Source organism: Pseudogemmobacter sp. TB195 (genome assembly GCF_058313095.1).
This window is the reverse complement of record NZ_JBZEGG010000008.1, coordinates 1-57671: the sequence shown is the minus strand read 5'-3', so window position 1 is coordinate 57671 and position 57671 is coordinate 1. Positions and strand designations below refer to the sequence as shown.

Annotated in this window: 47 protein-coding genes and 3 pseudogenes (1 of these 50 running past the window's edge); 40 read left to right on the top strand and 10 right to left on the bottom strand. The window is 61.9% G+C overall.

Annotated elements, in window-relative coordinates; all coding sequences use genetic code 11:
• Positions 1–1396, top strand: partial view of an aldehyde dehydrogenase (NADP(+)) gene (locus AC4FS3_RS09935; RefSeq protein WP_491020431.1) — the 3' portion only. The gene continues 116 nt to the left of window position 1, outside the view; the window shows 1396 of its 1512 coding nt (coding positions 117–1512); the start codon falls outside the window, past its left edge; it ends in the stop codon at positions 1394–1396.
• A 249-nt stretch (positions 1397–1645) separates the two neighbouring features.
• On the opposite strand, the gene AC4FS3_RS09930 is transcribed toward AC4FS3_RS09935, so the two are convergent.
• Genes AC4FS3_RS09930 through AC4FS3_RS09920 form a run of 3 tightly spaced genes read right to left on the bottom strand, consistent with a single transcriptional unit; the run spans position 1646 to position 3674 of the window.
• Positions 1646–2446, bottom strand: coding sequence for a PhnD/SsuA/transferrin family substrate-binding protein (locus tag AC4FS3_RS09930; RefSeq protein WP_491020430.1), 801 nt, complete (start codon positions 2444–2446; stop codon positions 1646–1648).
• Entirely contained in the window at positions 2443–3393 is a 951-nt protein-coding gene (locus tag AC4FS3_RS09925) for a fatty acid desaturase (protein WP_491020429.1), read from the bottom strand. The genes AC4FS3_RS09930 and AC4FS3_RS09925 overlap by 4 nt, the downstream gene beginning before the upstream one ends.
• 8 nt (positions 3394–3401) lie before the next feature.
• The gene (locus AC4FS3_RS09920) at positions 3402–3674 is read right to left on the bottom strand and encodes an ABC transporter permease subunit (protein WP_283180196.1); all 273 of its coding nucleotides are present in this window, start codon (positions 3672–3674) and stop codon (positions 3402–3404) included.
• Between the two features lie 649 nt (positions 3675–4323).
• Here AC4FS3_RS09920 and AC4FS3_RS09915 point away from each other — a divergent pair.
• From AC4FS3_RS09915 to AC4FS3_RS09890, 6 genes are all read left to right on the top strand, one after another.
• Positions 4324–4890: a hypothetical protein gene (locus AC4FS3_RS09915; RefSeq protein ID WP_491020428.1), complete on the top strand. Its 567-nt coding sequence runs from the start codon at positions 4324–4326 to the stop codon at positions 4888–4890.
• A 164-nt stretch (positions 4891–5054) separates the two neighbouring features.
• Positions 5055–6209, top strand: a complete 1155-nt coding sequence (locus tag AC4FS3_RS09910) for a hypothetical protein (RefSeq protein WP_491020427.1) — start codon at positions 5055–5057, stop codon at positions 6207–6209.
• Positions 6210–6567: 358 nt separating this feature from the next.
• Positions 6568–7083 (top strand): RNA polymerase sigma factor, encoded by a 516-nt coding sequence (locus AC4FS3_RS09905; protein WP_491020426.1) that lies wholly within the window; start codon positions 6568–6570, stop codon positions 7081–7083.
• A gap of 97 nt (positions 7084–7180) precedes the next feature.
• A complete protein-coding gene (locus AC4FS3_RS09900) occupies positions 7181–8206 on the top strand; it encodes a FecR family protein (RefSeq protein ID WP_491020425.1) in 1026 nt (341 codons plus the stop codon).
• A 113-nt stretch (positions 8207–8319) separates the two neighbouring features.
• Positions 8320–10860 (top strand): TonB-dependent receptor, encoded by a 2541-nt coding sequence (locus tag AC4FS3_RS09895; RefSeq protein WP_491020424.1) that lies wholly within the window; start codon positions 8320–8322, stop codon positions 10858–10860.
• Between the two features lie 71 nt (positions 10861–10931).
• Positions 10932–11549 (top strand): biliverdin-producing heme oxygenase, encoded by a 618-nt coding sequence (locus AC4FS3_RS09890; RefSeq protein ID WP_491020423.1) that lies wholly within the window; start codon positions 10932–10934, stop codon positions 11547–11549.
• Between the two features lie 20 nt (positions 11550–11569).
• Here the strand turns inward: AC4FS3_RS09890 and AC4FS3_RS09885 are convergent.
• Positions 11570–11863 (bottom strand): annotated as a pseudogene (locus tag AC4FS3_RS09885) (DUF1403 family protein); the annotation flags it as partial.
• Positions 11864–11981: 118 nt separating this feature from the next.
• Here AC4FS3_RS09885 and AC4FS3_RS09880 point away from each other — a divergent pair.
• Together AC4FS3_RS09880 and AC4FS3_RS09875 are read left to right on the top strand one after the other, a co-directional pair.
• Positions 11982–13076: pseudogene (locus AC4FS3_RS09880) on the top strand (IS5 family transposase).
• Positions 13077–13179: 103 nt separating this feature from the next.
• Positions 13180–13937 (top strand): IS5 family transposase gene (locus AC4FS3_RS09875; protein ID WP_491020422.1). Its coding sequence is split into 2 segments (ribosomal slippage): positions 13180–13504 and positions 13504–13937, totalling 759 coding nucleotides; the frame shifts between segments, so codons are not numbered across the junction.
• A gap of 113 nt (positions 13938–14050) precedes the next feature.
• Here the strand turns inward: AC4FS3_RS09875 and AC4FS3_RS09870 are convergent.
• Positions 14051–14845 (bottom strand): helix-turn-helix domain-containing protein, encoded by a 795-nt coding sequence (locus AC4FS3_RS09870; protein WP_283180020.1) that lies wholly within the window; start codon positions 14843–14845, stop codon positions 14051–14053.
• A gap of 139 nt (positions 14846–14984) precedes the next feature.
• Here AC4FS3_RS09870 and AC4FS3_RS09865 point away from each other — a divergent pair, with 139 nt between their 5' ends.
• The 7 genes from AC4FS3_RS09865 to AC4FS3_RS09835 are packed head-to-tail and all read left to right on the top strand — an operon-like array spanning position 14985 to position 24653.
• Entirely contained in the window at positions 14985–16964 is a 1980-nt protein-coding gene (locus AC4FS3_RS09865) for a CocE/NonD family hydrolase (RefSeq protein ID WP_491020421.1), read from the top strand.
• Positions 16965–17024: 60 nt separating this feature from the next.
• Complete coding sequence (locus AC4FS3_RS09860; RefSeq protein WP_491020420.1) at positions 17025–18602, top strand: ABC transporter substrate-binding protein; 1578 nt, start codon at positions 17025–17027, stop codon at positions 18600–18602.
• A gap of 9 nt (positions 18603–18611) precedes the next feature.
• The gene (locus AC4FS3_RS09855) at positions 18612–19556 is read left to right on the top strand and encodes an ABC transporter permease (RefSeq protein ID WP_491020419.1); all 945 of its coding nucleotides are present in this window, start codon (positions 18612–18614) and stop codon (positions 19554–19556) included.
• On the top strand, positions 19540–20424 hold the full coding sequence (locus AC4FS3_RS09850) for an ABC transporter permease (RefSeq protein ID WP_233092997.1): 885 nt from the start codon (positions 19540–19542) through the stop codon (positions 20422–20424). Before AC4FS3_RS09855 ends, AC4FS3_RS09850 begins: the two co-directional genes overlap by 17 nt.
• 2 nt (positions 20425–20426) lie before the next feature.
• Positions 20427–21428, top strand: a complete 1002-nt coding sequence (locus AC4FS3_RS09845) for an ABC transporter ATP-binding protein (RefSeq protein ID WP_491020418.1) — start codon at positions 20427–20429, stop codon at positions 21426–21428.
• On the top strand, positions 21425–22387 hold the full coding sequence (locus tag AC4FS3_RS09840; RefSeq protein WP_491020417.1) for an oligopeptide/dipeptide ABC transporter ATP-binding protein: 963 nt from the start codon (positions 21425–21427) through the stop codon (positions 22385–22387). The genes AC4FS3_RS09845 and AC4FS3_RS09840 overlap by 4 nt, the downstream gene beginning before the upstream one ends.
• Positions 22380–24653, top strand: coding sequence for a S9 family peptidase (locus AC4FS3_RS09835; RefSeq protein ID WP_491020416.1), 2274 nt, complete (start codon positions 22380–22382; stop codon positions 24651–24653). Before AC4FS3_RS09840 ends, AC4FS3_RS09835 begins: the two co-directional genes overlap by 8 nt.
• A 171-nt stretch (positions 24654–24824) precedes the next feature.
• On the opposite strand, the gene AC4FS3_RS09830 is transcribed toward AC4FS3_RS09835, so the two are convergent.
• Positions 24825–27806: a CapA family protein gene (locus AC4FS3_RS09830; RefSeq protein WP_491020415.1), complete on the bottom strand. Its 2982-nt coding sequence runs from the start codon at positions 27804–27806 to the stop codon at positions 24825–24827.
• 195 nt (positions 27807–28001) lie between these two features.
• Here AC4FS3_RS09830 and AC4FS3_RS09825 point away from each other — a divergent pair.
• Both AC4FS3_RS09825 and catB read left to right on the top strand, forming a co-directional pair.
• Positions 28002–28293 (top strand): annotated as a pseudogene (locus AC4FS3_RS09825) (IS5/IS1182 family transposase); the annotation flags it as partial.
• A 912-nt stretch (positions 28294–29205) separates the two neighbouring features.
• The gene (gene catB, locus AC4FS3_RS09820) at positions 29206–29832 is read left to right on the top strand and encodes a type B chloramphenicol O-acetyltransferase (protein ID WP_491020414.1); all 627 of its coding nucleotides are present in this window, start codon (positions 29206–29208) and stop codon (positions 29830–29832) included.
• A 72-nt stretch (positions 29833–29904) separates the two neighbouring features.
• Here the strand turns inward: catB and AC4FS3_RS09815 are convergent, their stop codons facing one another.
• A complete protein-coding gene (locus tag AC4FS3_RS09815; RefSeq protein WP_491020413.1) occupies positions 29905–30822 on the bottom strand; it encodes a LysR substrate-binding domain-containing protein in 918 nt (305 codons plus the stop codon).
• 87 nt (positions 30823–30909) lie between these two features.
• Between AC4FS3_RS09815 and AC4FS3_RS09810 the strand changes: the two genes are divergently transcribed.
• From AC4FS3_RS09810 to AC4FS3_RS09790, 5 genes are all read left to right on the top strand, one after another.
• Entirely contained in the window at positions 30910–31380 is a 471-nt protein-coding gene (locus AC4FS3_RS09810; RefSeq protein ID WP_491020412.1) for a DMT family transporter, read from the top strand.
• 329 nt (positions 31381–31709) lie between these two features.
• Positions 31710–32342: a DsbA family protein gene (locus tag AC4FS3_RS09805; protein WP_249498910.1), complete on the top strand. Its 633-nt coding sequence runs from the start codon at positions 31710–31712 to the stop codon at positions 32340–32342.
• Positions 32343–32421: 79 nt separating this feature from the next.
• The gene (dsbD, locus tag AC4FS3_RS09800) at positions 32422–34242 is read left to right on the top strand and encodes a protein-disulfide reductase DsbD (RefSeq protein ID WP_491020411.1); all 1821 of its coding nucleotides are present in this window, start codon (positions 32422–32424) and stop codon (positions 34240–34242) included.
• On the top strand, positions 34242–35045 hold the full coding sequence (locus AC4FS3_RS09795; RefSeq protein ID WP_491020410.1) for a prolipoprotein diacylglyceryl transferase family protein: 804 nt from the start codon (positions 34242–34244) through the stop codon (positions 35043–35045). The genes dsbD and AC4FS3_RS09795 overlap by 1 nt, the downstream gene beginning before the upstream one ends.
• Entirely contained in the window at positions 35045–35743 is a 699-nt protein-coding gene (locus AC4FS3_RS09790) for a L,D-transpeptidase (RefSeq protein WP_491020409.1), read from the top strand. The genes AC4FS3_RS09795 and AC4FS3_RS09790 overlap by 1 nt, the downstream gene beginning before the upstream one ends.
• Positions 35744–36011: 268 nt before the next feature.
• Here AC4FS3_RS09790 and AC4FS3_RS09785 read toward each other — a convergent pair whose 3' ends face one another.
• Positions 36012–36401, bottom strand: a complete 390-nt coding sequence (locus AC4FS3_RS09785; protein WP_283180038.1) for a hypothetical protein — start codon at positions 36399–36401, stop codon at positions 36012–36014.
• A 66-nt stretch (positions 36402–36467) separates the two neighbouring features.
• Here AC4FS3_RS09785 and AC4FS3_RS09780 point away from each other — a divergent pair, with 66 nt between their 5' ends.
• From AC4FS3_RS09780 to AC4FS3_RS09755, 6 genes are all read left to right on the top strand, one after another.
• The gene (locus AC4FS3_RS09780) at positions 36468–37556 is read left to right on the top strand and encodes a helix-turn-helix transcriptional regulator (protein WP_491020408.1); all 1089 of its coding nucleotides are present in this window, start codon (positions 36468–36470) and stop codon (positions 37554–37556) included.
• Positions 37557–37805: 249 nt separating this feature from the next.
• Positions 37806–38150, top strand: coding sequence for a hypothetical protein (locus tag AC4FS3_RS09775; RefSeq protein WP_491020407.1), 345 nt, complete (start codon positions 37806–37808; stop codon positions 38148–38150).
• A gap of 47 nt (positions 38151–38197) precedes the next feature.
• Entirely contained in the window at positions 38198–39193 is a 996-nt protein-coding gene (locus tag AC4FS3_RS09770; RefSeq protein ID WP_491020406.1) for a hypothetical protein, read from the top strand.
• Complete coding sequence (locus AC4FS3_RS09765; RefSeq protein ID WP_491020405.1) at positions 39190–40455, top strand: hypothetical protein; 1266 nt, start codon at positions 39190–39192, stop codon at positions 40453–40455. The genes AC4FS3_RS09770 and AC4FS3_RS09765 overlap by 4 nt, the downstream gene beginning before the upstream one ends.
• On the top strand, positions 40448–41134 hold the full coding sequence (locus AC4FS3_RS09760; RefSeq protein ID WP_491020404.1) for an ABC transporter ATP-binding protein: 687 nt from the start codon (positions 40448–40450) through the stop codon (positions 41132–41134). Before AC4FS3_RS09765 ends, AC4FS3_RS09760 begins: the two co-directional genes overlap by 8 nt.
• Positions 41134–42297, top strand: coding sequence for an ABC transporter permease (locus AC4FS3_RS09755; protein ID WP_491020403.1), 1164 nt, complete (start codon positions 41134–41136; stop codon positions 42295–42297). The genes AC4FS3_RS09760 and AC4FS3_RS09755 overlap by 1 nt, the downstream gene beginning before the upstream one ends.
• Positions 42298–43255: 958 nt before the next feature.
• Here AC4FS3_RS09755 and AC4FS3_RS09750 read toward each other — a convergent pair.
• Positions 43256–44443 carry a type II toxin-antitoxin system HipA family toxin gene (locus AC4FS3_RS09750; RefSeq protein ID WP_491020402.1) on the bottom strand — a complete coding sequence of 396 codons (1188 nt, stop codon included), beginning with the start codon at positions 44441–44443 and terminating at the stop codon, positions 43256–43258.
• Between the two features lie 53 nt (positions 44444–44496).
• Positions 44497–44811, bottom strand: a complete 315-nt coding sequence (locus tag AC4FS3_RS09745; RefSeq protein WP_491020401.1) for a helix-turn-helix domain-containing protein — start codon at positions 44809–44811, stop codon at positions 44497–44499.
• A 295-nt stretch (positions 44812–45106) separates the two neighbouring features.
• Here AC4FS3_RS09745 and repA point away from each other — a divergent pair, with 295 nt between their 5' ends.
• The 11 genes from repA to AC4FS3_RS09690 all read left to right on the top strand — a co-directional run.
• Positions 45107–46297, top strand: a complete 1191-nt coding sequence (gene repA / locus AC4FS3_RS09740; protein ID WP_491020400.1) for a plasmid partitioning protein RepA — start codon at positions 45107–45109, stop codon at positions 46295–46297.
• 1 nt (position 46298) lies between these two features.
• Positions 46299–47249, top strand: a complete 951-nt coding sequence (gene repB / locus AC4FS3_RS09735; protein ID WP_491020399.1) for a plasmid partitioning protein RepB — start codon at positions 46299–46301, stop codon at positions 47247–47249.
• Between the two features lie 148 nt (positions 47250–47397).
• Positions 47398–48483 carry a replication initiation protein RepC gene (gene repC, locus AC4FS3_RS09730; protein ID WP_491020398.1) on the top strand — a complete coding sequence of 362 codons (1086 nt, stop codon included), beginning with the start codon at positions 47398–47400 and terminating at the stop codon, positions 48481–48483.
• Positions 48484–49404: 921 nt separating this feature from the next.
• Positions 49405–50214 carry a class II aldolase/adducin family protein gene (locus AC4FS3_RS09725; RefSeq protein ID WP_491020397.1) on the top strand — a complete coding sequence of 270 codons (810 nt, stop codon included), beginning with the start codon at positions 49405–49407 and terminating at the stop codon, positions 50212–50214.
• A gap of 57 nt (positions 50215–50271) precedes the next feature.
• Positions 50272–51705, top strand: coding sequence for an aldehyde dehydrogenase (aldA, locus tag AC4FS3_RS09720; protein ID WP_491020396.1), 1434 nt, complete (start codon positions 50272–50274; stop codon positions 51703–51705).
• Positions 51706–51742: 37 nt separating this feature from the next.
• The gene (locus AC4FS3_RS09715) at positions 51743–52675 is read left to right on the top strand and encodes a substrate-binding domain-containing protein (protein ID WP_491020395.1); all 933 of its coding nucleotides are present in this window, start codon (positions 51743–51745) and stop codon (positions 52673–52675) included.
• An 89-nt stretch (positions 52676–52764) separates the two neighbouring features.
• Complete coding sequence (locus AC4FS3_RS09710; RefSeq protein ID WP_491020394.1) at positions 52765–54294, top strand: sugar ABC transporter ATP-binding protein; 1530 nt, start codon at positions 52765–52767, stop codon at positions 54292–54294.
• Complete coding sequence (locus AC4FS3_RS09705) at positions 54291–55277, top strand: ABC transporter permease (protein WP_491020393.1); 987 nt, start codon at positions 54291–54293, stop codon at positions 55275–55277. Before AC4FS3_RS09710 ends, AC4FS3_RS09705 begins: the two co-directional genes overlap by 4 nt.
• A gap of 33 nt (positions 55278–55310) precedes the next feature.
• The gene (locus tag AC4FS3_RS09700) at positions 55311–56951 is read left to right on the top strand and encodes a GMC family oxidoreductase (RefSeq protein WP_491020392.1); all 1641 of its coding nucleotides are present in this window, start codon (positions 55311–55313) and stop codon (positions 56949–56951) included.
• A 93-nt stretch (positions 56952–57044) separates the two neighbouring features.
• Positions 57045–57410 (top strand): hypothetical protein, encoded by a 366-nt coding sequence (locus AC4FS3_RS09695; protein ID WP_491020391.1) that lies wholly within the window; start codon positions 57045–57047, stop codon positions 57408–57410.
• Between the two features lie 55 nt (positions 57411–57465).
• Positions 57466–57671: electron transfer flavoprotein subunit beta/FixA family protein (locus tag AC4FS3_RS09690; RefSeq protein ID WP_491020390.1), on the top strand; the 206-nt coding region annotated here is incomplete at its 3' end.

Genomic DNA, 57671 nt, shown 5'->3' with positions numbered 1-57671 from the left:
CGCCTTGGTCGATCAGGCGGCCAGAGCCGCAGGCGCCGCCTTCCAGGCCTATGCCGGCACCTCGCGCGAGACCCGCGCCGCCTTCCTTGAAAAGATCGCCGAAGAGATCGAGGCAAGGGCGGAGGCGATCACCGAAATCGGCAGCCGCGAAACCGGCCTGCCTGCCGCCCGCCTTGAAGGCGAACGCGGCCGGACGGTCGGGCAATTGCGGCTTTTCGCGGCGCATATCCGCTCTGGCGAGCATCTGGACCTGCGCCATGACGCAGCCCAACCAGATCGCAAACCGGCACCGCGCCCCGAGATCCGCCTTGTTCAGCGCCCGGTCGGCCCGGTCGCGGTCTTCGGTGCCTCGAACTTCCCGCTCGCTTTTTCGACCGCAGGCGGCGACACCGCAGCGGCGCTGGCTGCCGGTTGCCCGGTCGTCGTGAAAGGCCATTCCGCCCATCCGGGCACCGCTGAAATCATCGCCGATGCCATCCTGGCGGCGATCACGGCCTGTGACCTCAATCCCGGGATTTTCAGCCTGATCCAGGGCGGGCGCCGCGATGTCGGCTCGGCCCTGGTGCAGCATCCGCAGGTCAAGGCGGTCGGCTTCACCGGATCGCTTGCCGGCGGACGCGCCCTTTTCGACCTTTGCGCGCAGCGCCCGGATCCGATCCCCTTCTTCGGTGAGCTTGGCTCGGTCAACCCGATGTTCATTCTGCCGGCCGCAGCCTCGGCCCGCGCTGCCGAGATCGGCACCGGCTGGGCCGGCTCGCTGACCATGGGGGCCGGCCAGTTCTGCACCAATCCCGGCATCGCGATCGTGATTGATGGCGCGGAGGCGGACAGCATGATCGCGGCGGCGGTTGCCGCTCTGGCCAAAGCCGCACCGCAGGCGATGCTTACCACTGGCATTGCCGATGCCTGCCGCTCCGGCATCCGCCATTTCCACGACCACCCCTCTGTCCGCGTCCTGCATGAGGACATCCGTGAGGGCCGCGAGGCAGGTGCCTGCCTCTATGACGTCAGTGGCGCTGACTTCCTCGCCGATCACAGCCTCTCGGAAGAGGTGTTCGGCCCGGTCGGTCTGGTGGTGCGCGTCGGCTCGACCGAAGAGATGCTTCAGCTTGCCGAATGCTTCGAGGGCCAGCTGACCGCCACGCTGCATATGGACGCCGCTGACAGCGAAACCGTCAAAGCCCTGCTGCCGGTGCTGGAACGCAAGGCAGGGCGGATCCTCGCCAATGGCTTCCCCACCGGCGTCGAGGTTGTGGGCGCCATGGTCCATGGCGGCCCCTGGCCCGCCTCGACGAATTTCGGCGCAACTTCGGTCGGAACCATGGCGATCCGCCGTTTCCTGCGACCGCTTTCGCTGCAAAATATCCCGGAGGCGCTCACCGCCTATATGGCTTAGCATTTCTGTGGTTGCCGTCCACTGTGCAAGGCCTTTGCTCTTGGGACAGGTGACCCCGTGGGGTCATCCTTGAGACCTGAACAAAACGCATCGAAGGCCCGCCGTGAACGTAGCGTTATAAGCTCGCGGCGGGTCACGCAGGCCAAAGGCCTCCCGCGATCCCGGAGAAAGACCAGGGTGAGCCATCATCGGATGAGGCCCTGCCGACCAGAGCGACAACGCCCATATTTTCATCCTGTATCGTCAGGCTTACTTTGGCGCCCCAAACGGACCTTGCTGCCGATGTGCGCGCAGTTTTCTCAATGTCTCTCGTATGATGGAAGCGCAGTTGCCGGGTGCAATCAACGCAATCCCCGGGCGCATGCGGGTGAACCCAAATACCGTCAGCCTGGCCGCTCCTGGTTCGAACTCACGGGCGAGGCTCCAGGATCTGGCATCGATTGAGGCGAAATCTGCGATGCCTGTGATCACAGCCCGCACCGACTGACGGTGACTTCCAGTGGCGAAAAGCCTCGCCTCAACTGCAAGCGCCCCGCCCTGCTGCGCGACATCATCGCGCAGCGCCATGACGCCCGAAAGCGAGTCTTCGGAATTAAACGCCATGGTCAGTCCGGCAAAACTGCAGGCAAGCGCATCGCCCAGACGCGCTGCATTTTCGGGACGGCAAATCAGGGCGCTGGAATACGACGCACCGCTGCAGCCGTCGATCCGGTCGTAATCCAGCTGACCCACACGTTCGCGTCCCGGGAAGGAATTGTGATCCAGCACCCCATGGCAGATCTCGGCCACGAGCAGCGCCGGATGGTGCCAGACCGCCGTGAAATCGAGATCATCGGGGACAAGCTGCGCCGGATCAGGGGCCAGCAACCGCCCCCCGGGCCCCCGGATCCCGCCAGGCACAGGTGGCAAATCGCGATTGCGACGGACAAGCCGGGCCGGGGCCGCAAGGCCAGCGACAAGCAAGCCGGGCCGGATGTCCGCCCATGCCGCGTCACTCGCCGCCCGGGCCTCGGGCCAGTCATACATGCCGAAAGAGACCACAAGGCTCATGGCGCGTCCCCTTCCCCGTCCCGGTTTCGACGCCAGCGCGGATGCGGAACCGGCTCTTTCACTTTCCAGGCGAAGCGCCGCAGGATGCTGAAATAGCTGGGAAACACATAGCCTCCATTCAGCCGCGCCCAGTCGCCGCGCGCTGCGCGATAGGTGGCGGGCAGCCGATACCAGGGCACACGCGGCAACTTGTGATGCACAAAATGCAGGTTGTTATAAAGAAACAGCGGCGCCAGAATGGAGCGCTCGACGATGATCGTGCGGCCATTCGGATCTTCGGCCCATTGATGTTCGCAATAGGTGCGGATTGCCAGAAGGCCCAGCCCGATCCAGCCCGGGACCAGCACATAAAGCCAGACCGGGATCCCCATGCCGAACTGGATGAAGGCCAGCACCGGCACGAGGCCTGCAAGATGATGCGCCCAGGCGTTACGGGTCCTGGAATCCCCTGCCGCGACACGGTGCATCTCGGCCAGGGTAAAGCCGGTCACCGCAAACCAGGGGCCGATCACCACCCGCCCGATCAGCGTATTATTCGCGATCCGCGCCGCCCGAAGGATGCGCGGCATCCCGAGCCAGTCGAACAGCGCGATGTAATAGCTTTCGGGATCATCATGCGGGTCGGTCAGGCGCTCGTCATTATGATGCTGCAGATGGGTCAGCTTATAACTGCGATAGGGGTAGAAGATGCCGATCGGCAGCCAGACCAGCGCCTCGTTGAGCCGCGCATTTCTGGTCGGATGGCCATGCAGCACCTCATGCTGCAAAGAGGAATGCAGCGCGACAGTGACCCCGATGACAATCAGCGCCAGCCAGGGGGAAAGCGGATAAAGCCAGAACCCGGCCCAGAGCCAAAGCCCATAGCACAAAGCCAGCAAGCCCCATGTTGGCCATTCGATCCGCGGCGGCACCAGGCCTTCTCGCGGCAGATCAGGCAATGTGGTCATGAGGCCTCTCAGTCATCGAATGCGCCAAGCCCTTCGGCGATGAGGTTGGTGGAGATCACCAGCGACACAATCGCGAGGGCGGGGAAGGTCGCCACCCACCAGATGCCTGCCGTCAGGAGCCCATAGGATTCGGCCACCGCAAGCCCCCAGTCGGTTGAGGGGGGTTGCAGGCCGAGGCCCAGAAAGCTCAGCGTCGAAATGGTGAAAAACGCATAACCAAGACGCGTCATCGCCTCGATCAGCACGACCTGACGGATATTGGGCAAGATCTCGCGAAACATCACGCCAAAGGCGGATCACCATATCATCCTCGACATAGCCCGCCGAGGTCAGCAAGAGCACCTCAATGTCCCGAAAATCCAGTGTTTCTGGGTGGTCGAAGTCCATCTGCCGGTCTGCTTTGTCCGCCCGGCCAGCGGTCATGGCCGGCAAGCCGAGGGCCTGCCCCCCTTCGGCGATTTTTGACGCGAGATCAGCAAAAAGGGCGCGAAATTGCGCAGCCAGCCTGTCCGATGCGACCTTATACACAAACCCCTGTCTCCGGACGCCGGGGAAGGTCAACGCGGCATGGCGCTGCGGCGCTGCGGCGCTGCGGCGCTGCGGCGCTGCCCCAGATGGCGGTTGCAGTCCTGGTGAGCAAGGCAATTGGGGATGCTGAGCGTTACATTGGCAAAGGCGGAACCGGCACGCAGGCGCGCCATGAGTGGCCGCAATTGCCGCAGGAAAATCGACCTTCATGCCCTCGGCCGGCCTTTCCAGACTTTCCGTTCTGGTCTTCAACCTCAGGCGCTTAGGTCAGGGGCGCGCACCATTTCCACGCCTGGAATAGCACGCGGGACTGTGCGACAGTGGTATCTGACAGCTGGTATCGCACCATTGCCCCATGCCAGTTTGCACGGCAGGCAGAGATGGTCATAAGGGGAGAGTGCCATGTGGCCCAGCGGGCAGAAAACCAGACAGACCCATTTCTGGCTGGCTGATGACGATGTCAGCGCCATCAGTGAGGCGTTGCAACGCGACGTGCCCGGAATGACCTGGCAATGCTCGCATATGATGCCAGATGTGCCGGCGCATGAATTTGCCGCGCTGAATGATGCGCTGAAATGCGGTGACGAAAACCCGGTGAGCCGTCAGGCCTTCGCACTGTTTGCCCCGTCAGCCCTGCAATTCCATGTCTGCCGCCCGCAGGTGCTGAAAGAGGCGCGCGACGGATATGCGCCGGACTATGTTTTCCCGCCAGAGATACGGATGGTCCGTTGCGGCAGAATGGCTGTGCGATGGGACAGCGGCGACGCTGACGAGGCTTTTGCCAGGCGCCTCGGCGCGATCTGGAAAGCGATGCAATGCTGCACCCTGCCTGCGAAAGTCGATAGTCTGAGCGGCAGAGCCTTGTCGGGATTCCGCATCGGTCCTGCGATGCTGGAGCAGGCGAGGAGCGAGGGGCTGTACCTGCAGGCCAATGGTCCGTTCTGCCGTCCGGCGGCGCGCAGGACGTAACGCCGTCGCCGACCGCAGCTATGACTCAGGGATCGACTTGCGTCCCGCGCCGCCCTTCTTATCTCGCGCCCTTTTTTGAACGCTGGCAATGGTTTCCCGTACTTGCAACCCGGAGAGGTTGGCCGCAGCCTTTCACCCGACTTCACGGCAACAAGGGGATAGTCATGGCATTCAGACACAGAATGGTCAGCGCCTTGATCGGCATGGCGGCGATGACATGGCTTCCGGCGGCGGCCAGTGCCCGAGAGGATGCCGATCTGCGCGCCCTGATGGCGCTGTTGCCTGCTTCTGTCTTTACGTCGGCAGAGCAGGGCTATGTCGAATATCTTGGCCTTGCACAGCTTGTGGAGAATGCCGGCTCACTCTCGTCGGAGCAATTTGCCAGACTTGCCTGGGGCGCGAACATACGGCCAGTTGCGGCTCTGGGCGCGGACCCGGCGCTGTTTCGCGCCAGATCCGGCATCGGGTTGCACGATCTGCGCTGGCTGGCCGGTTTCGGACAGGCGCCGCAGGAAATCTCGCTCTGGGGGTTCCCGGATGCGTCTGCCGCTCAGGGCGCATTTGACGGCCTGGCCGACCTTGGCTTCGCGCGGGCCGGGTTTCTGCCCGGTGTGCTGGCAAATGGCGATCCGGGCGCGATGGACTTTGCCCGCTCTGATGCGGCGGATCCCTGGCGCGGCCCGATGGGCAGAACCTCCACAGTCACTTTGCGTGACGCGGCCCTGCTGCAAGCCGCAACTTCGGCCGATTTCGCGCCTGTGCCTGGCGCGTCAACGACCGCCCTTGAGAGCGATGCCGGACGTATCGCTCTGGCCGGGGTCGAGTATGAGAGCGAGGGCGTGATCCAGGCCCTGATCCTGTCGCCGCTTGCGGTGGGGGCTCAGTCTGTCGATCCTGCGTTTCTGATCGGCAAGACCCAGCAAGAAACACAGGCCGCATTCGAGGCCGAAGTCGCGAATATCTCCGCAGGGCTGCCGCTTTATTCAGGTGCCATTCTGGCCGAGGTCGTGACGCCGTCCGGCGCGCAGGCCGTTCTTTCTCTCGCCTATCCAAGCTGCGCCGAAGCGGAAGAGGCGCTCGCGCGGGTCCCTTTGCTTTGGATCCTGATGAACCCGGCCTATGTTCCCGCAGCCACCAGACTCACGGGCCAGATCGTTGACGCGGCCCCCGGCTGCGCGGCGCGGATCGTGCTCGCCCCGGCTGAGGACAGCGAGGCTGGCAACCTCCCCGTCCTGCGTTCGGTTGTGACCGGCATCCAGTTCCGCGATGTGGCGATCCTGCGTATCGGTTCCGCGCCCGCTGCGGCAGCGGCTGACTAGCCGCCACCCCGGCAGGTATCTGTCAGCGTTCCAACCTTCGGGCGGGCGGATTTCTGTGCCACACGTCGAATGGCCGCTTAGCGGGCATACTGTCGCACAGCACTCTCGCTCTGCGACCGGCGGCTATGGGCCGGCAACCGTGGCCCACCCCTTTCGAACTGACGCGATGTATTTTCCGACGGCAATCAATGCTCCGCGCATTGCGGATCTGCCGTTATTTTTCTAATCAGGGGCAGAGCCATGTAAGCTCCGTCTTGCGGAGCGGCACAGCCAGAGCATCGGGAAGCACAGGCACAACCTCCGCCCCTGCGGCTTCCCATCAAGCATCGCCAGGCTCGGCCCCCGTGGTTTCCGTTCCATGTCCAACACGCTGGATACGATCTTTATTGCGCAACGGCAGGCCCTGACCGGCTCTGTCCTGCGGCTTGTGCGCGACAGGCAGGTGGCGACCGATCTGACCCAGGAAACCTATCTGCGGGCGCATAAGGCGGCACAACAGCAGGAAATCATCCATATCGAGGCCTTTCTGTTCCGCACCGCGCGCAATCTGGCGCTGGATCATCTGCGCAGGAGCCGCTTGCGCCAGACCGCAGCGCCGTCGGATCCGGAAGCCGACAGCGTCGCACATATCGCCTCCTGCGCGCCCACCGCCGAAACCGTGCTGATAGACCGTGAAAACCTGCGCCAGCTGACCGAGGCACTGCGGCAACTCCCGGAACGGGTGCGGACGGTGGTGCGGCTCAGCCGGATCGAAGAATGGCCAAACAAGCGGATCGCGGCGGCACTGGATGTGTCTGAGCGGACGGTGCTGAATGATCTGAAACTGGCAATGATGCATTGCCGCGATGTGATGGCACGGCGGGGGCGAACATGACGCATCACCCTCCTTCCCCACGTTACGGGTTTCTTTGCGCTTTTCCGGCGGTGAAACGTCAATACCAAAGTGGCACAGGCAATCATCGGATGACCCAATGACACGAGAAAGACGGGAAACAGACAGCGGGGCCTTCACGCATGAGGATCCGGTGGCCGATCAGGCGCTGGACTGGTTCGTGAACCTGCGCAATGAGGCGCCCTCTGCCCGGGCGAGCCAGGCCTTTGCGAACTGGTTGGCCGAAGACAGCCGTCATGCTGATGAATTCCTGCGGCTTGAGGACATGTGGGGCGCGCCCGGGTTTCGCGATGCCGTTCTTGCGGCGGCACCTGCGCAGTCCGACGTCATCGGGCTGCGTTCTGCCGATCGCGCTGCCGGTCGGGCTGCTGGACGCAGCGCCTGGACGCGTATGGCCCGCGCACTTGTCGCGGCAGCGGCGGTTTTTATGCTGGCTTTGGGGATCTGGCAGGGGCCGCATCTGTGGCGCATCTGGCATTCGGATTTCTACACCGTTGCCGGTGAACAGGCGAATCTGACCTTACCGGACGGATCAACAATGATCCTCAACACGGCAAGCGCCGTCGCGATCGATTTCGCGGATGGACGCCGGGAGATCCGGCTTCTGGAAGGTGAGGCCTGGTTCGGCGTTCTCCCCGATACGTCGAGGCCGTTCCGCGTGACCGGGCAATATGGCACTGTCACCGTGACCGGGACGAAATTCAGCCTGCGGCTTGGCCCGGATCATGACACGGTCCTGCTGGAAGAGGGCCGGGTCGAGGTTGCGGGCTCCGCCGCGGTGGCACCGCCGGTCACGCTGGAGCCGGAACAGATGATTTTCCTCGGGCCTTCCGGCCTGTCGCAGGTGCAGGCGGCCGACAGTGCGAGCGCGCTTGCCTGGCGTCAGGGGCGGATCCTGTTCGACGAGACCCCACTCAGCACCGTCGTCGATGAATTGCAGCGCTATCGCAGCGGGACAGCGATGGTGGTGAATTCCGCCGCCGCCGGCATGGCCGTCAGCGGCAATTACCGCCTTGATGATGTCGAGACCGCAATGCGGATTCTGGCCGAAACCGCCGGGCTCAGCCTGACCAGGATTCCCGGGGGGATCATAATTCTTCGTTAAACACTCAACTATTTTTTCCGTTTCACGCATCCGAAACGTCATGCCTCTGAAGGGCCCGGGGATCCACATCGGAAACCACGTGAGCGGCCCGTGACCTGCAAAGGGATAGGGACATGACTGCACCGCATTTTTCCGGCCAGAGGCCAGCGTCACGGGCCAAAGGCTGGTTTCTTCTGACAACGATCCTCTGCTGCCTGGCGACAGCGCCGGCACTGCGGGCCGAAACGGAGGCCCGGCCCGGTATGGCAGAGAGCCGGTTTGATATTCCGGCGCAACCGCTGCCCTCGGCGCTTGCCGCCTTCATCAAAGCAACCGGCTGGCAGCTCAGCTACCCGTCCTCGGCGGCGCAGGGCAAGATGTCACCCGGGGTCCGGGGGGAAATGTCGCCTGCCGAAGCGCTGGAACGCCTGGTTGCCGGCAGTGGTCTGGCTGTGCACCAGGGCGGAGCCAATGCCGCAGCCCTGGTCGAACTGAGCCGTGACCAGGCGGCCGCTGATGGATCCGTCATGCTGGGCACCATCGTTCTTGGCGGCGCCCAGGCGGCGGATGCGGCTTTCGCCACCCCGGGCTCGGTCAATGTGATCACGACCGAACAGATCGACCGTTTCACCACCGGCACCGTGTCCGATGTCTTCAAATCGGCGCCCGGCGTGATCTCTGCCGGCAACCGCATCGGGCCATCCGTCGATCTCAACATCCGCGGCCTGCAGGGACAGAGCCGGGTCAGCGTCACCGTAGATGGCGCGCGCCAGACCAGTGGCAGCTATCGCGGCTATCGCGGTTCGCGCAACGAGACTTATATTGACCCCGATTTCATCGCGGGCGTGGATATTTCGAAAGGCCCCTCCTCCGGGGCAGGCGGCGTTGGCGCGATGGGAGGCGTGGTCAATATGACCACGATCAACGCCGAAGATGTGCTGGCGCCTGGCAAGGATCAGGGTTTTCGCCTGCGTTTCGGCACGGCATCGAATTCGGTCGGCGCCCCGGCCACCGGCACTGAGGCCGGTCGCAGCGGCGGCACCGGTTTCAACGGTGACGCCTGGAACGGCAGCGTTGCATGGGCGATGAAACGCGAGAATTTCGACCTGGTGCTCGGGGCTTCGCGACGCAGGTCAGGCAATTATTTCACCGGCTCGCATGGCCAGGAGAACTACAATACCTCGGTGCATGGCACGCGGCTGCCAAGAGATCGCCCGATCTCGGTCTATGGCAAGGACAGCGAGGTTTTCAACACCTCGCAGGATGTCGCGACATATCTTGGCAAGGCGACCTGGACCTGGGGCGATCACAGCCTGCGGCTCAACGTCTCGCATTATCGCAATGTCTATGGCGAGACCGATGAGACGATGCTGAATTTCGGCCTGCCCGGCAGCATCATCTATATTCCGCCCAGCGAGTTCATCCACAGCAAGACCACGACGAAATCCGTGGGCCTCAGCTACAGCTACACCCCCGACAACGAGCTGATCGACCTGCGCGCCAGCCTCTGGGCCACCGAGGTCGATACCACCAGCGGGGTGATCCGTTCCCAGCTTGGCGGCACCGGCGAGACCAGCAACCGCACCTTCGGCGGCGATATCACCAATACCTCGCATATTTCGACTGGGGCCGGTCTGTGGACCATGAGCAACGGCATCGAGGCCGTTCTGGAACGCGGGCGCAGCGACCAGATCACACTGGTCTATCCCTGGGCCACCAGCTATCTCAGCGCGAACCCGAATGCCAACCGCCAGCTCGCAAGTTTCTTCCACAAGAGCAAACTTGAAATCAATGACTGGCTCACCCTCTCGGGTGGCTTTCGCTATGATTACTATAGCCTTGAAGGCAAGGGTCTGACAGCCGGGCTGGGCGATCAGAGCCGCAACCAGCTGAGCAGGAATTTCGGCATCACCCTCGCGCCGCTCGAAGGGATGCAGATCTTCGCCACCTATACCGAAGGCTGGCGCCCGCCAAGCCTGCGCGAACAGGGCGCGTTCGGGGCGGGCTCCATCACCATCAATCCGGATCTCGAACCGGAACGGGCGAAGAATATCGAACTGGGCGTGAATTATGCCCGGGACGGGCTTCTGCGCGACGATGACCAGATGCGGGTAAAGTTCGTTCTCTTCCGGAATGATTACGAAGATTACATCATCCGCAAACGCGCGCCGCTCAGCAATTATACCTGGGGCAATATCGAAAAAGCGGCGTTCCGCGGCGCCGAACTGACGCTGAATTACGATACCGGCGCCTTCTTTGTCGAAGGCAATGTCACCCATTACAGCAAGGTCGAAATGTGTGACGCCGGGACATGTGGCTTCACCACCGGGGCCACCGATTACGGCATCGTCAATATGCCGCCCAAGACCAGCGGGTCGCTGACGGTCGGCGCGCGGATGCTGGAGGATCATCGCCTGACGCTCGGCCTCAGAGCCTGGCATACCGGGCAGCGCTACAGCGGCTATGTCATGCCGGCCGGCGCGGTGAACCCGCCGACCTATTACACGAAAAGCACCATCCTCGATCTGTTCGGATCTTACAGGGTCAACGAGACCTCCTCGCTGGATTTCAGTGTCGAGAACCTCACCGACCGCTTCTATATCGAGCCGCTTTCCGCCACGCCCCAGGCCGCACCGGGCCGCACGGCGCGGGTCAACTTCACCATGAAGTTCTGACCACCTTCCCCGGGGCCGGGCGGCAGCAATTGCCCGGCCTTTCCATCCCTCACTCTCCGGCAGGCATGATCTTGACCCTTCACGACACACCCACCGCATCTGAACCCACCGGCACATATGGCCGTGCCCGGCGACTGCGCGAGGCCACCCATTCCACCCATGAGCGCCTTGACGCCGCGATCATGGCCGCGTGCCCATTTGAAAGCGTGCAGAATTACGCGCGGTTTCTGAAGGTGCAGTCAGGCTTCCACCGTGATGTAGCGCCGCTTTACCAGGATCCGGCGCTGCAACAGCTCTTTCCGGGCTTGGCAGGCCGGTCCCGCTTTGCGGCGGTTGCGGCCGATCTTAACGATATCGGTCTTGCCATCGCCGACGATAAGACCTTGCCTCCTGCGGGAGAGGGGATGGATCTGCCCGAGGCGCTCGGCTGGCTCTATGTCGTCGAAGGATCGAACCTTGGCGCTGCGTTTCTGTTCAAGGCCGCGCTGAAAATGGGGCTTTCCGCCGATCATGGCGCCCGCCATCTCGCCGAAGCGCCCGAGGGGCGGGCCGCCTCCTGGCGTCGCTTCAAAGAGGCCCTTGACGCCGTCGCGCTGAGCAAAGCCGAAGAGGCCCGCGCCATCGCCGGCGCAGAGGCCGCCTTCCACCGGGTCAGAAGCCTGGTCGCTGTCTTTCTGGCGCCTGTATAAAACTCTGCCGCCAAGGCGCTCATCTGCCCGGCGGGGCCAGGACCGTCGCCGGGTTTACGCTGCGTATAGGCATCACGCAGCTGCGCCTGGCCCTCCCGGCACCCTTCCAGCCGGGAAACCGCTGCGGCCGCAGAGAGCGCGAGACGCTTGCACCACAGGATGAAGACCGGATCTCCAGGCCCGGCGATCGGATCCAGCGGAGCCAGAGCTGACCTGGAAGAAAACATCGCCGTCTCAATATCTTCCAGGCTAACTGCCCGCCGGACCCATCGCGGCAGGGCCGGAGGATTTTTGGGTGTCAGAGAAGTTTTCACAGCACGGGGCACTCGGGAACGCTGACATGATACGGCGTTTTTTGCTACTTACTGGGCGTTGTTGCACTTATCGGCGAGGAGGATTCACGTGGTGCATCCCGCCTGTTAGGCTCTGGCTATGCCGAAGCCCTCTTCTCCCCGCTAGCGCAGGACGAACTGGCCTGACTACAATGCGGCCCTCCGCCGCCGCGGCTCGCTCCCGATCCGGTTCGATCCGGCGATGGTCCGGAACGCTGCGAAGACTGGCAGGCGCGGTCCCCCTGAGACCTTCTCAGAGAGCGCGATCCAGATATGAGGAGGATCAGGAAACAGTCCGGGGGACTGTTTTCCCGACGATTGGCCTTACGCTGAAGGTGGTGTTCGGCCTGCCAGTGCGGCAAACGGTGGGGCTGGTCGCCAGCCTGATCGGGATGGCGGGATTGGACTGGCCTGTTCCGGACTATTCCACGCTCTGCCGACGTCAGGCACGGATTGTGGTGCAGATCCCCTGCCGCCGCCCGGACGGTCCCGTGACCCTGTTGGTCGACATCGAGCCGGTGAAGCGCCACCGGTTCGAGCGAACCGGCGAGGGGCATCAGGTTCCGCGGCGTGAGGAGGAATCGTGGCTGCAGTGCAGCCGCGTAAGTCCGACGCAAAGAGTGGCAGGCGCGCAAACATGGCGCGTCGCGCCGCAGGCAGTGGCGCAAGGTCCATATTGGCATGGAGGCGCAGAGCGGCGATGTCCGGGCCGTCGAATTTACGTCCGGTCGACAAGGCGACAGCCCGATGCTGCCAGACCTGCTGGCGCAGCTCCCCCAGGAGGAAGAGACCGGCGCGGTCACGGCCGACGGCGCCTGTGACACCAGGCGATGCCATGGCGCGATCGTCGAACGGGGAGCCGAAGCGCGCATCCCTGTCCGCTGCAACGGCCGCGCGTGGAAAGAGGATTGCCCTGCTGCCCGCATCCGAAACGACATCCTGCACGAAACACGACGCCCCGGACGCGCCAACTGGAAGCGATCAGTCGGCTGCCATGTCCGAAGTCGGGTCGAGGCGCGGATGACCTGCCTCAAGGCCTTTGGCCAGCGCATCGCCTCACGCGACCCAGATCGGCAAACCGCAGAGATCCAGATCCGCATTGTGTCGCAGGTTCTCTCGAACCAGTGGCGTTCACCTGCTCCGCATGAACAAACATAATGCTCTCGGCACCGCCGGGATCATTGCTGTGGGCTGAACGTCACGCGGGAAAGGCAAAGATCCGCTTCCAGCCGATTAGGTTCAGGACCCATTGATTTCCGGTTCTGTGCGTGATTCAGGCTCTGCAAGGAGACTGACCGATGAGCAATCTTTACTGGCTTTCCGAGGCGCAGATGGCGCGCTTGCAGCCGTTTTTCCCCAATAGCCATGGCAAGGCGCGCGTTGATGACCTCCGTGTCCTTAGCGGCATAATCTTCATCAATCGCAATGGGTTGCGGTGGTGCGATGCGCCGAAGGAATACGGACCAGCCAATACCCTCTACAACCGTTGGAAGCGTTGGAGTGACAGCGGGGTCTTCGCCCGGATCATGGTCGGCCTGGCCGCTGAGAGCGCCGAGCACAAGACCATCATGATTGACGCGACCTACCTCAAGGCGCACCGCACGGCGTCGAGCCTGCGGGTGAAAAAGGGGGGCGCGGGCGTCAGATCGGGCGAACCAAAGGTGGCATGAACACGAAGCTGCACGCCGTTACCGATGCGAAGGGGCGGCCGATCGGGTTCTTCATGTCGGCCGGCCAGGTCAGCGATTACACCGGCGCAGCGGCTCTGCTGAGCAGCCTGCCGAAGGCGGACTGGCTGCTGGCCGATAGAGGTTATGACGCTGATTGGTTCAGAGAAGCATTGAAAGACAAGGGGATAAAAGCATGCATCCCCGGCAGGAAGTCCCGTAAAAAGGCCGTCAAATATGACAAGAGACGCTACAAACGGCGCAACCGCATAGAGATCATGTTCGGGCGCCTGAAAGACTGGAGACGCGTCGCCACGCGGTACGACAGGTGCCCGGCAACCTTCTTCTCCGCGATCATGCTCGCTGCGACCGTCCTCTTCTGGCTATGAAACTCAATGAGTCTGGAGCCTACGATCCTTGCCATAATTATGAGCAGGGAGGCCGCGCGGGGATGTCCCGGGCGGCTAAAATCCGCCTGTGACGGCCGCATCAGGACTGATGCTTATCCCGTCATCAACATGCTTTCCCCGGAACTGAAGAAGTTGCGCACAATCGGGTCGAGATTGCTGCCATCGACCCGAAAAAGCCCACATTGCGCCATGGCCTCGCGCAGCGAGTGCGTTATTCGCAATCGCCGGATGATCAGCCGCGATGCAAAGGGCCCGCGATGCGGATGCCAGCCGATCCCGGACGCCATGCCGGTCAGGTAATTGGCCTGATGGCGATGCGCGGCATAGAGAATTGTCTGGCCAAACCCATCCACCGGGCCGCGCGCATGTTCCAGAATGAAGATCCGGTCGCCGCGCAGCACAGCATGGCCGTCAAAGCGCGACCGGGTGATCCTGCCGTAATCAGGATTCTCGACACGCCCGACATAGCGGGTCAACACCCGATGATCGCGCTCGTAAAGCTGCAAGAGGCCGCATTGCACCTGCCCGGGCCATGACGGGGTCAGGAAATAGTAATGATAGAAGCCCAGATAGTTCCGCAGCGATGCCAGTTCGCCCGGCTCGGGGCGCAGGGCGGCGGCGAAAGAGGATTGCGGATCGAGGCCAGGCCCGCTGCGCGAATCCTCAAGACGGGGCGAGAGGAGTTCCTTTTCGCTCAGCGCGAAATAGGCCGCGATACGGCGCAGGTTATGCGCCGAGGGCATGGCGGAGCCGGTAAGATAGCGGTCAAATTGCTGCCGGTTGATGCCGATTTCGCGGCAGATCAGCGAGACTGACACCCTTGTTGCACAGAGATTTCGCAAATTACGGGAAAAATTTTCGCCGATGCGCGCTGACAGCACGGACATTTTACGCTCCTTTGCATCTGTTCGCGTAAACCAGCACAAATTGATACAAATCCGCGCAATTGGCAAGAAGTCCTCAACCCTCATTCTGCGCGGCAGTGCTTCGCTGCGAGGCCAGAATAACCAGGGAAGAGTGCCGGGCATGACCGTGATCCATGAAACCGTCGATATGGCGATCAATCTCCCCGATGGCACCAGGCTCTCGGCGCGCAGCTGGATCCCGGAGGATGCCGTGGCGCAGCCGGTTCCGGCGATCCTCGAATTTCTGCCCTATCGCAAACGCGATGGCACCGCAGAGCGCGATCAGATCACCCATCCCTGGTTTGCCGCTCGGGGCTACGCCTGCCTGCGCGTCGATATGCGCGGCTGTGGCGAATCCGAGGGGCTCTTTGACGACGAATATTCGCCGCAGGAGATGCAGGACGCGCTGGATGTGATCGACTGGATCTCGCGCCAGGACTGGTGCTCGGGCAATGTCGGCATGATGGGGATTTCCTGGGGCGGCTTCAATTCGCTGCAGGCTGCGGCCAATCGCGCGCCCGCGCTGAAGGCGATCATCACGCTTTGCTCGACCACCGACCGCTTTGCCGATGACATCCATTTCAAGGGCGGCTGCCTTCTGGGCGAGAATATCGGCTGGGCTGCGACGGCGGCTTCCTGGTTCTCGCCACCGCCGGACCCGGCGCTGGCAGGCGAGGCCTGGCGCGATATCTGGCTGAACCGGCTGGAGAAAATGCCCTTCCTTGCACAGACCTGGCACGAGCATCAGAACCGCGATGCCTATTGGAAACATGGCTCGGTCTGCGAGAATTATGATGCGATCACGGCGGCAGTCTTTGCCATTGGCGGCTGGCATGACGGCTATCGCAACACTCCCTCTCATCTCGCGACCAATCTGACCGCACCGGTGCGCGCGCTGATGGGCCCCTGGAACCACAAATATCCGCATATGGCGGTGCCCGGACCCCGGATCGGCTTTTTGCAAGAGGCGCTGGCCTGGTGGGATCACTGGCTGAAAGGCATCGGGAACGGCGCCGACCGGGCCCCGGCCTATACCGCCTGGCTGATGGACAGCGTAAAGCCCGCAACCTCTTTCGGGCATCGTCCCGGGCGCTGGATTACCGAGGCCGAATGGCCCTCGCCCCGGATCACGCCACGCATCTTCCACCTTGGCGAGGCCCGGCTGGGCGACACCCCTGCCCCCGCTTTCGTGCAGCAGGCGCGCCCCTCGACGGCTGTCGGGATGGCGACGGGGGAGTATTTCCCCTTTGGCTTCGGCCCGGGTGAATTGCCCGATGACCAGCAGGGTGATGACGCGCTTTCGGCCTGCTTTGACTCGGACATGCTGAATGACACCTGCGACATTGTCGGTGCACCGCGTGTCACCCTGACGCTCAGCGCCGATCAGCATCGCGGACAAATCGCCGTGCGGCTTTGCGATCTGCGCCCCGATGGCAGTTCGGCGCTGATCACGATGGGCGTCCTGAACCTGCGCCACCGTGACGGGTTTGAGGCAATGAAGGATCTCGTCCCGGGCCAGCCCACAGAGGTCACGCTGGATCTGGACCAGATCGCCTACCGCCTGCCCGAAGGCCACCGGATGCGAATTGCTGTTTCCACCAGCTACTGGCCCTTCATCTGGCCCGAACCCGAGCCTCTGACGGTGACGATCTCGGGGGGCAGCCTCTCGTTGCCGCTGCGCCCGCTGGCGACAGGTGACGAGATCAGCTTTCCTGAACCGACCGGCGCTCCGCCTCTGGCGCTTAAATACCATTCGGAAACACTCGAATCGAAACATGTCGAGACCGACCCCGCGACCGGCGAAACCCGGATCATCATCTCCGGCACCACACCACTGACCGAGGATCTGACGCACGGCCTGACCACCGGATCGAAAATCGAGGAAATCTGGTCGATCCGGGACGGCGACCCCGCCAGCGCGAGGGTCGATATCACCTGGGATCGCAGCCTTGGCCGGGGAGACTGGCAGACCCGCAGTCGCGTTCTGACCAGTCTCTGGGGCGACGCGGAAGATTTCCACATCGTTCAGCGCATCCAGGCCTGGGAGGGCGAGAGGCTGGTCTTTGATCGCCATCACCAGGATTCTGTGCGCAGGCTGTAAGCCGCTGACAATCCGATAAAAAAGCATCCTCAGGATGCAAGACAGGAAGGGACCGGAACAATGACCGTGAAAGAGATGACCGGCGTATCGCGCCGTGGTTTCATCGCCTCATCACTTGCGCTCGGGGCAGCGGGGCTTGCGCTGCGCGGCCACCCGGCTTTGGCCCAGGTCAGCACGGAAGGCGGTCGCCTTCGCGCAAGGCTTTATGCCGATATCTCGAATCTCGATCCGGCCTTCTGGACTTCGGGCTCGGATGCGCTGGTGATGGAATGCATCTTCGCCTTCGCAATGCAGTTCGAGACCGGCACGAATGAATTCAACGCTTTGCCACTGGCGCTGAAAGCGCTGGATGTGATCGATGACACCCATATCGGCTTTGAGCTGAATGAGGGCATCCTCTATTCCGGCGAATATGGCGAAATGACCGCCGAGGATGCCAAATTCTCCTGGGAACGCATCGCGGATCCGGCGGTGCAATCGCCCTATGCGGCGGATTGGGCGCAGCTGGATCATGTCGAGGTGACCGGTCGCTATAGCGGCACCATCGTGCTGAAATCGCCCTTCGCGCCCTTGTTCACCACCACCCTGCCCGCAACCAGCGGCATCATCCTGCCCAAAGCCGCGATTGAGGCGGCGGGTGGTCAGTTCTCGACCGAACCGCCTGTGACCTCTGGCCCCTACCGCATCCGCGAATGGCAGCCGCGCACCCGGCTGGTTTTGGAAAAGAACCCCGATTTCACGCTGTTCGATGTCGCATTCGATGAACTCGTCCTGATCCCGATCGAAGACCCCAAGACCGCCGAGCTGGGCTTTGAAGCGGGCGATCTGGATCATGCGCAGACCTCGATCTCGTCGATCCCGCGCTTTGCTGCCGTCGCACCGAATGGCGGGCGCTTTGATGAGTTTACGGCGCTGAACTATTACTGGCTTGGCATGAATGAGGCCAATGCCGATCTGACAGATCAGAAAGTGCGCCGCGCCATCCAGCACGGGATCGACCGCGATGCGGTGGTCGAGGCCGCCTATCTGGGGGCTGCCTCGCCCGCCGCCGGGATCATCGCGCCGGGCCTTGCGGGGCACCGCGCGGAAAACACCTATAATTACGACCCCGATCTTGCCCGCAGCCTGCTGGCCGAGGCCGGGGTGCCGAATCTCAATGTCACGCTTTCAATCCAGCAGACCGCCGAAGATCTGGCCGCCGCCCAGATTATCCAGGCGCTGCTCGCCGATATCGGCGTCACCGTGCAGATTGACCAGTATGAAAGCGGCAGCTTCTGGAGCCTCGGGATCGAGGCCGATGGCGATCAGTGGAAGAGCCTGCAGCTCTTCCTCTTCAGCTTCACCATGCAACCCGATCCCAGCTGGGCCACCGCCTGGTTCACTTCGGAGCAGGTGGGCGTCTGGAACTGGCAGCGGTTCAGCAATGAGGAATTCGACCGGCTGAACCAGGAGGCCTCGACCGAGCTGGACATGGAAAAGCGGGGCGCGATGTATTTCCGCATGCAGGAGCTGATGGAGGAATCTGGCGATTTCGTCTTCCTGACCTTCGAGCCGATCGGCACCCTGACCGCCGCAGGCGTCATGCCCGCGATGCGGCCCGATGGCTGGCCGATCCTGTCGCGTTTCACAAAGGCCTGATTTCCTGCGATGCTCAGCTATCTTGCCAGGCGCATCCTTCTGTCGGTCGCGGTGGTCCTCACCGTGATCGCAGCCCTGTTTGCGATGATGCATGCCATTCCCGGTGACGCGGTCAGAACCGCGCTTGGCCCGCGCGCAAGCGAGGCCATGGTCGAGGCTTATCGCGTGAAAATGGGGCTGGATCAGCCGGTTCTCGTGCAGATCTGGCGGTTTTTCAGCACCATTTTGCAGGGGGATCTGGGCAGTGATGTCATATCGGGTGTACCGGTTGCGCGGATCATCCTCGCGCAGCTTCCCGATACGCTTTACCTCGTCGCCGGTGCGATGGTGGTCGCAGTGGCGCCCGGCATCTGGCTGGGCGTGATGTCCGCCACGCATCGCGGCAGCCTTTTTGACCGGGTGACCTCGGTCCTGTCGGTCTCGGTCATGGCGGTGCCGTCTTTCGTGATCGCGATCTATCTCCTGCTGATCTTCGCCATCCACCTGTCCTGGTTCCCCGCCATCGGCGCGGGCGAGGGTTTTGCCGACCGGCTGCACCGGCTGGTCCTGCCCTCGGTCGCGCTCGGGCTGGCCTGGATCGGCTATATCGCACGGATCCTGCGCGCCTCGATGCTGGAGGTGATGGGCGAAAACCATATCCGCACCGCCCGCGCCTTTGGACTGTCGGAGCGGCGGATCATGTTTGATTACGTGCTGCGCATCGCGCTTTTGCCGACAATCACCGTCCTTGGCATGGGGATCGGCCAGATGCTGTCCGGCGCGGTCTTTGCCGAAATCGTCTTTGGCCGCCCCGGCATCGGCAAGCTGGTCTACGATTCCATCGCAGCGCGGAATTACCCCATCGTGGTCGGCACTCTGCTGGTGACCACCGGCTTCTTCGTCCTTGTTAACCTGATTGCTGATCTGCTGATCGCCTTCCTTGACCCGAGGGTGCGCAATGTCGTCAGCCGTTGATCCCGCCACCGCAGCTGTGGTGAAAAAGCCGCGCAAGGCCCGAGGCGCAATGCGTCGCCTTGTCAGCGACCCTCTGGGGGCGCTTGGGCTCGGGCTGATCGTGGTGACGGTGCTCGCCGCCCTTGCGGCGGGGCTTTTGCCGCATGACCCGGTCAAGCTGAACCCGATGGTGCGTTTCGCCGCGCCCGGGGCCGAACACTGGCTGGGCACGGACAATCTGGGCCGCGATCTCTTTACCCGCATGCTGTATGGTGCGCGGATTGCGCTGGTGATTTCTATCGGGGCGACAGTGGCGTCACTGCTGGTCGGGCTGCTCTTCGGCGTATTGGCGGGGTTCGGACCGCGCTGGCTGGACAGTATCCTGCTTTTGCTGATGGATGCGATGAAAAGCGTGCCCACCGTCATGCTGGCACTGGTCCTGATCACATGGACGGGGCCAAGCCTCTGGGCAGTGGTTCTGGTCGTGGTGCTGGTCAATGGCCCCACCTATGCGCGGATCGTGCGCACCCAGGTCCTCGCGCTGAGGAATGCCGAATTTATCGAGGCAGAGCGCGCCCTTGGTGCCGGTTTCCTGCGCGTCGCAAGCCTGCATGTTGTCCCGAATATCATCGGCCCACTGCTGATCCTTGCGGCGATGGATATCCCGATCGTGGTCGGGATCGAGGCCGGGCTCAGCTTCCTGGGCCTTGGGGTACGCCCGCCGACGCCGTCCTGGGGCACCATCCTGTTCGATGGGTTCTCCTATATCCGCGACAGCATCTGGATGGTTGTGGCCGGTGGTCTGCCCATCGTCATCACCGCGCTAGGCTTCACCTTCCTTGGCGAGGCGCTGCGCGACACGTTTGATCCGAAACTGGCAAAGAGGTGATCATGTCCCGGGATGCCAGCGATCCGGTCCTGACGGTCAGCGGTCTGACCCTTTCCTACGACATCCCCGCAGGCGAGCTGAAGGCGCTGCGCGATGTGAACCTGTCCATCGGCAAAGGCGAGATCGTCGGGCTGGTGGGCGAAAGCGGTTCGGGAAAATCGACACTGATGCAGGCCATTCTGGGCCTCTTGCCGGGGGCTGCGCAGATCAGGTCAGGTTCAATCCGGTTCGAGGGACAGGATCTGACCGGCCTTTCCGCCAGACAGATGCGGGGGCTTTTGGGCGACCGGATTTCCGTCGTCTTCCAGGACCCGATGACCGCACTGAACCCGGTTCTGACCATCGGGCGGCAGATGATCGACATCCAGCACCGCAGCAAACTCAGCCGCCGCGAAAAACGCGCCCGCGCCATCGAGATGCTGGCCCGCGTGCGTATCCCGGACCCCGAAAGCCGGATCGACCGCTATCCGCATGAATTTTCGGGCGGAATGCGTCAGCGTGTGGCGATTGCCATGGCGCTGATGGCAAAGCCTGCGCTTCTGGTTGCGGATGAGCCGACCACGGCATTGGACGCCACGCTGGAAATCGCCACGATTGACCTCTTGCGCGAGCTGCAGTCCGAAATCGGCTGCGCGGTGCTTTTCATTACCCACCATCTGGGGGTGGTGGCTGAACTCTGTGATCGTATCGACATCATGTATGCGGGCGAGATTGTCGAAAGCGGCGCAACCGGGGCCGTCTTCCAGGACCCGCGCCATCCCTATACACAGCTGCTCTTTGGCTGCGACCCGGCGCAGATCGCCGAGCCGATGCGGCATCTGCCCTCTATCGGCGGCAATCTGCCGGATCTGACCGCGCCGCTGCCGGGCTGCATCTTTGCCTCGCGCTGCCCGCGCGCGGATGAGACCTGCACGACCGGCCATCCCGCCGATCATAAGGCCGGCCAGTCCGATCTGGTACGCTGCCATTACCGGCTGGCCCCAAGGCTGGAGATTTCCGCATGACCCCGCTTCTTTCCGTGCGCAATCTCGATGTTTCTTACCCGGTCGGCGGGCTGATGGCCAAATTGCGCGGCTCAGACCAGTTGCAGATCGTCGCCGGGGTCAGCTTTGACCTCGCCCGGGGCGAAACCATGGCGCTTGTCGGCGAAAGCGGTTCGGGCAAGACTACACTGGCCCGCGCGATTGCCGGGCTGGGCGGCCTCGTCTCGGGCGAAATCCGTTTTGACGGCGCGCCCCTCAACACCTCCGGGCGGCAGATCCGCCGCGATATCGCTTTCATATTTCAGGACGCGGTCAGCTCGCTCAGCCCGCGCCTGACGGTGCGGGCGCTGTTGCGCGAACCCTTTGCCATCCATGAAATCCAATACCCCGAAGGTGAGGTGGAGCGGCTTTTGCGTCTTGTCGGCCTGCCAGCCACCATCGCCGAACGCCGCCCGCATGAGCTTTCCGGCGGCCAGGCGCGGCGCGTTGGGGTGGCACGTGCCCTGGCCCTTAAACCGCGCCTTGTGATCGCCGATGAGCCCACCGCAGGCCTTGACGTCTCGGTGCAAAGCGAGGTGCTGAATCTGCTCAATGATCTGCGCACAAGGCTGGGGCTCTCTTTGCTGATCATCACCCATAACCTCAACATCGTGCGCCATATCGCCGACCGGATGGCGATCATGTATCTCGGCCGCTTTGTCGAAACCGGGGACACCGCGCCGGTTTTCGCGCATCCGCACCACCCCTATACGGCGGCGCTGCTTTCGGCCAATCCGATCATCGACCCCGAGGCCCGCAAGACGCGGCTTTACCTGAAGGGCGAAGTGCCCGGCCTTGTGCGGCGCCCGAAGGGTTGCGAATTCCACAGCCGTTGCCCCTTTGTGCAGGACCTGTGCCGCAGCACACCGCCGTCGCTGCGCGAGGATGGTCCTGTCAGCTATACCTGCCATTTCCCGATGGAAGCCTCCGTAAATGCCTGAATCTGCTGATCTGCGTCTGCCCCCCGAGGCCGAATCCCGCCTGCCCGCCGCCTTTCGCGCCGCCTGCCGCAACCTGACAGTGGCACCTTACTGGCTGGACACGGGTCGCTTCTGGTATCGGCGTGAGACGACGGGGCTGCCGGAATATGTGCTGGTGACAGTTACCGGTGCGCACACGCCCGCATTCGACCATGCAGCTTTGCGCGAAGCATTGCAGGATGACGCCGCATTCGCTGCGCTGATGATCCTTGTGGTCGCGGATGGTGCTGTCATCCTCGCCTCGGGACGGGATCGCTGGCGTTTCGCACAAGGTCAGCTGACCCCGCTCGCGCCCCGCCCCAATGCCGATGACGAAAGCCTGTCCCCGGATGGCCAATGGGTGCTTTACCGCGAGGCGGGCGATCTCTGGCTGCGCCCCGCAGCGGGTGGCCCGTCACGGCGGCTGACCGATACCGCAGAGCCGCATTTCGAATGGGCAAAATCGCCGGATCAGAGCCTTGAGACGGTACATCTGCAGCGCAGGGGGATCCGACTGCCGCCCGTCGCGCTCTGGTCGCCGGATTCGCGTAGGATTTTTACCTATCAGCTGGATGAGCGTGCCGTACGCCGGATCGCTCTGGTGCAGAACGTCACCGAAGATGGTGGCCCGGGCCCGATCCTGCATGAATTGCGCAATGCTTTTGCAGGTGATGAAGCCCTGCCCATCGCGCATCAGGCAGTGATTGAGGTCGACAGCGGGCGCATTGTCCCATGCGGCCCGGCAGACGTGACCGAGACCTCCGGCCTTGATAAACGCGAAGCCTGGTGGAGCCAGGACTGCACCCGCATCTTCTGGCTGGAGCATGACCGCCATGAGCGCGAGATCACCCTGATCGAAACCGACGCAGAAACCGGTGCCGCCCGCCGGGTGATCTCAGAGACATCCGCGCGGTTTGTCGACATCCATATGGCCTATGGCGGCATGCCGAATATCCGCCTGCTGGACGCCACGGATGAACTGATCTGGTTCTCGCAACGCGACGGATATGCGCATCTCTACCTCTGCCGCCTCAGCACCGGGGCGGTGATCCGGCAGATCACGGCAGGTGACTGGCCGGTGGTCGAGATCCTCGCAGTGAACCCGGACAGCCGCGAGGTGATTTTCCTCGCCAGCAGCGGTGAGAACAGCCGTGATCCCTATGCGCGGCGTATCTGTATCTCAGGCCTCGATCATGACACGATGCAGGTGCTGACGCCGGAAGCGGCAGACCATGCGCCCTTCCTGCGCGAGCTGGGCTGGGCCGAGCTGATCGAGGCAGGTGCGGGTCCTGTTCCCCGCCCCCTCTCACCCGATCTGGCGCATATCGTCGTGACCAGCGCGACCGCCGGTGATCTGGGCGAGACCCGGCTTTTGCGCATCGCGGACCATGCGGTTGTGACAGTACTGGAATGCGGCAGTTCCGATCTTGATCTGGTCACGCCGGAACGGGTCGAATTGCTGGCCGCCGATGGCAAGATGCGGTTGTTCGGGATGCTCTGGCGCCCGGTGAACATGGCAGCAGATCAACGCTGTCCGCTGCTCGACATGGTCTATCCCGGCCCGCAATGCATTCAGACCCCGCGCTCGGCGCTGCCGCATGACGAGGTCGCAAAGCTCGCAATGGTTCATGCCGCCACTGCGCTCGGTATCGCGGTTCTGATGATGGACGGGCGCGGCACGCCGTGGCGATCAAAGGCGTTTCACGATCTCTGCCATGGCAATCTGAGTGATCCGGGGTTCCTCTCGGACCATGTCGCCGCCTATCCGCAGCTGGCCAGAAATCGACCCTGGCTGGACCTGTCCCGCATCGGGATCATGGGTCATTCCGCCGGTGGTCATGCTGCAGCGCGTGCCATCCTCGCCCATCCCGGCACCTACCGCGCGGCCGTTTCCACCGCAGGCAGCCATGATCTGACCGGCTATAACCGCTGTTGGCCAGAAAAATGGCAGGGCCCTCTGGTCCGCAACCCCGATGGCAGCACAAGCTATGACAGCGCCTGCAATGCCCGTCTGGCCCATGCGTTGGAAGGTAAGCTGCTGATCGGACTTGGCGATATGGATGAAAACGTGCTGCCCGCGCTCAGCCTGCAACTTGCAGCAGCACTGACCAAAGCGGGTAAGTGCTATGACATGCTGATTGCGCCAAACGACGATCACGCCACGTTCAAAAGCAACCCCTGGGTCCAGCGCCGCCTGTTGGACTGGATCGCGCGCGCGCTGTCAGCCACTTCGGTGGACTGCAACTGACCTGATTACCGGGCCCCGGAGCGTCTGATCCCTGGGTCTGATGGCGCGCTCCTTTCTTTGGAATGAAAGGATGCGCCATGCGCACGCAAGCTGTCCTGGCAGACTGCCTGTCCGCATCCATGATCTCATCGTCGTTGGAGACCAGCAAACCTCAGATCACAGCTCTCGTCACTATCCGCTAGCCGCGGAAGAGCGCATATCCTCTCCCGCTTTGGTCAGGTGATCCACGAGTTTCCACAAACCGACACCGTTTGATGCCTTGATCAGAAGTGCGCCCTGATGGGAGATGTACCCTGGCAAACGATCAAAGACGGCAGTGACATCTGCGGCGGTTTCGGCTGCTATCCCGGCATTGTGCAGGGCCGGGCCGAGGGCGGTCATATATGCGCCGACCAGCATGACCCGGCGCGGTTTCAGCGACAGAATATCCGACAGAAGTTCTGCGTGAAGCCGCGGGCTATGTTCGCCGAGTTCAAGCATGTCGCCGAGAATAAGCGTTCTTTCTGCGGATGCATGAGCGGCAGCAAAGCTCTGGAGGGCTGCGCGCATGGACAGGGGATTGGCATTATAGGCCTCATCCTGCAGCTGGAATCTGATCGCACCGATCGACAGGCTGTGGGTCTCACCACGCCCCGCGAGCGGGCGGAATGTTTCAAACCCTTCGGCCACTTTCACGAGATCAAGCGACATCTCTGCCGCCACTGCCAGGGAGGCAAGGCTGTTGAGCGCCATATGAACGCCGCTGGCACCGATCCGGTAAGTCAGTTGGCCATGTGGGGTCTGAGCCTCGACCAGCCGCCGTGCAGGATCGTAAGACAGGAGCCGGAAGTCCGAGCCATCCGCTGCGCCAAAAGTGACCAGTTTCAGCGCGGCCTCTCTGGCGCGTTCGGCCATCTCATCGAAATGGTCGCTGCCGCTCCAGATCACTGCACTCTTTCCAGGCTGCATCCCCAGAAAAATATTCGATTTCTTGCGAGCGATATCGCCGGTGGTCTCTCCCTCGCGCAGATGGGCGGTGGTGATGTTGGTAATCACGGCAATATCGGGCGCGACACGGCGAATATGGGCCTGACCCGTGGAATTGATCGCGCTGAGAGCCGTTTCCAGGATCACCGCATCCGTTTCAGGCCGAACCGAGGCGAGATTGACCAGAATGCCGACCCTGGTGTTGTAATTGTCATATGTTGCGCGGCAGTTGATCAGAGGAGAGAGCGCGGCTTGCAGCATCGAAACCGTGGTGGTTTTGCCCGAACTGCCGGTGACGCAAACGACCTTGCCGCGCATCCGGTCACGGGCTGCGGCACCGATCTGCATCAGCGCCGCCAGTGGATCCTCCACCTGCAAAAGCGGAAATTCCGGCCGCAGCCCCGGCGGCCGTTCCCGTACCAGCGCGCCGGCCAGGCGATCCTGCAATCTGTGCAGAGAGGCGTGGCTGTCCCAGCTGTCTTTCGACACTGTGGTCATGCTTTCATGACGGTTGCGGTCCTGACGGCTGTGGGCGGCAAAAAGCACAGGCTCGGGCACAAGCGCCAGATGGGTCCGGCCTGCGACGGCTGAACGGCAGAACCAGCCCGGCGGCGGCGGGGTGATCCAGGTGCCACCGGTCAGCCCGGCGAGTTCTTCGGCACTCCATCCGGGAAGGCCTGCGGGCCTGGCGCTGCCCGGGGTCCTGGCCATCTTGCCCGAGAAGGATAGTGTGGTCGTAAGACCGGTGCGCAGCCGCCCCAGCCTTTTGAGACGGTCGAACACCGATATTTCCAGGTCGAGGACACCGTCTTCCAGCCGGGATCCCGGCGGCGGGCGTAGGCCGAAGCGCTCGTGATAGATTTCTCCCGGCTGCCAGTGCGGCGTCGGCAATCGCCAGTCGCCCGGCTCATGCGCCATGCCGCGCCCCCATACCGGCATATTACCCTTTTCGCGGGGAACAGCATGCAAAGCGATGGTCAGGCGGCGGCTGACCGGCTCTTCGGCACTCCACCAGGTTTCTACCCAGAGCATGTTGCGACTTGTAAGCCTTTCAGGACCGAGGCTGACGCCGTGAAGGGTCAAAGGTCCGATGGCGACCGGCGCGATCCTTGCGCTTTCCGGAACGGGCGGCGCAGCCAGGCGGGACCGCAGCGCAGTCAGGCGGTAATCCTGCGGTATGCGCCCGGGCGGAGAAAGCGGGATCTGAAGCCGTCCGTCCGAACCCGGAATGGTGACGGTCCCAAAGGCCGCGCATCTTTCGGCGAAATCTGCGGCGATCGAGATGGCCGCGTCTCCCTCGGCCTCTGAGGCCCGCCCCGGGGCGACGGTGACCGGTATCACTTCAATGCCGGTCACGCCTGACGGTCCAAGCTCCAGCCGGAAGACCGCACTGTCACCTCTCCCTTCGGAAAAATCACACAGGAGATTGCCGGCATCATGCAAAATCGGCCGGCCTTCAAAAATCTCGATACCCTGCAACATATGCGCCGAGGCACCAAGAACGGCATCGGCTCCGGCGCGGATCAGCGCATGGCCGGCGGCTATCTCGCCGGGGCCGGGAACCGGTTTCAGGTTCAGACCCCAATGCACCGCAACGATCACCACATCCGCATGGCGCCGCGCGGCCTGAATGCGCGGCTGCATTTCCCTTTGCCAGAGCGCAGGGTCCGAGAGCGGCAGAAACGCGTGCCCGGGCCGGTTGCCGGTCGCGGCGAATTCCGCCTGGGTGGCATCAAGTGAGAACACCGCGACGGCAAGGCCATTGCGGCAGAAAAAGCGCGGCGCAAACGCGGCCTCGCGATCCCGTCCCGAACCTGCATGGGCTATGTTTGCCAGTTCAAGCCAACAGGCCTGATCAAGCAACGCCTCGGGTCCGTAATCGCCGGAATGATTATTCGCAGTGGCAACCAGATCGACCCCTAACCTTTGAAGGACGCGGGTCATCTCAGGACGCGCGCGAAAGTAATAGGGTCCGGATTCGCTCTTATCTGCGCCCTGTTCTCCAAGATCTGAGACCACGCATTCGAGATTGACCATCCTGAGATCTGCACCGCTGAAAGACGGCAGATGGACAGCCGTTTCCCCCTCTTCGGTGCCACTCGCAAATGCGGACAGCAACAGATGTTGCCTGCGGGCGAGGCTGACATCACCACCCCAGGCAACAGTCATCCTCAGCTGATCCGGCATGGCCTGCTCCTGTGTTCTGTCTGCGCGTGCGGGGGTAATATCTGTATTGAGGTTATACCCCTTCACGCCTGGTTTGAAAGTAAGCGCAGGGATCACCCGTGGGCTTGAAATCCGAGATTGCCTCAGGCTGGTCAACGGCAAGTGAAACCTGTCGCGCATCAGAAGCCAAACACAGCATCCAATCATCAGGCCACCACGACCGAGCCCGATCCGATGCCCCGCACCAAACCCACTCCTCACAATGCCGAAGTGGACTTCAGAGGCGAGAAGCGTTCGAATGCGACCCACGCCTCGACATCGGATCCGGATGCGCGGTTTTACAAGAAAGCACCCTGCACCGGCACTGCTCTGTGTTTCATCGGTCATGGGCTTATGGAGAACCGCAGCGGGCTGATCGTCGACGCCGATCTCACCCGCGCTACGGCGCGCCGAGCGGCAGGCCGCAATCGACTTGATCCACCGCCATTCGCCGGGTTCGACACGGCGGCAACCCGCCAGCCAACCCAGATGAGAAAGCCTACCCCCAGAAAGAGCAAGGAATAAATCTCTCAGTGCCAGACTAAATCAGAACCCTACTCTCACGATCGCATTCAGCCCCTTATTCAAGGCCATTTAATCCAGCGCTGCCGGGTGCTTTTGGGTGTGGAGGTGCAGGGCAGGAGGCGGAACTGAGACAACGGTTGAGCAAGCTTTCATGCGCGGGTTGGTCTTCGCGGCGTTGATCTTACGGGCCGAGCTGGCCAGCAGACCGTAGTGCCGGATGCGGTGGAAGCCATCCCTGCTGATGACAGTTTCTTTACATCTGGCTCTTGATCAGCCGGTCATTCGGATTAACCCGTGCCGCAAAGCACATGGGGGCGATGATCGCGGTGCAGCGGATCAGATGTCGCATTGTTTCGCCGCGCGATCAGGAAGGCCGGTCCGCCCGATCTGATCATCGGCCATATCGCAATGAACAGGCCGGGGGTTGGAAAGGGCACTGTTTCAGGTCGAACGAGGCCGCTTGCCAGCCCATTCGCGGAAGGCTCTGGCAGATTGCAACGCCAATCAGGCCGCCGCCGGTTTGAATTGCGTGAGTCATGGAGGTCAGCATGGGCCGGCGGCTGCATTAGAACACCCGGTTATGTAAGGCTGCGCATCTCTCCGCGCATATGCGCCAGCCCGATTTCATGACGGGTGAAGTTGAAAGATCCGCGCCGGTTGCGATGATGCGCCGAGATATGAGAAGATCGGCGGCGTATAGGAGAGGTTCTGCCACCCCATGAAAGCCGCTCGACGAACGATCTGACACCGCCTCTGCTTTTGCTGAGGCCCGCATCGCACGCCGCTGGTCGGCAGTGCGCCGTAACCGTTTGCCCTCAGAGCAAGCGATCAGATCGATTTTCAAGTGAGACCCAATATGCAGAACGCATTCGAAAGCCCGTTCAAGGGCGTGACGCTGGACAAGCAGGTCACAAATCCGAATATCATCGTCGGGCGCTATAGCTATTACTCCGGCTATTATCATGGTCACCCCTTTGACGATTGCGCGCGCTACCTTTTGCCGGACCAGGGCGCGGACCGGCTGATCATCGGGAGTTACTGTTCGATCGGCTCCGGCGCGGCCTTCATCATGGCCGGAAACCAGGGCCACCGCGCCGACTGGATCAGCACCTTTCCGTTTTACTGGATGCCGGAAGTGCCCGCATTCGCGGGTGCCGGGAATGGTTTCCTGCCGGCCGGCGATACGGTGATTGGCAACGATGTCTGGATCGGCTCCGAGGCGATCATCATGCCGGGGGTCCGGATCGGCGATGGCGCCGTGATCGGTACCAGGACGCTGATCACCAAAGACGTCGAGCCATATGCCATCATGGGTGGAAATCCGGCCAGACTGATCCGGAAGCGGTTCGAAGACCACCTGATCGGAATGCTGCTGGAGATGCGCTGGTGGGACTGGCCGGAGGATCAGCTCAGGGCGGCGATGCCCCTTTTGACGAGCGGTGACGTCGCGGAGCTTCACCGCCGTTGGGCGCTTCAGTCCTAGTGTGACAGGCGGGCCACGTCAGCCCTTCCGGGGGCGGGCGTGGCTTTGGCACGCGATCGGACGCGCGGCCAGTCAGGGCGGATCCTGCAGCGCTGCCGGTTCAACCACATCGTGGATGCGGGCCAGCAGCCAGCGCAGCGCGGGATCCGCGCGGCGCCGTCTGGCATAGAGCGCGCTGAACGGGATCAGGGGCAGGGGAAATGGCGGTTCCAGAACCGTCAGCGGATGAACTTTGAGCGGCAGGCTGCGCCGGGCCACGGTCAGGATCAGATCGGTGCCGGGGATGACCTGAGGCGCGATGCCCCAATGCGGCAGGACAAGCGCCACGTGCCGGGGCCCATCCTGTGCATCAAGGGCCAGATCGAGCTCGGTGGCGAATTCGCCCTGCACCGCAACATGCGCATGAGCTGCCGCCCGGAATGCGTCGCGTGTCATCCCGTCCGGCAGGGGCGGTTGATGGGCGGGATCGACCACACAGACATAGCGATCCTCCAGCAGAAGGTCCTGCTCCAACGGGGCGGGCACTGCGGGGAAAACACCAAGCGCGAGGTCCAGCGTGCCATCTGTCACGCCCGCGATCATGGCTTCGCGGCTATGCTGGGTAATGATCAGCTCTATGCCGGGTGCTTCACTGCGCAGCCGTTGCATCAGCCGGGGCAGAAGAAGGCCCGCCCCATAATCCGACATGGCAAGACGAAACACATGCTCTGTGGCCGGGTCGAACCCCTCCGGCCCCAGCACACTGCGGATCTGGGCCATGGCTTCGGTCAATGGCCCCGCAAGTGCGAGGGCGCGCAGTGTCGGCAGCATCTGCCCGCCCTCACGCCGGAACAGCGGATCCCCGAGGAGGAGCCTCAACCGGCCGAGGGCATGGCTCATGGCGGGCTGGCTCATATTCAGCCGGGCCGCCGCACGCGACAGGTGCTGCTCGGCCAGCAGGGCATCCAGCACAACGAGAAGATTCAGATCGATGGAACGAAGATTATTCATGTCGAACATAGTAGGGAACTATTATAGAATTTCCCATATGCATTAAGAATGACGCATTCCGGGGCCAACCAATCAACGGAGTCCGGAATGCCAGTCCTTGTCCTTTTTCTTATTGCCCTGATTACCGGCGCGCTGGTGCCATTTCAGGGCGGAGCCAATGCCGCGCTTGGCCGGGCACTTGGTCATCCGCTCTGGGCCGCAATTGCCTCACTGATCGTCAGCCTGATCTGCATTCTGCCGGCGCTGATCGCTTTGCGGGTGCCGATGCCGGATCCGGGCGCGGCCCTGGCACAGCCGAAATGGATATGGATCGGTGGGATGGTGGGGATCATCTATGTCTCTGCGGCGATCTTTCTTATGCCGATGATGGGCGCGGCGGGTTTCATGATCGCCGTGATCGCGGGCCAGCTTATCGGATCTCTCATCATCGACCGGTTCGGGCTGACGGGGCTGGTGCCCAAACCCTTTGACCTCTGGCGGGTCCTGGGCGCAGGACTGGTTCTGGGTGGCGCGCTTTTGTTTCAATGGCCTGGTCTGTCCAGAATGGCCGGGGGTTGATGTGAAGACAGATGTCTGCCCGGGCGAAAGGCTCCAGCCCAAACCTGGTCTGTCTCTCGCACCAGGCGCCCGACATTTTAGTGGCCTTGCCTACTTGCGCGGCGGCTCGAATTTCGGGTCGCCGTCAGGCCGTCACGCAGCTTGTCATCATCTTCGATGATCAGAACCCGCATAAATCGCCTTTTGCGTTATCATTTTCTGCCAGTTGCATGGTCGGTTTAAGCCCGGCTTAAGTCCGGGCTGATTGCAGGCATCCTGCGGCAGCGATGTGCTGGTCTTGCCCCGGCGGACCGGGCCGCACCAGTCATGACCGGGTGAAGGAGCGAAACATGAAGCTGATGGACAGGCGCGGAGCGCTCAGACTCGGTCTGGCAAGCTTTGGTGCGCTCTCACTTGGAGCCCGGGCCGGTTTCGGTCATGACAACCCGATGCCGCCCGAACTGCGCGACGAGATCGAACGCCAGCCCTTTGCGCCGGTACTGGGCAATCCGGCGGGCGATATCACCCTCACCGAATTCTTCGACTACAATTGCCCGCATTGCCGGACTGCGGTTCCCGTGATGAAACGCCTGATTGCCGCCGATCCGAAGCTGCGGGTCGTGTTCCGCGAATGGCCGATCTTCGGCGAGGGCTCGTATTTCGCGACCCAGGCCTCGCTGGCCACGCTGAAGCAGGGCAGGTATTGGGAATTTCACGAGGCGCTGATGCAGATCAGGGGCAAGGCCGAGGAGACCTCGGTCATGGCGGTCGTCCGCAAGACCGGGCTCGACGAAGCGCGGCTGAAGCGCGACATGGAGAGTGCGGAAGTGCTGGGCCATATCGATCACTCGATGCAACTTGGCGATCACTTGGGCCTTGCCGGCACGCCGACCTTCATCGCGGGGCATGACGGGCTGTTTGGCGGGCAGGATCTGGCCTCATTGACCGCCCTTGTTGCACAGGCACGGCGCGACCTGCTGTAAGCCAATCGCGATTTCGTGTTTTCGACACGGGGCAGGCTTAAGTTTTGGTTAAGCCCGCCCCGGGAACTGGGGCCTCATGATGCAAAGCCTCAACTCCTCCCCCCGTATAATCCGCCTTCTGGTCCTGATCCCCCTGCTTTGGCTGTTTGTGGCCGGATCGGTCCTCGCGCAACAATTCAGCTTTCCCACCCGCAGCACCCAGCCGCTGGACCCGGAAATCGCCTTCCGGATCGAGCTTCTGGACAGCGCGGAGGGCCGGAGCGAGATCGGCTGGCAGATCGAAGATGGATATTACCTCTATCGTGAGCACATTAAGGCGGAAACGGTGGATGGCACGGCGCTTGATATCGAAACCCATGCCGGCAAGCTGAAGGAAGATCCGAATTTCGGCGCGGTGGAGGTCTATTACAACGCCGCCACGGCGGTTCTGTCGCAAGCGGGGGGCGAGGTGCGTATCACCTGGCAGGGCTGTCAGGAAGACGGGATCTGCTATGCGCCTGTGACCAGCACGCTGATGCTGGCCGACTGGTCGGGCGCGGCCCCGCCGGCTGAAAGCGCCGTGGCTGCCACACCCGCCGGCGGCAGCGGTCTGCATCTGGCCGAAGATAAAGGTCTTCTGGCCAGCCTGGCCGGACAAGGCGGCGCCGCGCTGGTGCTGCTGGCATTCTTCGGCTTTGGCCTGATGCTGGCGCTGACACCCTGCGTCTTTCCCATGGTGCCGATCCTTGCTGGCATGCTGGCGCGACAGGGCGAGACCCTGACACCGGCGCGCGGCGCGGCTTTATCCGGGGCCTATGTTCTGGCAATGGCCACCGCCTTCGCGCTTTTGGGTGCGGTGGCCGGCTGGTCCGGCCAGAATTTGCAGATCCTGCTGCAATCGCCCTGGGCGATCGGCGCGGTGGTGGCGCTGTTTCTGGCGCTGGCCCTGTCGAGCTTTGGCCTGTTCGACCTCCGGCTTCCGGCGGGGCTGACGGCCCGGCTTTCGGGCGGAGCAGGGCGGCGCGGCTCGCTTGGCGGCGCGGCGGCGCTTGGTTTCACATCGGCGCTGATCGTCGGGCCCTGTGTCACGGCGCCGCTGGCCGGTGCCTTCATCTATATCGCCCAGACCGGCGATGTGACCCTGGGCGCGGCAGCGCTGTTCATGCTGGGCCTCGGCCAGGGCGTGCCTTTGTTCCTTGCAGGCACGTTCGGCGCGAAGATCCTGCCGAAAGCCGGCGTTTGGATGGAGGCGATGCGGCGCATTTTCGGGGTGGTCTTCCTTGGCATGGCGATCTGGCTGCTGGAACGGCTGATGCCTGGCCCGGCGATCCTTCTGCTCTGGGCCGTGCTGCTGGCCGGGGTCGCGGTATTTCTGGGCGTGCTCGACCGGCCAGAATCCGGGGCAGTACCTGCGAACCGTCTGCTGCGCACCGGCGGCGTTGTCACCCTGTTTGCCGCGGCAGTTCTGGGCCTCGGCGCGGCGCTCGGTGGCACGGACCCGCTGCGCCCGCTGGCCCCGCTCTCGGTCGCGACCGGGTCTGCCCGGGCTGCGGGTCCGGATATGACATTTGCCGAGGTCACAACCACAGCCGGGCTGAGCCACGCGCTGGCCGCTGCGGATCGCCCGGCAATGGTCTATCTGACCGCTGACTGGTGCGTGACCTGCAAGAGGATCGAGCGCAACGTCATGCCCGATCCGGGCGTCACCACCGCGCTTGGCGGTTTTCTTCTCGTCAAGGCGGATGTCAGCGAGACCGGTGTCGATGCGCGGGAGCTGATGCAGATGATCGGGGCCGCCGGGCCGCCCACCATGATCTTCCTCGACCGCCATAGCCGCGAAGCCGCAGACAGCCGCCTGATCGGCACCATCGGAGCCGAAGACATCCGGGCCTCGGCAGCTCTGGTCCAGGCTGCGGACTGATGGGCGGAATTTCACTCGGGCCGCTCGCCCTTTCGGCCGAGCGCGCGCCGGTCATTGCCGGAGTCCTGGTTTTTCTGCTGGTGACGGGCCTGATCGCCCGCAAGACCGGGCCCGCCATCAGCCTTTGGGCCAGCGCGGCCGTCATCGGCGCGGCGCTCACCGCAAGGCTGGGTTTTGTTGCGCAACATGCCTCTGTCTATCTGGCCGAGCCGCTGAGCATCTTCGCACTCTGGCAGGGCGGCTTCAGCCCGCTATGGGGGATTGCGGGCTTTGCCATGGTGACGGTCTGGTATCTCCGGCGGCAGGCGGATCTTGTCTTGCCGGTTGCGGGCAGCGTGGTCATTGCATTTGCGGCCTGGAATGTCGTGCATCAGCTGGCGCGCGGGCCGGATGTAGCCTTGCCGAAAGATGTCCTGCTGTCCTCACTGTCGGGTGATCCGGTCCTGCCTGCAAACTGGCAGGGGCGGCCGATGGTCGTGAATCTCTGGACCACCTGGTGCCCGCCCTGCCGGCGCGAAATGCCGATGATGGCAGAGATTGCGGCGCAGGAAACGGCGGTCGACCTGCATTTCATCAACCAGGGCGAAGGCGCCGAAACTGTCCGCACCTATCTGTCGCAGTCGGGCATTGTCATCACGCCGGTGATGGACCCCGGCTCGCAGATGATGCGGCATTTCGGGTCCGTGGGGTTGCCCGCCACCTTGTTCATTGATGCCGATGGCCGGCTGCAAGCCGCGCATTTGGGGGAAATCTCTCGCGCGCAATTGCTGGCCGGTATCGCCTTTCTCAGGAATACGAACTGATGCTGAACCGATTTTGTCGAATGCTGATGGCGGCGGGCGCATTGGGCCTGCTTGCGGCCTGTGCCACTGCACCAGAGCCGGTTGCGCCGCCGCAACCCGAACTGCCGCCTGAGGTTGCCGCCCATTATGCCGGGCTGCAGGATGGCGGGTTCGAAGTGCCCGCCGTCCCCTCCCGATATCTGAGCGACCGCAATATCCGGCGCGAAGTGGATTACTGGACGGATGAAAAGCCAGGCACCATCATCGTCGATCCCTGGCAGCGGTTTCTCTATTATGTCCAGCCGGGAAACCGGGCGATCCGCTATGCTGTTGCAGTCGGGGATCAGGGGCGTGCATTTTCCGGAACCGCCCATATTCCCTATTCGCGGGACTGGCCCAGCTGGATCCCCACGCAGAACATGATCCGCGAGTTCCCCGAACAATATGCCCATCTGAGTGGCGGCATGAAGGGCGGCCTGATGAATCCTCTGGGGGCGAGAGCGCTATATCTGCACAAAGGCAATCGCGATACCTATTACCGGATCCATGGAACGACCGACATGGGGTCAATCGGAAATGCGACCTCTGCCGGTTGTATCCGCATGTTCCATCAGGATGTGATCGAACTGGAAACGCTCGTCCGGTCCGGCGCGCGCGTTGTCGTCCTGACCGAGGAGGAAAGCGGCAAAGGCACGACTTCTCCCGCGCAGGGAGTGTAAGAAATGCGACTTGGGAAGACCTGAATCGAAGATGGCGAAGGATCGTTCGGATATCTCTGCCCGAGCGATCTCGCGTGTCTGATCCCAGGATTTGAGGGTGCGATTGAACGCACTGGGCCTGCTTCGGTCTGAACATCGTTTTTAAACACAAGGAAGCAGGCAACAGAGCTCTTATGCTCATGCCATATTGCCCGAAACATTGCCCCGATGTCTGACACGTTCAGACATCGGTTTCTGCGGTCATCTGTGAGGCATTTGCACGATCGGCTCAGATCGCGATGTGATGGGCGTTGCAAAAGGCGCGGACCGACGCGATCCGTGCCGGATCCTGCCCTTTGCCCGGTATATTATGAAGCACGAAAGCCCCTCCCTGACCGGCGCCCAGCACGCCGCCAAAGAGAGCCGGCGGGGCGCGGCCATCCGTGACATAGCCGCAGACCGGCACCACGCCATTGCTCATTCTATAGGTCGCCCTCAGGCCGGAAAGATGGGTTGGTTGCTTCAGATAATTGTCCATCCGGGACTGGATCTGCGCCGTCTCAGCCCGGCTCAGCCGATGGTCTGAATGGGTAAGATAGCCGCCATTGTCGTCAAAACCATCGACACAGCCCGCCAGCGCGGTCAGTATAAAAGCAGCAAATACAGTCTGAAGTTTCATCTTTCTTCCTTTTGAAGTGATTTTCATTTCAACCAGAACCAGTCAAAGAAGGGATTGTCGCCGCCCATGCATGCTGCCGACGAGCTTATTCCCCTGATCTATGCCTCTCTGTTGCGAGAGACCCGTTGGGAGGAGTTCATCGGTCGTCTTGCGGCACTGGCGGATGTGGAATGCGCCACGCTTTTCTTTCATGACAGTCAGAGCGGCAGAGGCGCCGTTACCCTTCAGTCGGGCATCCCGGATGTCGCGCAACGCGATTATCTCAGCCATTACGGGGCCTTGAACCCCTGGATGTGGCAGGTCGGGCGCACCCCTGTCGGTACAGCAATCGTCGGCGAGCAGCTGGTCGCACGCGACAGGTTCCACCGGACCGAATATTACAACGACTTCCTGCGCCGCTTTGACCAGGAGACCGGGGTCGGCGTGACCATCGAGCGCACCGAAGGCCGTTTCCTGCTTCTGTCCACCCTCAGCGGAGACGTGGATGAGGAACGCAATGCCGCGCGGGCCAGGCTTCTGAGCCGCCTTGCCCCGCATCTGCGCCGCGCGTCGGAGTTTTACCGGCGCAACCATCACTCCGGCATCGGCGCTGAACTGACCGGCTGGCTGAGCGAAGCGGGCGGGGTCGGCTTTGTGCTGGTCGATCCGGTGGGCCGGGCAAGCCATGTCAGCCCCGCCGCCGAAAAATACCTGGCAGATGGCCGCGCGGCGAGCCTTGGGCCAAATGCGACGCTGCGGTTTCGCAATCCCGATATCCAGAGCGCGCTGCAACAGATGCTGCGTGGCCCGCGGGCCGTGCTGCCCGTCACCCTGCAGGATGGCGGTTTCGGGATCACCCTGATGCCGGTTGGCCAGAACGAAGGGGGCATTGCCTTCAGCGGCCAGACCGTGGCTGCCGTATTCACCCCGGTTCTGGCGCGGACCGCTGCACCGGTGCTTGAATTTGCCCGGCGCTATGGGCTGACGCCTGCCGAGACAAGGGTTCTCACCGCCATCCTTGACGGACAGCGGCCGGCTGAAATCGCGACGGCAGCCTCGCTTTCGGTCGAGACGGTGCGCAGCCAGCTGAAATCTGTCTTCTCGAAGACCGGCGCGAATGGCCAGCCCCAGCTTATCCGCATGGCCATCGGTCTGACGGACGCCGATCCCGACTGACATCACGCCTGTCCCCCCATCAGGTCTTCACCGGGTCTTGCCCTGTGCAGCCCGGCATCACCTCGCCCGTAAGGGGGGGCGAACCGCGCGCCATGTCAGTTTCCGAGGCTGTCGGGCGGGGTCTTCACCCATATGGGGGCAGCCCGCCGCATCCGCCCGATGCTAGGCCCGTCCTGATCACATGGTTCAGGACGGGCAGTTCAGGGACGCAGTCTTCCTGCCCGGTCTGATGAAAACGGGAGTAATACCTTGCAAATTCTGAAGCTCAGCCTGACCCTCGCCGCAGTTCTTGTGCTTGCAGGCTGCTATGAAAGCGGCAGCTCTGACAGCAACAGCAGCGGCGGCTCCGGCAGCACTGGCGGTACCGGTGGTGGCAGTGTCACTGTTCGCCCGCCCGCCTATACCTGCCCATCGAATTGCCAGAATGTGCAGACCCGCACCAGCTGCCAGGCCGCAGAATCCTATTACCAGGTCTATGTCGAAAACGCGCGGGCCGGCACAGCCGCATCGACGCTGGAACAGCTTTACGACAACCATGCCCGGTCCGCCGGGTTGGCGCGCAGCATGGTGCAGCAGATCGGCTGCGCCCCCTGACGCTGCCTGACGTGCTGCGTTTTTACATAACCGCAGGTCTTGCTGCGATGGCCCTGACCGGTGCCGTCGCAGCAGGACTTGGCCATGGCCCCGCCAGTGTCGCACCGGAGGTCCGGGCGGCTGTGGCTGTGACGGCCGCGGCCCCATCCGGGGCTGCGGTTGAACCTGCGACATTCAGGACCTGCTTTCTGGACTGGGCCGAAGAGACGCCACTGATTGCTCTGCGCGATGGATTTGCGTCAACCGGGCTTTCGGTTTCAGACTTGGTCCAGCCGGACAACGTTCTACTGACCTTCCGCGCTGAAAATGAACGCGCTCAGCTGGAAATGCTGGATCTGCGCGCCCTTGGTCTTGCGGACCGGCAGCGTCTTGCAACAGCCGCCTATGCCGCCGCCCTGGCCCGTCATGCGACCGAGGCCCGTGCCGTTGCGCGCAAACTCACGCGCGCGCGCGAGGCGGCGGCGCTTGCGGCGACCCGCCATCGCGAGGGCAGGCTCGACCGCCTCTCGCTGGAGCTTGCCGAAGATCAGCTTGCCGAAATTGACGATCTTGCCGCGCAGACCGCCCCTGCGCTTGCCCTGCTGGAGGCAGAACATGCCCTCAGACTGACCGAGTTGCAGCAGGAAAGCGCGGCCCTCGCCAGTGAAAGGAAGGCGCTTCAGGACCATATCGGGACACTTTCGCTGCGCAGCGAAACCGCTGGTGTGGTCAGTTATGTGGCGCCCGCGCTGACGACGGGTGCCCTTGTCGCGGTGCGGCGCGGCGAACATGTGATCAGCCTTGCCCGCCCTGGCATGTTCCGCGCGAAAGTTCCGGTGCATCTGCGCGACCTGTCGCTTTTCACCGATCGCCGCGTCACCGCCCGCCTAGCGCTGGAGGCGGGGATCCTGACGGGTCAGGTCACGCGCATCTCGGCCCTTCGCAGCCCTCTGCCCGATGGCAGCACGCATGAAGTTGAAATCCGCTTCGATCCGACAGGTGTTGCGAGTGAACCGCAATCGGCAAGCTGCCTGTTCGAAACCGGCACCGGGGCCGCGCCATGACCCTGCGTTCCCGCCTGCTCTGGCTTGCGGTGGCCTTTGGCGCGGGATGTGCTGCGCCCGATTTTGACCGGGCGGAAGCGCTGATCGACCAGGTTACCCTGGATCTCGCGCAGGATGCGCCCGCCAAAGGTCTCGCCTTTGTCGATCACGCCCGCCGTTATGGCCCGGCCTTTCACACCGCCCGACTGCGCGAGGCAGAGCTTTTGCTGAATCTGGATCAACTGCGCCGGGGCGCATTGCCGCGCCTCAGCGTCATGGTTCAGGGCAGGGCCCAATGGCATGAAAGCGGCGGCTTCTCGGTCAGGGGGCGCAATCATGCCTTTGTTATCGAATGGGATTTCATCCGGGCGATCTATGTCCTGTTCCGGAATACGCCCGAGATATTCGCCATTCTGGTTGCACAGGAAAGCGCGCTTGCCCGGCAAAGCGCCGAAAAGCAGCTGCTTGACCAGCTGGCAGATACTCTCGGCACCGGGCTGGCGCTTGAAGAGGCAGGCCTGACCCTTGATGCCGAGAGCTGCCGCATAAAGGACATGCAGGGTGAGCTGGCGCTTGGCGCCCTGCCGCGCGACGAGGTTGCTGCCGGGCAGACCGCGCTGCAAAGCCGCAAATCCGCCCATGCCGCGCGCCGGACCATGTATGAGGCCAGCCGCGCCAGTCTTGCCCATGGCACAGGCGGCGCCCCCTTCGGTCCGGATCTGCGGATCGCGGCTTTGCACCCCGGGCCCTCGCGCGCCCGGACGGCAGAGCAATGCTATGAAGGTTCCGCGCTGGAAGCGCGCAACGCGGTTTTGCACCGGATTGCCAAAGACGGGCTGGACGCCGCCCGCATTGATCGCTGGATCGCGCTGTCTGGCATCGTGCCCAATCAGCTTGGGCCGGACAACCCGGCCCAGCTGGAACTTTTGCTCAATCTGATGGTACCGCTGATTGATCAGGGCAAGGGTGACCGGCAGGTGCAGCGGGCCCGGATCGCGGTCGCCAATGCGCTGATCGCGGCCCGGGAAAGCAAAGCGGCCTTCATGCTGGCCCATGCCGAGCTGACCCTGGCCCTGGCCGAGGCCCATGTGCTGCAGGCCGGGTTGACGCCTCCGGCCAGGGCAGAGACCGGATGCGCCGCCGATCTTTCCGCGCGGCTTTACGATCTGGAAAAGCGTCGCGCCAGGCTGGTGCAGGAGCATCTGGAAGTCGGGCTTGCCCTTTTGTGTATGCCTGCTGCGCCGCAGCCAGGCGGGCCTGGCGGGGCAGCAGCCAATGAGTGAGGCCGCGCTGCCGCTGCATCTTGAGCGGGTTGTGGTGCATCATGGCGGCCAGGACCGCCGGATGGTGCTGGACCATGTCGATCTGACGGTCGCGCCCGGCGAGCGGCTTTGCATCCTTGGCGAAAGCGGTTCGGGAAAGACCACGCTTCTGGAGGTAATCAGCGGTTTCCGGCGCCCGGATGCCGGGCGGGTGCGCCTTTTCGACATTGATCCGGCGGGGGCCGCAGACCGGGTTCGTGCCAGGCTGCGCCGTCAGCAGCTGGGGTTCATCTTCCAGGATTATGCTCTGATCGAAGGGCTGACGGCGCTTGCCAATATCGCCATGCCCCTGCGGCTTGACGGCGTCCGGGCTGAGGCTGCTCATCAGCGTGCGGCGGAACGGCTGGCAGCCCTTGGCCTCACGCATCTTGCTGCGGTGCCCGCCAGCGCGCTTTCGGGGGGCGAAAAGCAACGCGTGGCCTTTGCCCGCGCCACAATCCATGCGCCCCGCCTGATCCTGGCGGATGAGCCGACCGGCAGCCTCGACCCCCAGACAGGCCAGGAAATACTGCAGATGATCCTTGGGCGAGGGCAGGACAGCCCGCACAGCCTCGTGATGGTGACACATAACCACGCGTACAGCCGCCATTTCGACCGCGTTCTCGTGCTGCGGGACGGTCGGCTGCATGAGGTCGCCTGATGATGGTGCGACGCCCCTTTCGTCGCATGATCCTGCGCAGGCTGCTGATCTATTGCCTCGTCTCGGCCTGTTTCGCGGTCATTCTTGCCAATCGCATCATCACATCTGCCGCGACCGAAGGCTTCGAGGCCCGCATTCGCGCAAGCCTCTATCATGAGGCGGTGCTGACTTTTCCGATGCTCTCGGCACAGAAGGTCAGCCGGGGCCACACCGACGCGGACCATCTCGCCCCCTGGACTGAGGAGGCGCTGAAAGCCGCCTTTGCCGGGGCGGGGATCTCCGTCTCGCCCTATTCGCGGCAATTTGCCTCGATTGCCGAACTGCCTGCCGCCGGCATGGTGGAAATCCTGACAAGCGATCCGCATTTCCCTTTGGCCTACCGGCTGAGCCTCAGCCCCGATCGCAAGCCAGAGCCGGGAAGCTGCCTGATGGGCCGCCACCTTGCCGATCAGCTAATGGGTCCGCTGCCCGAATGGCTGCATTTCGGCACAATGCGCTGCAGACTTGCCGGGGTCTTTGACGGTGAGACCCGCCCGCCTTTCTGGACGCTCGACCGGGCCGTTCTGCGGCTGGCCGCGCGTGACCGGGTCATGGCGGAGGAGACCATTCTCTGGAGCAGCTATCTGCAGGCGGATACCGCCGTTTTGAACGAGGCGGATCTGCGCGCGGGCCTGGCCCCCTGGCTGGAGGCCGGGGCGGTGGAAATCTGGTCCAGCCAGCATCACGCCGAACGCGCGGCGGGTATCCTTGCAATCTACAATTTCGTCGCAGCCGCAATCAGTGGTGTCGCATTGGGCCTTTGTGCTTTCGCGATTGCCACAACCTTCATGTTCTCGGTGTCGGAGCAACGCCGGGAAATCGCCATTCGCCGCGCGATAGGGGCGACGCAATGGCAGATCATCGGCCATGTTCAGACCGAGATCGCAGCCCTGGTTCTTGGTGGTCTGCTGACAGGTATGATCGGCGGCAAATACCTCGGCCTTTATCTTCTGGCGCAGATGCAGGGGGCCGGATTGCTGGACCCGGCGGCACATGCGGTTCTGTCTCCTGTCGGCCTTATCCAGCTTGCAGCCATGTTTCTGGCGGCAGGCGTAACGGCGGGTCTGATCCCCGCCATTGTCGCCGCCCGAATTGACCCTGCCATCGTGCTGCGCGGCGGCTGACTGACGCTGCTTTGGCGTCCTGCGATGAGAACGGCCATGCGCAGTTCGTACACGAAGCGACAGCAGGCAGCCTGTGCGGGCGACGTGAAGTCTCCACGCCATCGGAGAGGATTTCGAGGTAAGCTGGGCAGCAATACTGCATCTGCAGAGGACCACTCGAAGGTCCCAAGCCGAGACATATAGGGCATCCGCTCGCCGCACCCCATGTGTTTGATCCCATGGTTTGCTGGCGCGATCCTTTCTTTGGAATGGAAGGATGCCCTATGGGACAAGTTCGTCACGGCAGCGCCACGACCACGCACGCTTTCCGAGCAGCAACACGAGCCGAATGGAAGCTTTGACTGCGGCACTGAGCCGCGAAGCGGGTATTAAACCTAGGACTGTGGCGACGTGACGAAAACCTCAGACGGTCGAAGACATGAAGGCGGGGCCGAAATTGCCTCGTTCTATGGTGCTAAGCCGGGAGGAGTAAGACCGGGTGACGTCAGCCCTTCGAACAGTCGCCGCGCCGCGCCGTCACTGACCTCAGGCCCTGCCTGCGCCGCCAGTTCGTCCTCTGTCGTCAGTGCATCTGCGCGGCGGGCCGGATCGACACGAAGATCAATGACCACAACCGCCCCCCTGCCCCAGGCAGACGCACAGGCCACAATCCATGCCGCGCCCCCCAGCCGAAAAGTCGCCCGAGCCATAAGCGGATCCGCCAGCCAAAGCGCCACGGGATGCATCCGGTTCCTCACAGCGCGCGCTCGGATCCAGCGCGGCTAAGGCCGGAAGACCTGGCGCGAGCTGAGAAGATCTCCGGGCACGGGCCATGTCGGAGCACTTCCAAAATCGGCGCTTTACTCTATACATAAGCAAAATATCCGCCGCGCCCGTCACATCTATATTATATCCAATAATGTTGCATTATCGGTCATGATGAAGTACCGCATGCGATAGCCAACCAGCTATTGCCAGTTCAGTCCCAGATCCTGGCCGCAACAAGCGATGTGCCAATCATATCCTGCAAAACCGCCGGAACGTCTGCCGCCCGCGCGAACCTGGGCCAGAGCGCGCAAGCGTCGCGCACTTCGGCAATCAGTTCCCGCGCTCTGCCCGGTCGCAGCCCCGCTGCTTCGGCTACACTGGCCATGGCAGACCGACCAGGATACCGCCCCTCCCCCGCGATTAACATGCTGTGCTCCCCGCCCGGGCCAGCGCTGAAGCTCAGGTCATAGGCAGGAGAGAGGCGCCATTCACCGTCGCCGTTCATGAGAAAAGCATGATTTTTCAAATGGTCATCCCGGTTCATGGCCAGAATGTTGAATATCATCCGCCGGTACATTTCTTCGACAGCACGCCGGTCGCGGGTCAGAACCGAGACCATTTGCAGCAATTGCCGATAGTCGAACCCCATCGCGCTCCGGAAATCTGTCTCGAGCAACGCCGCCGCAGTCTGCATATGCAGCCGCTGATCACCGTCGCGGTCAAACCGGTCCGTCACAAAGAAAGCTTCGCCAGACTGAGCGCGCAGGACGTCGACCCGCGCAATCTCAATCCCCGCGGCCCGGGCCATTGCCGCATAGGCCGCTTCAGCCTCAACCGAGCCGGGAGGATCCAGTTTTGCCCGTCGCTTGATCAAGACCTGACGCCATCCCTTGCGCCATTTTTTGCGGTGGCTGCGCAGTTGCGTGCCCTGCTCTGCCAGCTGCGCCACAAATTTCGGTCGTGCGCCCTGAGAGCCCCCCGCCATGTGGCGCAGCCGCTCCAGATCATCGATTGCAATGCCGTGATCCAGTTCGGGCACAAGCCTGTCGAACCAGTCGAGGCTGATCTCCTTTTCCGGCTGATGCGGGTGTTCAGGACGATAAACCATCGCCCCCATCCCATCTGTTCCGACCAGAGCCAGTCGTTCCAGATCGGTAATTTCCACGCGGCTCACGCCGCGTGCGGCAAGTTCGCGGTCGATCAGCAATCGACCCCAGCCATCGGGCAGACTGTCCCCGAACAGCGCCGGAAGATCGCCAAATGCCCGCTGCTGCGGCCTCAGCAGCGCGTTATAACTCTTGATGCGCAGGGGTGAGAGCGGCAGGGAGCGGGCAGAAAAGCCCGGATCCCATTCTGCCACCGCATGTCGCGCCCGATCATCCCAGCCCAGACGCGCCACCGGGATTTCCTTTCGGCCATCAAAACAGAGGAAAGCGCGCAAGTGGATTGATGTCATCTCACAGATCTCGGCTTGCGGCCAGCCCGTTGCGGAACATGGGCCTGCCGCTCAATCTCAGAAAGGCTGCGCGGTTCGGGCATAGGAAACAGCGATAAGAACCCTTCAAGCACGTCCATGGCCTCTGCAATGGCAAGCAGAGACGTCAGTGAAATCTCGCCTGAAGTTTCAAATCGCTTCAGACTGCCAAGAGACACGCCAGAGCGCGCGGCGAGATCAGCCTGGCTCCAGCCAAGCAGAAGGCGTCGCCGCCGCGCCGCGTGACGCATCGTGTCTTTTACTTCAGCAGATGTCTCCAGGCCAATAAACATTTTATAGCCAATATACTAACCATTATGATAACTTTAGCGCCTTAAAGGCTAACATATTGTTCACTACTTGCAATCCTTCTTAAGCCTGTCCGGCCTAGGAGCACCGGACCGGACCAAAGCGCCCCGCCCTCTTCAGACGTTTTTCCTGGCACTGGGTCATGCGAGATCGCTACATATAGTGCATTCCGCCCTTGCCAGAATCTGTAACAACTGCCAAAGCTACAAAAGAACGCATGCGCAGGATAAATCTCCGCCAGGCGTTCCTAAGACAAATAGTCCCGAAAAGGGTGAGCAGATGTCAGACGAACGGATCGATCAGCGCATTCAGGCTATGGCGCACCGCCTCAGCCGATCTCTTGACGCAAACATGCGCCGCTCCTTTCTGCCTGACCAGCAGAAAGAGCTGCGCCGCTTCAGTGCGGCAGAAGCCGCCGATCTGATCGGCATTTCCCAGGACCATCTTCGCAAACAATTTTTCAACGAAAAACTTGACCTCGATGTAGACACTGATAGCCGCGGCCGCCGCTTTTACACAGCGGTGCAGGTTGATCAGGCGCGCCACGCAATTGCTCAGGACAGTCGGGCCAGGCGGTTACAGTTCCTCGTCCCCGGGCGCCGCGAAGGCGACAAGCTTCAGATCATTTCGGTGGCGAATTTTAAAGGCGGCGCAGGCAAGACAACGACGGCCATTCACCTCGCGCAAAAACTTGCGCTGGACGGATATCGCGTCCTGGCGGTCGATCTGGATCCACAAGCGTCACTGACCACCATGTTCGGCGTCCGCCCCGAGATCGAGCTGGCTGAAACCGGCACGGTATATGACGCCCTGCGCTATGATGACCCCCTGCCCTTCGCCAGTGTTCTGAGAAAAACCTATTTCCACAATCTTGATCTGGCGCCGGCCGGGCTCTTGCTCTCGGAATTCGAGACCGAGACTGCGCATGCCTTGCAGAACAATACCCAGCCCCCCTTCTACCAGCGCCTCGCGATCTGCCTTGCGGATGTCGAAAGCCTCTATGATGTCGTTGTCATCGATTGTCCTCCGCAGCTTGGCTTCATTACGCTGTCGGCCCTGGTTGCCTCGACATCGCTGATCGTGACAGTGGTGCCGAGCATGCTGGATGTTGCCTCGATGGCGCAATTCCTGCAGCTCACCGCGAGCCTGATGGCGACCATCGCTCAGGTTGGCGCAAGCCCGAACTGGGATTTCATGAAGTTCCTGATCACGCGCTTCGAGCCAAATGACGGGCCGCAGACCCAGATGGCGGCCTTCCTGCGCACCATGTTCACCGATGAGGTGCTGACCCGCACCTTCCTCAAATCCTCGGCGGTCTCGGATGCGGGGCTGACACAGCAAACGCTGTTCGAGGCCAATCGAAGTGATTTCACCCGGCAAACCTATGACCGGGCCATCGAAAGCATCACGGGTGTAGTCGATGAGATCGAGGGCCTGATCCAAACCGCCTGGGGCAGGAAGGAGGCGTAAGATGGCGCGCAAAATCACGTTCCATGTCAGCCCTGACGAAATGGCAAATCCCGATACCGGGGTCAAACCGGCCCCTGCCCTCGCCGGCATGGCGCGTTCCCTGCAGGCCGCTGCGGCCGCCAGTGTGCGCGACCTTGATGTCGCCCTGATCGAGGACAGCCCACATCAGGACCGGCTCGAAATTGACCCGGATGAAATCGCCGAACTCGCGCAGAGCATTCGGCAGAACGGCCAGCTGGTGCCGATCCTCGTCAGCCCCCTGCCCGCGGGCCGGTTCCGTATTGTCTATGGCCGACGCCGGCTTCTGGCCCTGCGCCAGCTTGGCCAGGTTGCGAAAGCCCTTGTTCGTGACCTGAGCGATGACCAGGCGATTATAGCGCAGGGTCAGGAAAACAGCGCCCGCAAGGATCTGAGCTTCATCGAAAAGGCCGCCTTTGCAGGTCAGTTGATGGCCGAAGGCAAGTCAGATGATCTGATCGCGGATGCACTGAATATCGACCAGAAAGCCCGCGCCAATGGTGACAAGCTCACTAATCTGTCGCGGATCCGGCAGGTTATTCAGCGCATCTCCCCGGACCTGATCCGCGCCATCGGAGCGGCGCCTTCCTTTGGCCGGGACCGCTGGTATAGTCTCGCGCAAGATATTGAAAAAGCAGGGTTTCCGCCCGGAAACCAGGCAGATTTCATCAAAGCGGCAGAGGTAAGAAAAGGCACCAGCGACGATCGCTTTACAGCGGTCGAGCGGGCAATTCCGTCAAAAGCAAAGGCGCCACCACAGGCAAGGCCTAAGACATTGGCCACCGAAGCGCCCGCCATTGTGAAAACAACAGCCCTTAAGGCGACCATCACCGTCTCGATCACAACGGCTAAAGACCTGCATGCCTGGATCAGAAAGAACCCTCAGGCCGCGATTGACGCGTTGCTCGAGGCACAAGCAAAATCGAAGCAGTAAGAGAAAGGAGAACGGCCGGAAAAGGAAAAAGCCTCTCGAGTGAACCCGAGAGGCCTTAAGCTACAAAAAGGGCGCCAACCCTGTCCACAGCAGTTTCACACCTCGGACTGTAGCTCAAGGCTTCTGCCCTCGCAACACCGCAATCGCGGTGAACGAATTTTTGTGCCTTGCGCAAAATGAACTGACCGCATCTGCGGATCAGATCGGGAGGGATTTGCTGCTCGCTGGAGCCATTCCTGATGGTCAGAATGCCATGAAAGCAACTCTCATCCAGACCCATGATCCCCGGTGGACGATTCTCGCCCAGATCCAGACGGCGCGCGAAGCCATCGGCATCAGGCCACGCAGTCTGACCGTTCTGCGCGGACTTCTGAGTTTCGTCACCCCCGCAAAATGGCATGCTGGTGAACTGATCGTGTTCCCGTCCAATCGGGCGCTGCAGGAGCGGTGCGACGCCATGGATGAACGCACGCTTCGCCGTCATCTGGCCCATCTCTGCGCCGCTGGAGTGATCCAGCGCAAGTTGAGCCCCAATCGCAAGCGCTACGCGGTGCGTGACGAAACAGGCGCGATGCTGATGTGCTACGGCTTTGATCTGAGCGGGCTTAAGGCGCATGCGGAACGTATCGCCTCACTGGCGGAAGATGCAAAGCAACAGGCCCTGCGGTTGCGGTCGCTCCGCTCTGTCCTGCGGCATCTCCTCTGGGAAAGCCAGTCTTCCGACGCAGAGTTGCACAAGCTTCTGCGCAACAAAACATCCACAGTAGAGCTTGAAGCCGCGATCAAATCCCTGCGCAATACACCTCAGATGACCGACAGCCACGGCCAGAATGTCCTGCATATTCAGAATTCTGATAAAGAAATAAATGAAGAATCTACGCCTGCTTCGATCACAGAAGCAATTACGGCTTCCGAATGCGCGGACGCTGCGCAAAGCGCTGTCGAACTTTCGCTGACACCGGTTCGGACCTGGTCAGACCTTGAGCATCTTGCCGAGACTCTTGCGCCAGCTTTGGGTCTCAAGTCTGATCTTCAGAATAACGCCAGGCAAAATCTTGGACCAAAAGGATATACTCTGGCTGTCCTTGGTCTGGTTCAGGCTTTCGAACGTATCAAGAATGTTCCACGCTATCTTGCCACATTGAGCCAGAAAGCTGAGAACGGCGAAATCAATATTCTGAAAATGTTCAGATCTTTGACCAGAAGCCATCCGTTTCCGGCCGGAAACCAATAAATTCAATTTGTTACGGGAGATCATAGGCCGAACCTAACGGTTTCCAGAGCCGTGCAAAGGCCGCCAATCGAATGTGACACTCTGTCCAGGACCCAAGAAGGGCAGGGTAGACAGCGCAGGAATCCGATAGCCTGTGACCTTGGTCAAAACGCGTCCACCAAACAGCAGGTCCCGCATCATCGAGGCGGCAAAAATCCACGCCGACGCGGACAAGTTGTCCGACGGGTCTCCGGATCTCTGCTTCTGCGGCTTCTGATGTTGAGACGCGGATGTCGGAGCAAGAATGCCTGGAGACGCCAGCTTCTGTCTGCGCGCCGCCTGCCAGAAGGGCAGGAAGAATTCCAGGAGATCACCAACGGGTTTCATGAACGGCACGAAAGCGGCACGCAAAGAAATACCTGCGCGGAAAGGCTGAGGATCGCGCAACCGTCCTGAACGTCGCCTCGACGTCAGCTTTCGCCTGGTTCTTCGTAAGCCCGCTCTCTTTGCCACTTTCGCGGCAAAATGGCCTTCCCGACTGTCGCGATCAATACAGTTGACTGACCGGCCGCCGGTCAACCCAAGCGTTGATCAGACCGTGTTGTTTTTTCCAAAGGCTCTGTTGAGAAGCTCAGCTCTCATGCTCAGAATGGCGAAGAGGCGCGCCACCCGCAGATTCCATTCCTCGAGAAACTGGCCCACCCGATCGTATTCTGCCCCTCTTCATCCCTTGAGCCTCTTCATCCGGCACATCACGGGAGTCTCCCCTTAACCATCGGGACGATTACCATGGAACGTGCTGCCCGCTGGGCTGTGCCGGGCGTGGAAAACCCGAATCTGTAATAAGTGTTATCGCGTCCCGCCAGATTGTCGGGCGATGAGGAATCGCATTGATTACCTCCGAGCAAACAAAGTTTACACTTGCTAGGAGGAGCTGCTGTCATGGACCTGGGAAACAGGGTTTCAATCTATCAGCCCGCGCAGCCGGGGCTTAAATATCCCGAATTGCCCGCGTTCGAGAGTATCGAGAAGGAACGCTTTCATCGTAAAGAGCGTCTGATCATCGCCTGCCGTGCCTTCGCGAAGGAGGGCTTTGAATACGGGTTTGCCGGTCATCTGACCGTGCGTGACCCCGAACGCCCCGAGCTTTACTGGACCAACCCGATGGCGGTGGCCTTTGACGAGGTCCGGATGTCCAACCTGATCCTTGTTGATCACGAAGGTATGGTTGTTGAGGGTGATTACGCCGTAAACCGTGCGGGGTTTATCCTGCATGCCAATGTGCATGAGGCGCACCCGGATATCATCGCGATGTGCCATGCCCATACGCTCTATGGTACGGCCTTTGCCGCTTTGGGGCGCCCGCTCGAACCTGTGACTCAGGATGCCTGTGCGTTCTATAACGATCATGTCGTGATCGGCGCGTCGGCGGGCGCGGTAGCGGTTGAACACAAGTCGGGCCAGAGCGTCGCCGAGGCATTTGGGGGCGTGAAGGCCGCGATCCATCAAAACCACGGCCTTCTGACCGCCAGCCGCCATTCTATCGATTCTGCCGCCTTCTGGTTTATTGCGCTGGAACGGTGCTGCCATCAGCAGCTGATGCTGGATGCAAGCGGGCACAAGCCATTCCTCGTGCCCGAAGACCGCGCCAATTACAGCAGGGAGCATGTCGGCTCGGATTATATCGGCTGGCTGCACTTCCAGCCGATCGTCGAGCAGATCAAGCGCGACAATCCTGACATCTACGCCTGACCCGGAATGCCCGGCCAGAGTGCCGGGCAGGTCCGCATCTGAGATAGAGGGATGATTATGGAAAAATACAAAAACTTTGTCGACGGTGCTTTCGTGGACGCTGACTCGGCGATCCTCGTCGATGTTATCAACCCGGCGACCTGTGCGGTCATAGCGCAGGTGCCGGATTCATCGGCCGAGGATGTCTGTTTCGCCGTGAGCGCGGCGAAGGATGCCTTTCCTGCCTGGTCGCGGCTTTCGCATTCTCAGCGGGCCGTCTATCTGCGCAGGATTGCTGCGAAAATCCGCGAGCGGGTGACCATGCTGGCCGAAGTCATCTCGCGCGAACAGGGGAAGGTGCTTCCTCTTGCGACACATGAAGTGAATCTCGCCGCGAATTATCTGGACTATGTCGCTGAATGGGCTTTGCGGATCGAGGGCGAGATCGTCTCGAGCGAAGTGCCGGGCGAGATGATCCTGCTGCAACGCAAACCGATCGGCGTCGTCGGTGCCATTCTGCCGTGGAATTTCCCGTTCTTCCTCATCGCCAGAAAGGTGGCTCCGGCCATTCTGACCGGAAATACCGTGGTCGTAAAATCGAGCGAGGAAACCCCCGTCAATGCCGCGCTCTTCGCCCGGATCCTGGCAGAGGTGGAATTGCCACGGGGTGTGGTCAACATCATAAGCGGCCGCGGTGGCACAACAGGCAGTGCCCTGTCCTCGCATCGCGATGTCGGACTGATCAGCTTCACCGGCTCGGTTTCGACCGGCATGAGCATCATGGCCGCTGCGGCCCGCAACCTGACGCGGGTAAACCTGGAGCTGGGTGGAAAGGCGCCCGCGATTGTCATGAATGACGCTGATCTTGATGTGGCGGTGAAGGCGATTCACGAATCCCGCATCGCGAATACCGGCCAACTCTGCAATTGCCCCGAACGGATCTATGTGCAGCGCGGTGTCCTTGATGCGTTCACGGACAGGATCGCAAAGGTCATGGCCGAAACGACCTATGGTGATCCGTTCGGCAAAGCCGACGTGATGATGGGGCCGCTGATCAATGAAGCCGCCCTGCGCAAGATCGACGGTCTTGTCAGCGAGGCAATGGCCGGTGGTGCCGAAGCCGTGGTCGGCGGGCGGATCTGCCGCAGCCAGCCCGGTTATCACTATGAGCCGACCGTATTGATCAACTGCAATTCCGAAATGGACATCATGCGGCGCGAGATCTTCGGCCCCGTTCTGCCGATCCAGGCCGTGGACGATCTGGATGAGGCGATCAGCCTGGCCAATGCGTCGGATTACGGGCTGACATCATCGATCTTCACCCGTGATCTGGCCAGCGCCATGCATGCCGCCCGCGAGTTGCAGTTCGGCGAAACCTTTATCAATCGCAACAACTTCGAAGCAATTCAGGGTTTCCACGCCGGCCGCAAGAAGTCGGGTATTGGAGGCACTGACGGCAAGCACGGGCTCTATGCCTATACGGAGACACACATCGTCTACATGCAGGCCTGAGACTGCCAGGAACCAATGATACAAGAGGGAGGATAACATGTATCGCACTTTCATCGGGGGCGCTCTGAGTGCGCTTGCCCTGTCCGCGGCCGCCGCATCGGCAAGAGACATCACTGTGACCTGGATTGCCGGCAACGCCGCGCTCCAGACCGAACACCGCATCCGGGACGGCTTCAATCAGCATGTCGCCGATACCGGGGTAGAGGGCTGGAACGTCACCTATCTGGACAGCGCCGGTTCGGCCGAGAAAGTGGCGAACAATATTCAGGATGCGGTGTCTCGCGGTTCGGATTTTATCGTGGTGACGGTGGCTGATCTGCGTGCCTCGGAAAGCGCATTGGCGGATGCCGAGAAAGCCGGAATCCCGGTATTCACCGCAGACAGTGGCTGGATTCCAGGCGTTGTTACCGATGTGACCACCAATAACTGGCAAATGGCTTCTGAAGTCACGCTGGCGCTGGTGGGGAAAATGCGGGGCAGGGGCAATCTGGTTGTTCTGACCGCCTCGGGGATTAAGCCCGTGCGCGAGCGCACCGACACGCTGCGTGCGATTCTGAACGAATACCCCAATATCAGGATCATCGCTGAACATGATCTGAATGTTGCGAACTTCTATCAGGATGCGATGAACGCAACACAGGATATTGCAACCCGGTTTGGCGATGATGTCGATGCCGTATGGGCCCCCTGGGACGAACCGGCCCAGGCCGCAGTGACAGCGCTTGCGGCTGCAGGACTGACAGATGTGCCGGTCAGCGGCATGGATGGTCATCAGACCGCGCTGGATGCGATCTGTGCGGAAAACAGCAGCTTTCTCGTCACCGGTCGTCAGCAATTTGAGGTCTGGGGTGCCAGGCTTGCAACCAGCATCAAACGGGTTGCCGAAGATGGCGAGGCGCCCGAGGCGGTTAAGATCTCGGATATCGAGTATCTGCCGGCTACGCTCTTCACCAGAGCCAACTGCGAATGACAGGACTGCAGGGGGCGGCGGGGAGGGCCGTCCCCTGACAGCGCCCCCGGCGGGGGCCCGGTCAACCAGCCTGCAGGGGAGGCAGCGCGATGGCAATTCTTCTTTCAGATATCAAGGTTCACTATCCCGGGGTGAAAGCGCTTGACGGCGTGACTGTTGAATTCCGCGCAAGCGAGGTTCACGGCGTCATCGGCGAAAACGGCGCGGGAAAATCCACTCTGATGAGTGTACTGAGCGGCTATAAACGGCCGACGCATGGTCACATTACAATTGATGGCCAGGAGACCGCATTTGCCAAGGCCGCAGATGCGGTTGGTAAAGGGATCGCGCTGGTTTCTCAGGAGGGAAGCCTTATCCCTTCCTTCTCGGGCGCGGAAAACATCACCCTCGGGCACGAGTTCACCCGCTTTGGCCAGATCGTAGACTCGTCGCGGGCCCTGGCCCATGCCGAAGCGATGCTGGCCCGCTGGTTTCCCGGCACCCGGATCGATCTGTCCTGCCCCTGTTCCGAACTGCCCTATGCCGATCAGAAGATTATCGAGATCCTGCGCGCTTTGAGTTCCGAGCCGCGCATTCTGATCCTGGACGAACCCACGGCCACCTTGCCTGCCCGCGAGAAGCAAAGCCTCTGGGCGCTTATCCGCGCCATTTCGGATGCCGGAGTTGGCGTGGTGCTCATCAGCCATTTCATGTCGGAGGTGCTGCATCTGTCCGATCGAATTACCGCTTTGCGCGACGGGCGGCTGGTCACGACCACTACGGCGGCAGGACGCAGCGAACGTGACCTCGTCGAGATGATGTTCTCACGCGAAGTCCATGCCAGCCTGGAAACCGCAAGGGGCAGCCTGCCCGAGGACGAGGTTGCCCATATCGAAGCCGAGCGGATCGTCTTGTCCTGCAAAGGATGGCGCAGCCCGGAATTCGAAGTCGGTGACCTTCAGATCGCCAAAGGCGAGATTGTCGGCCTGATCGGCCTGACGGGGGCGGGCCATTTCCGTTTCGCCGGCTCGCTGTTTGATCCGCGCATCGCGCAGCAAGGCCAGCTGACCTTCTTCGAGCGCGATGTCTCGCGTAACACCTGTCGCCAGATGATCGTGGCGGGGGCGGCCTTTATCCCTGATCACCGCATGATCAATGCGCTGATCGCCGACTGGAGCATCCGCGAGAACACATCTCTGCTCAGCCTGCGGCGGCTGGCAAATACGGTTATGCGTTTCGTCAGGCCAGATCTCGAGGCTCAGGCAACACGGGATGCTGCGGCCAACCTGAATGTCAGAATGTCCTCGGTCGAGCAAAAGGTCAGCGAGCTGAGCGGGGGCAACAAACAGAAGGTCTCCATCGCGCGCTGGCTTTGTTCCGGCGTGGAGCGGAAGCTCTTTATTTTCGTCGAGCCCACTGAGGGCGTCGATATCCACTCGAAGGCCGAAATTCACCGGGTGATCCGCCGGCTCGCCAGCCAGGGGGCTGCGGTTTTTATCGCCTCCTCCGATCTGCCGGAGGTTACCGCCCTGGCACACAGGATCGTTCCCTTCGTACAAGGCCGGGCCGGCAGGCCCATCCCGCGCTCCGATTTCAACGAGCAGCGCCTGATCGATTCAATTGCAGGAGAGGTAGCATGACCGAAGCCACCAATGACACCATCAGGCTGCGGCGCGATCGCACCCCCACACTGAAAACCCTACAAAAATATGGCACGCTCATCGTGCTTGTCATTGTGGTTGGCGTCTGCGGCCTTGCCAGCGACAGGTTTCTCAGCATTTCGAACCTGCTCAACATCCTGCAGCAGATCTCGATGCTGACCATCGTAGCGACAGGGCTGACTTTCGCTTTCGCGACACGCGAGATGGATCTTTCGGTCGGATATATCGTCGGCTTTGCCGGGCTTGCGGCCCCGCTTATGCTGGTGGCGGGCTGGCCGGTCTGGCTTTCGCTTGCGGCGGCGATGGCGGGCGGGTTGCTTGTGGGGATGCTGAATGCCTTTCTGGTCGTCGCGGTCGGAGTGCCATCGCTGATCGCCACGCTCGCGGTGGGCTCGATTATGTTCGGCGTGAACTTTACCATTTCCGGCGGCAGGGCAATCTATGGCGGCCTGCCGCCGGATTTTCTGGTGATCGGTCAGGGGCAGATTCTCGGTATCCCGACCCCTGCGGTCATGATGCTTATAACGGTCGTCCTCTCGTGGCTGCTCCTGGAAAAAACGGTGTTCGGACGCCGGCTCTATGCGGTTGGGGGCAATCCTCGCGCGGCTGAGTTGTCGGGAGTGCGCGTGAACCGGTATCGGGTGACGGGTCTGGTGCTTTGCGCCCTCTTCGCCTCAGTCGCGGGGCTTCTGCTTTCTGCAAGGCTGGGCTCTGGTCAGCCGAATGGCGGAGAGACCTATCTGCTTGACGGGCTGGCCGCCGTTTTCATCGGCATGACCATGATCAAGCCGGGAACGGCCACGATCCCCGGCACCTTTTTCGGGGCATTGCTGATCGGTGTGATGAATAACGGTCTGAACCTTATTGGCATGGACACCTACATCCAGAGCATGGTGAAAGGCATCGTTATCGTTATTGCCGTCTCCATCGTCTCGCGCACCAGCAGCCTCAAACTGCTCTGACCTGAAGCCTGAATCAGCGAAACGGATAGCCAAATGAGCGAGAAACTTGCGATGTCGAAGACGATTGCCGATGTGGTGATCGTCGGGGCCGGGCCAAGCGGGGCGGTGGTTGCCAAACGTCTGGCAGAGCAGGGGCTTAGCGTGGTCTGCCTCGAGCAGGGCGGCTTCCCCGACTATGCTCTCATCAAAAACCAGGGCGTGGATTTCGAATTCACCAAGGACCGGCATTTCAGCTGGAACCCGAACCATCGCGCCGCCCCCTCCGATTACCCGGTGGACGATTCCGAATCCGATGTGGCACCCCTGATGTGGAACGGTGTGGGCGGAAGCGCCGTGCTCTATGCCGCTGCCTGGCATCGGTTCCGCCCGAGCGACTTCAGGGTCCGTACTCTGGATGGCGTTGCCGATGACTGGCCGATTTCCTACGAGGATCTGGCGCCATATTATGATCGGGTCAGCGTGGATTTCTCGGTCTCGGGTGTGGCGGGCGATCCGGCCTGGCCCTATCATGATGTTCCGCTGCCCCCCTTCAACCTGAAGGGGATGGAAAAGAAGATGATCGAGGCGCATGATCGCCTCGGCTGGCACTGGTGGCCGGGCTCTAATTCCATTGCCAGCATCAAACACAACGGGCTGGAGCCCTGCGTGCGTCGGGGCGCCTGCCTGTGGGGATGCTTCGATGGCGCGAAAGCCTCTCCTGACCGGACGCATTGGCCGAAGGCGCGGCGCCTCGGAGCAGTTCTGCTGACCCATGCGCGGGTGCAGCAAATCGAAGTGGACAAGGAAGGCCTTGCGCGGGCGGTTGTCTATGTTGATCGCGAAACCGGCACAACCTATCGTCAGCGCGGCCGGATTGTGGTGCTGGGAGCCAATGGGCTTGGTACGCCCCGGCTTTTGCTGAACTCAGTCAGCAACGCGTTTCCCGACGGACTGGGCAATCGCTCAGGTATGGTCGGCAAGCGGCTGATGATGCACCCATATGCTACGGTGATCGGCCTTTTCGAGGATTTTTTCGAAAACTGGCAGGGGCCCTTCGGGCAACGCCTCTATTCGATGGAGTTCGCGGAAACCCGAAAGGACACCGATTTCCTGCGTGGCGCCAAGTGGCAACTTATGGGAACCGGCGGGCCGCTTAACACCATCGGCGCCTTCCCCTGGGGCGACAATGCGGGCTGGGGCAAGGAGTTCCACAAGACCGTACATCAGCGCTTTGGCCGTTCCATCGACTGGTCAATCATCGCCGAAGACCTTCCGGAAGATACGAACTACGTCACGCTACATCCGACCATGACGGATGAGGACGGACTTCCGGCGCCGAAGATGGTTTATCGCAACAACGAGAATACGCGGCGCCTGATGCAGTACAACGTCGAACGCGCCGAAGAGAGCCTGAGGGAGGCGGGCGCCTATGAGGTGCTGCGCGCGCCCTTCTTTCGCGAGACCGGCTGGCACATGCTGGGCACATGCGTGATGGGCAACGATCCCGCCCGATCGGTCGTAGACTCTTATGGGCGTTCGCATGAGGTAAAGAATCTTTTCATTGTCGATGGCAGCGTGATGCCGACATCCAGTTGCGTGAATCCGACCGGCACCGTCGCCGCCCTCGCGCTGCGATCGGCGGAGCACATCCTCGAGACCGCCCGCAATCAGAGCGTCAGCCTGGAAAACGTCTGAGCCCCGCAGCTTTGAAGAAAGGAGCCGGATATGCCGGACACTAAGACACTTGACGCTTTTCTATCCGATAACCGCGTTTTGTTGCAGAAAATAATGGATGCACTGATCCCGGCCGATACCGGGCGCGCCATGCCTTCGGCATCAGAGGCGGGCGTGCTCGACAGCCATTTGCGATCGGCATTGCTGCGGCGGGACGATCTGGCGCCTGGCTTTGCTTTGGCAGTCGGGCGCGCTGCAGATCTCCCCTCCACAGATCTCGATGGGCTGCTTACTCTCTCTGATACAGACTTCGGGCTGATCAGTCGCGTCATCGCGGGGGCTTACTTCATGAATGCCGAGGTGAATGAAAAGCTGGGATATCGAGGTCAGTCCGAAATGCGCGAAACGGTCGATTATGACGAAATCATTTCCCTGATCGAAGCCCCCGTCGGTCGCGGCGACGTCTATACGCATATCTGAATCGTCGCGGGCGATGCGCGGTCCGCCCCATAACGGAAAAAGTGAGAGATAGGGCATGAAGGTCCTCGTACCTGTCAAACGGGTGATTGACTACAACGTGAAGGTCCGTGTGAAAGCGGATGGTTCGGGTGTCGATCTTGCCAATGTGAAAATGTCGATGAACCCCTTTGACGAGATCGCTGTGGAAGAAGCGATCCGCCTGAAGGAAAAGGGCATCGCCACCGAGGTCGTGGTCGTCTCGATCGGCGTCAAACAGGCGCA

What these genes read in the sequence shown, in the direction of transcription:
- AC4FS3_RS09930 (WP_491020430.1), bottom strand. Translation starts at nt 2,446, where the DNA reads ATGAGCCTTGTGGTCTCTTTCGGCATGTATGACTGGCCCGAGGCCCGG.
- AC4FS3_RS09925 (WP_491020429.1), bottom strand. Translation starts at nt 3,393, where the DNA reads ATGACCACATTGCCTGATCTGCCGCGAGAAGGCCTGGTGCCGCCGCGG.
- AC4FS3_RS09920 (WP_283180196.1), bottom strand. Translation starts at nt 3,674, where the DNA reads ATGTTTCGCGAGATCTTGCCCAATATCCGTCAGGTCGTGCTGATCGAG.
- AC4FS3_RS09915 (WP_491020428.1), top strand. Translation starts at nt 4,324, where the DNA reads ATGTGGCCCAGCGGGCAGAAAACCAGACAGACCCATTTCTGGCTGGCT.
- AC4FS3_RS09910 (WP_491020427.1), top strand. Translation starts at nt 5,055, where the DNA reads ATGGCATTCAGACACAGAATGGTCAGCGCCTTGATCGGCATGGCGGCG.
- AC4FS3_RS09905 (WP_491020426.1), top strand. Translation starts at nt 6,568, where the DNA reads ATGTCCAACACGCTGGATACGATCTTTATTGCGCAACGGCAGGCCCTG.
- AC4FS3_RS09900 (WP_491020425.1), top strand. Translation starts at nt 7,181, where the DNA reads ATGACACGAGAAAGACGGGAAACAGACAGCGGGGCCTTCACGCATGAG.
- AC4FS3_RS09895 (WP_491020424.1), top strand. Translation starts at nt 8,320, where the DNA reads ATGACTGCACCGCATTTTTCCGGCCAGAGGCCAGCGTCACGGGCCAAA.
- AC4FS3_RS09870 (WP_283180020.1), bottom strand. Translation starts at nt 14,845, where the DNA reads ATGTCCGTGCTGTCAGCGCGCATCGGCGAAAATTTTTCCCGTAATTTG.
- AC4FS3_RS09865 (WP_491020421.1), top strand. Translation starts at nt 14,985, where the DNA reads ATGACCGTGATCCATGAAACCGTCGATATGGCGATCAATCTCCCCGAT.
- AC4FS3_RS09860 (WP_491020420.1), top strand. Translation starts at nt 17,025, where the DNA reads ATGACCGTGAAAGAGATGACCGGCGTATCGCGCCGTGGTTTCATCGCC.
- AC4FS3_RS09855 (WP_491020419.1), top strand. Translation starts at nt 18,612, where the DNA reads ATGCTCAGCTATCTTGCCAGGCGCATCCTTCTGTCGGTCGCGGTGGTC.
- AC4FS3_RS09850 (WP_233092997.1), top strand. Translation starts at nt 19,540, where the DNA reads ATGTCGTCAGCCGTTGATCCCGCCACCGCAGCTGTGGTGAAAAAGCCG.
- AC4FS3_RS09845 (WP_491020418.1), top strand. Translation starts at nt 20,427, where the DNA reads ATGTCCCGGGATGCCAGCGATCCGGTCCTGACGGTCAGCGGTCTGACC.
- AC4FS3_RS09840 (WP_491020417.1), top strand. Translation starts at nt 21,425, where the DNA reads ATGACCCCGCTTCTTTCCGTGCGCAATCTCGATGTTTCTTACCCGGTC.
- AC4FS3_RS09835 (WP_491020416.1), top strand. Translation starts at nt 22,380, where the DNA reads ATGCCTGAATCTGCTGATCTGCGTCTGCCCCCCGAGGCCGAATCCCGC.
- AC4FS3_RS09830 (WP_491020415.1), bottom strand. Translation starts at nt 27,806, where the DNA reads ATGCCGGATCAGCTGAGGATGACTGTTGCCTGGGGTGGTGATGTCAGC.
- catB (WP_491020414.1), top strand. Translation starts at nt 29,206, where the DNA reads ATGCAGAACGCATTCGAAAGCCCGTTCAAGGGCGTGACGCTGGACAAG.
- AC4FS3_RS09815 (WP_491020413.1), bottom strand. Translation starts at nt 30,822, where the DNA reads ATGAATAATCTTCGTTCCATCGATCTGAATCTTCTCGTTGTGCTGGAT.
- AC4FS3_RS09810 (WP_491020412.1), top strand. Translation starts at nt 30,910, where the DNA reads ATGCCAGTCCTTGTCCTTTTTCTTATTGCCCTGATTACCGGCGCGCTG.
- AC4FS3_RS09805 (WP_249498910.1), top strand. Translation starts at nt 31,710, where the DNA reads ATGAAGCTGATGGACAGGCGCGGAGCGCTCAGACTCGGTCTGGCAAGC.
- dsbD (WP_491020411.1), top strand. Translation starts at nt 32,422, where the DNA reads ATGCAAAGCCTCAACTCCTCCCCCCGTATAATCCGCCTTCTGGTCCTG.
- AC4FS3_RS09795 (WP_491020410.1), top strand. Translation starts at nt 34,242, where the DNA reads ATGGGCGGAATTTCACTCGGGCCGCTCGCCCTTTCGGCCGAGCGCGCG.
- AC4FS3_RS09790 (WP_491020409.1), top strand. Translation starts at nt 35,045, where the DNA reads ATGCTGAACCGATTTTGTCGAATGCTGATGGCGGCGGGCGCATTGGGC.
- AC4FS3_RS09785 (WP_283180038.1), bottom strand. Translation starts at nt 36,401, where the DNA reads ATGAAACTTCAGACTGTATTTGCTGCTTTTATACTGACCGCGCTGGCG.
- AC4FS3_RS09780 (WP_491020408.1), top strand. Translation starts at nt 36,468, where the DNA reads ATGCATGCTGCCGACGAGCTTATTCCCCTGATCTATGCCTCTCTGTTG.
- AC4FS3_RS09770 (WP_491020406.1), top strand. Translation starts at nt 38,198, where the DNA reads ATGGCCCTGACCGGTGCCGTCGCAGCAGGACTTGGCCATGGCCCCGCC.
- AC4FS3_RS09765 (WP_491020405.1), top strand. Translation starts at nt 39,190, where the DNA reads ATGACCCTGCGTTCCCGCCTGCTCTGGCTTGCGGTGGCCTTTGGCGCG.
- AC4FS3_RS09760 (WP_491020404.1), top strand. Translation starts at nt 40,448, where the DNA reads ATGAGTGAGGCCGCGCTGCCGCTGCATCTTGAGCGGGTTGTGGTGCAT.
- AC4FS3_RS09755 (WP_491020403.1), top strand. Translation starts at nt 41,134, where the DNA reads ATGATGGTGCGACGCCCCTTTCGTCGCATGATCCTGCGCAGGCTGCTG.
- AC4FS3_RS09745 (WP_491020401.1), bottom strand. Translation starts at nt 44,811, where the DNA reads ATGTTTATTGGCCTGGAGACATCTGCTGAAGTAAAAGACACGATGCGT.
- repA (WP_491020400.1), top strand. Translation starts at nt 45,107, where the DNA reads ATGTCAGACGAACGGATCGATCAGCGCATTCAGGCTATGGCGCACCGC.
- repB (WP_491020399.1), top strand. Translation starts at nt 46,299, where the DNA reads ATGGCGCGCAAAATCACGTTCCATGTCAGCCCTGACGAAATGGCAAAT.
- AC4FS3_RS09725 (WP_491020397.1), top strand. Translation starts at nt 49,405, where the DNA reads ATGGACCTGGGAAACAGGGTTTCAATCTATCAGCCCGCGCAGCCGGGG.
- aldA (WP_491020396.1), top strand. Translation starts at nt 50,272, where the DNA reads ATGGAAAAATACAAAAACTTTGTCGACGGTGCTTTCGTGGACGCTGAC.
- AC4FS3_RS09715 (WP_491020395.1), top strand. Translation starts at nt 51,743, where the DNA reads ATGTATCGCACTTTCATCGGGGGCGCTCTGAGTGCGCTTGCCCTGTCC.
- AC4FS3_RS09710 (WP_491020394.1), top strand. Translation starts at nt 52,765, where the DNA reads ATGGCAATTCTTCTTTCAGATATCAAGGTTCACTATCCCGGGGTGAAA.
- AC4FS3_RS09705 (WP_491020393.1), top strand. Translation starts at nt 54,291, where the DNA reads ATGACCGAAGCCACCAATGACACCATCAGGCTGCGGCGCGATCGCACC.
- AC4FS3_RS09700 (WP_491020392.1), top strand. Translation starts at nt 55,311, where the DNA reads ATGAGCGAGAAACTTGCGATGTCGAAGACGATTGCCGATGTGGTGATC.
- AC4FS3_RS09695 (WP_491020391.1), top strand. Translation starts at nt 57,045, where the DNA reads ATGGATGCACTGATCCCGGCCGATACCGGGCGCGCCATGCCTTCGGCA.